The organism is Burkholderia sp. WSM2232, assembly GCF_000472545.1.
GTDB lineage: Bacteria > Pseudomonadota > Gammaproteobacteria > Burkholderiales > Burkholderiaceae > Paraburkholderia.
In genome coordinates this window covers 1-57,671 of the sequence record NZ_AWZV01000026.1, presented here as the reverse complement: position 1 = coordinate 57,671, position 57,671 = coordinate 1, and the positions used below count along the sequence as shown (strand labels likewise).

The following is a 57,671-nucleotide window of genomic DNA, read 5'->3' as shown; positions in this document are numbered from 1 at the left end:
AGGTGCTGCAGATCCGCTCGGTGGAATTCGCCGGCAAATATCAGGTGAAGACGCGCGTGCTGTCGAGCCTGACCGATCCGCTCATCCCGCTCGACGCTGAAATGAAGTCGGGCACCCTGATTACTTTTGAAGAAGACGAGACCATGGAAAAAGCAGTCATCTCGGGCATCGCGTTTCAGCGCGACGAAGCTCGCATCGCCGTGATGGGTGTGCCCGACAAGCCGGGCATCGCGTACCAGATTCTCGGCCCGGTGGCGGACGCGAACATCGACGTCGACATGATCATCCAGAACCAGAGCGTGGAGGGCAAAACGGCTTTCACGTTTACCGTGGGCCGCGGCGACTACCAGCGCGCCATGGACATTCTCACGAATCAGGTGAAGGGTCACGTGCAGGCCGAGCAGGTGCTGGGCGATCCCAAGGTTTCGAAGGTGTCGGTGGTGGGCGTGGGTATGCGTTCGCACGTGGGCATTGCCAGCACGATGTTCCGCACGCTGTCGGAAGAGGGCATCAACATTCAGATGATCTCGACCTCCGAAATCAAGATTTCAGTACTGATCGACGAAAAGTATATGGAGCTCGCAGTGCGCGCGCTGCATAAGGCTTTCGAACTGGACCAGGCGTAATTCGCTGTGAAACGGCGGGGCGTACAGGAGCGTTCCATTCGTTGATGCGTGCTGGCGCGGCCCGGTCAGAAAATCTCCATGAATGACGAAATTGGCACAAAAAAGCGTTCGTCAGACATTGACCTTGGCGGTTCGGGCCGCTATTATCTTGGCTTCGTCGCGCTGACTCCCTGCGCGAGCGAAAGTTTGGGAGACGTGGCCGAGAGGTCGAAGGCACTCCCCTGCTAAGGGAGCATCTGGGCCAAAACCTGGATCGAGGGTTCGAATCCCTCCGTCTCCGCCAGTGATGGTGGCGAAACCCCGTAAGTTTAAAGACTTACGGGGTTTTTGTTTTTCTGGCTCACGATGACATCGATCGCGAATCCACCTTCACGATAACGACACGCACTCTCCTCATTAAGCAGCATCTGACGCCCCATTTACCGCGAGCATCAGACGAACTCATCGAGGCATCGCTCACACCTTCCGGAAAACCGTCGACCCCCACGGCGCACCGGTCGTCCCGCCATCTACGACGATCTCCGCGCCGGTCATGCCGGAGGCGTCATCCGAGGCGAGAAACAGCACCGCTGCCGACACCTCCTCCGGCGTCGCAAGACGTCCCATCGGAATGCGCGGGCCAAGTGCCTGCTCGGTGCCTTCGAGCGTCGCGCCTTCGCGTGCGCCGCGTGTCCAGATCGGCGTGCGCGTGCCTCCAGGAATGACGGTGTTTACTCGTATTCCACGCTCCACGAGCTCCGACGCGAACACCTTCGCCATACCGGTGATGCCCGCCTTGGTCGCGGAATAAGCCGACGATCCCGGTGAGCCGAGCTCGCGCATCACCGAGCCGTTCAACACGACGGCACCACCCGCGCTCATCAGCGGCAACGCGCCTTGCACGGTCAGAAACACTGCCGTGAGATTGGTGCGCAAGATGGCCTCGAATGCGGCGGCCCTGGTGTTGCCGAGCGGCGTCGGGCCCGAAATGCCGGCGTTCGCGAACACGATATCGAGCGAACCGAACGTACTCCTGATCTGCTCGAACAGTGCTTCGATTTCAGCTTCGTTGTCCAGATTGGCCTGCACGCCCAGCGCGTTTTCACCCAACTCCGCGACGGCCTGGTCCAGCTTGGCGCGATCACGTCCGGTGATCACCACACGTCCGCCCTCGGCAATCAGCCGCCTCGCCGTCACGAAACCAATGCCGCTGTTGCCACCGGTTATCAACGCAGTTTTTCCTGTGAAACGCATCATTTCTCTCCTTCACCGGCGCCGCCTGGCGCCTGAAACGGTTGAACGGCGAATTCGCCGCCGCATGCGGACATCTCCTTGGGATATCCTCTTCCTGACATTCTGCATGTTGATCATCATGCACATTTTCAGTATTATGCTCGTCATGCAGAATGTCAAGAGGTGACGTAAATGGGCTATTCACAGGCGCAAAAGGCAGAGAGCCGTCAGCGTGTGCTGGAAACAGCCGCGCGGCAAATTCGGGAAGAGGGGATCAACGCGCTCGGCGTGGCCGACACCATGCGGCAAGCCGGCCTGACGCATGGCGCGTTCTATGGACACTTCGCGTCGCGTGACGCGTTGATCGTCGAGGCGCTGCAATACGCACTGGAGCAGAGCGAACAACGTGTTGCCCACGCAATGTCAGCGGCAGGTGCGGGTGGCTCCGCGAAGAAAGAACCGTTGCAGGTGATCGCCGAGCTGTTCCTCAGCGATCGTCATATCAAGAATCCCGGTGCGGGCTGCGCGCTATGTTCGCTCGCCGGCGAGGCGCGTCATGCGGTGCCCGAAGTGCGCGAAGGCTTGACGAGCTATGTGCACGCGCTCGCGTCGCAGATAGCGCAGACGCTTGCGGGCAGGAACGAAACGCTCGCGCTGGGCATCGTCGCGACTATCGTCGGCGCGGTCACGCTGGCACGCTGCGTCGATGAACCCGCGCTTGCCAGGTCGATCGTCTCCGGTGCGCTGGATCTGATACTCGCGCAAGGCGGCGACGCATAGTGATGCAGTGGCGGCGCGCGTTCGATAAGGGATCGGTAGGCGCTCAATAGGAGCTGAATACGAGCGGAACAAAGGCTCAATAACAAGTCGATGAGAACTTCGATAAGCGGCCACTAAGCGCAACGCGCGATCAACGCGCACTCGCCACGCCCCCGCGAAATTGGCGCACAATAGACAACCCACGGGCGCCTGCCTTTCAGGTGTGAAGGTGCGCGTCACTCGCCAGCGTATGGTCGGAGAAATCGCCCGACACAGTGGCGCGCGCATAGCAGCCGGAGTAACGCCCGGCCGCCCGTGGCCGGCCGTGGCCCTTCGTTTGCCCTGACGCGGCGTGCACTGCACGTTTGCCCGGTGGCAGCAAATCGACCTGTGCGGTTACGTGCACTACGTGAGGTCCAGCAATGTCCACTAACGCCAGCGGAACGGAAGGCTACGCGGAAGAGGCGGGCGTGCTTATCCGTCAGTGGCGGGGCATTTCATTCTCAGATCGTCATGCGCCGGTTTTGCACCTGTTGCCAACCGTGCCGTCCCGCGTTCTCGACGTCGGCGCTGGAGTCGGAACCGATGCAGCGGCGTTGGCCGCGATGGGACACGCGGTCGTTGCCGTGGAACCCGTAGACGAACTGCGCAGCGCGGCCAGCGATCTGCATCGGTCGTCGCGCGTCGAGTGGATCGACGACAGCCTGCCCGATCTCGCGATCGTCGGCTCAAGACAGGACACATTTGATCTGGTGATGCTCACTGCTGTGTGGATGCACCTGGATCGCGAGCAGCGTTGCCGCGCGATGCCGCGCGTGAGCGGTCTGCTACGGGATGGCGGAAGGTTGATCATGTCTCTTCGTCATGGACCTGCCCCCGCGGGGCGCCGCGTGTTCGAAGTCTGCGCGCGGGAGACAATCGGGCTTGCGAGTGCCTCGGGTCTTGAACCCGTGCTGCAATTGTTGATGCCTTCGGTTCAGCCAGGCAACCGGCGCGCCGGCGTCACGTGGACGCGGCTCGCGTTCGAGAAGCGCGTTGCACATCGTTGATCGTCGCTCGGCCTTCGCAAGCCGCTCCAGATAAGCCCAGGAAAAAATCTCACCTCGGTGTTTGCCGTCTAACAGGAGGTGCGATATGTCGGCGTTTGCAATGCGCTGGCGAGCATCTGGGCACCCACACGGGTCCGGGCGATATGGGCGCGCGATTAGGTAGCCGTACCTGATGAATTTGCGTGACATGACAACCGCCGGCAATACTCATGCGGGCGGCGACGCGGAGTTCATCTTGATTCGGGTTCCGAACTAATTTCCGTTATTTCCACGCAATTGATGTCCTGGAGCTGCAACCGTTGCACAGCCTCGCTTAGTCGCTACGTCGGTTCCGATGCCATCGCAGGAATGTAACGGAAAGTAACCTCTCGCCCCGGCTGCGATCTTATGCATCAGTTATTACAAAGTTGAAATACGCCGCGCGCCGCCTTGCGCTATATTTCCGCCAACCACACATTCTTCCAAGGGTGATCGATGAAGTCCGCTCGTTTTGTTCTGCTTCTGCTTGGGACTGCAGCGTTGAGCGCGTCAGGTGCAGCAATGGCCGGCGGGGTCAACATCGGCGTAAATATCGGCATTCCCGCGCCCGTCTATGTGGCGCCGGCTCCGGTTTATGCCCCGCCTCCGCCGCCTCCGCCGCCGGTCGTGTACCAGCCCGCGCCCGTCTATTACGGCGCTCCCGCCATCGTGATCGGCTGGCACGGCGACCGCTATTGGGACGGCCGTCGCTACTGGGCGCGCGACGACTGGTACCGTCATCATCCGCCGGGTCGTTACGACTATCGCCGCGATCACTACGATCACGGTCGCGGCTGGCACTGAGCCGCAGCAAAGATTCATCAGCGAAGACAGAGGCCGCCCGAAAGGGCGGTTTTTTCATGGCTTCGCCAGTCGGCCTGGCAGCCGTGTGGGCTTACGGTTCAGGTGGATTTATTGGGTAGAATCCCCTCACCACGAATTGTCCAATGACACCAAGGCGCTTATGACAACTGGCTCGCGACGGGTTCCATCGCCTCGTGCACTTCAACGTGTCGTTCGCAGGCTCTCGGGCGTCGGTAGGGCGGTCGTGTCAGGTTCATCGCGCACAGCAGGCGTCGCGGCGCTGTGCGGTGTGCTCGTCACCGCGGGTCTGTTTGCGGCGCCATCGGCTCACGCGGTCCATGCCATCGCGCAATACGGCGAGCCGAAATATCCGGCGGACTTCAGGCATTTCGACTACGTGAACCCGGATGCGCCGAAGGGCGGCACGCTCGTGCTGGCCAATCCGAGCCGTCTGACCAGCTTCGACAAATTCAATCCGTTCACGTTGCGCGGCAACACGGCGCCCGGCGTGGACCTGCTGTTCGAGAGTCTGACGACGGGCAGCAGCGACGAAGTGGCCTCCGCATACGGGCTGCTCGCCGACGACATTAAGGTCGCGGCCGACGGCTTGTCGACCACCTTCCATATCAACCCGCGTGCGCGTTTCTCGAATGGTGACCCCGTTACGGCAGACGACGTCAAGTACTCGCTCGACACGCTCAAGAGTCCGCAGGCCGCGCCGCAATTCATGTCGATCTTCGGGCAGATCACGCGCGCGGTTGTCGTCGATGCGCACACGGTACGGTTCGATTTCCAGCAACGCAATCGCGAGTTGCCGTTGCTTGCGGGCGGCATGCCGGTGTTCTCTCGCAAATGGGGGATGAAGCCCGACGGCAGTCGCATTCCATTCGATCAAATGGCGTTCGAAAAGCCGATTGGCAGTGGCCCCTACCTGATCGAAAGCTACGACAACGGGCGTACGATTACCTATCGCTACAATCCGGAGTACTGGGGAGCGGCGTTGCCAGTGCGCGTCGGCATGTACAACTTCGATCGCATCGTCTACAAGCTGTACTCCGATAGCGTCGCGCGGCTCGAGGCCTTCAAGGCCGGCGAATACGACGCCCTTGTCGAATATGTGGCGCGCAACTGGGTGCGGCGCGACGTGGGCAAGAAGTTCGACAGCGGCGAGCTCATCAAGAAAGTGTTCCCGCAACACAACGGCACGGGCATGCAGGGCTTCATGCTCAACACGCGGCGGCCGCTGTTTCAGGACGTGCGCGTGCGCAAGGCACTCGATCTCGCGCTCGACTTCCAGTGGCTGAACCGGCAGTTGTTCTTCAATCAGTACACGCGCATCGACAGTTTCTTTGCCAACACGGATCTGCAGGCAAAGGGCCTGCCGTCGCCAGGCGAATTGGCGCTGCTCGAACCGTGGCGCGCTAAGCTCGACCCCGCGGTGTTCGGCCCGCCGCCGAAGCAGCCCGACACCGATCCGCCCGGCTCGTTGCGCGCGAATCTGCTGCAAGCGCGTGCGTTGTTGCAAGAGGCCGGTTGGACCTACCGCGACGGCGCGCTGCGTAATGCCAAGGGCGAACCGTTTCAGTTCGAAATACTCGACGACTCGGGTTCGGCCGCGCAAATGGAGCCGATTGTCGCGACCTTTATCCGCAACCTGCAGAAGCTCGGGATAACCGCGACATTTCGCGTCGCCGATTACGCGGTGTACCAGAAGCGCCTCGACGCATTCGACTTCGACACCACGACTATCCGCATGCCGGACGTGCAGGTGCCGGGCTCCGAACAGATCGAGCGCTTCGGCAGCAAGGCGGCGGACACTCATGGCTCGGACAACGTGATTGGATTGAAGTCGCCTGCGGTGGACGCGATCCTGCGCGCGCTCGTGCAGGCGCAGACGCGCGAGCAACTGCTCGATGCGACGCATGCGCTCGATCGCGTGCTGATGCACGGCTACTACGCCGTGCCGCACTGGTACAGCGCGACGCACCGTGTGGCATTCAAGCGCGGGCTGGCGTGGCCGGCAACACTGCCCCTGTACTATGGGGCCGAAGGCTGGATCACGTCGACATGGTGGTTCGCACAGCCGCAACAGGCGAACCGTGCTCAGTCGCAGTGATCTGCTGCATGCAAGCCGCGCGCTATAGTCATCCAATCACCGCCCTCGCAACGGAACGCCCGCCATGTGGAGCTACATTCTCAAACGCCTGTTGCTAATGATTCCGACGTTGCTCGGTGTGTTGACGCTGACTTTCGTCGTGATCCAGTTCGTGCCTGGCGGCCCTGTCGAGCAGATGCAGCACGAACTGCGCAAGGGCGCCGAGGGCGCGGTGCCATTCGGTCTGCGCTCGCACAACGGGGTGGACGCGCAGCAGATTGCGCAACTGAAGGCGCTGTACGGTTTCGACAAGCCGCCGCTCGAGCGCTACATGCTGATGCTCAAGCGCTTTGCGACGTTCGACCTGGGGCAGAGCTATTTCCGCCATCAGAGCGTGTGGTCGCTGATCGTGTCGAAGCTGCCGGTGTCGATCAGCATCGGCTTATGGACGTTTTTTCTTACCTATCTGATCTCGGTGCCGCTCGGCATTGCCAAAGCCGTGCGCAACGGTTCGCGCTTCGACGTCGCGACGAGTCTCGTTGTGCTGATCGGCTACGCCATTCCGGGTTTCGTGCTCGGCGTGCTGCTGCTGGTGCTGTTCGGCGGGGGCACGTTCCTGCAGCTTTTTCCGCTGCGCAACCTCACGTCGGATAACTGGGCGCAATTGAGTGTGGTAGGCAAGGTTCTCGATTATTTGTGGCACATCGCATTGCCGATCACCGCCTCCGTGATCGGCAGTTTCGCGGTCGTCACGATGCTGACGAAAAATGCCTTCCTCGACGAAATTCGCAAGCAGTATGTGCTGACTGCGCGCGCGAAAGGTCTTTCGGAGAAACGGGTGCTATGGAAACACGTGTTTCGCAACGCGATGCTGCCGCTGATCGTCGGCTTTCCCGCGGCCTTCATCGGCGCATTTTTCACGGGCAGCCTGCTGATCGAGACGCTTTTCTCGCTCGACGGTCTAGGTCTGCTGTCGTATGAATCGGTCGTGCGGCGCGACTATCCAGTGGTGCTCGGCACGCTGTATCTCTTCACGTTGATCGGTCTTGCGACAAAGCTCGTTTCCGATCTTTGCTACGTGTGGGTCGACCCCCGCATCCAATTCGAACAACTGGAGCGCTGATGAATCGAGCCCGCCTCTCAGCCGATGCAGCAGCCCGCGTGGAGCCCGCGCGCGCGTTCGTCTCGCCTTCGCCCGCGCGCCGCGTGTGGCAGCGGTTTCGTCAGCAGCGGCTTGGCTACTGGAGCCTGATCGTGTTCGTTGCGGCTTTCGTGGCAAGCCTGGCGGGGCCGCTGTGGTCGAACGACAAGCCGCTCGTGGTGCGCTACGACGGGCATTTGTATTTTCCGCTTTTTCGCACCTATGCCGAAACCACGTTCGGCGGCGATTTTCCGACGCCGGCGGATTATCTCGACCCCTACATCAGGCAGCGTTTCAGTGCGCCCGGCAACTTCGCCGTGTATCCGCCGAATCATTACTACTACGACACGCTCAACTATTTTTCGAAGGCGCCCAACCCCGCACCGCCTTCGCGCGAGAACTGGCTCGGCACCGACGACCGCGGCCGCGATCTGTTTGCGCGGCTGCTGTACGGCTTTCGTGTTTCGGTGGAATTCGGGCTCGTGCTGACCTTCATCGGCACGATATTCGGTATTGCGGCGGGCGCGGTCCAGGGTTATTTCGGAGGACGTACGGATATCGTCGGGCAGCGCCTGATAGAAATCTGGAGCGCGATGCCTGAGCTTTATCTGTTGATCATCTTCTCGTCCATCTTCGAGCCGGGTTTCATTCTGCTTATCGTGCTGCTCTCGCTGTTCGGCTGGATCGGGTTGTCGGATTACGTGCGCGCCGAATTTCTGCGCAACCGGCAGCAGGACTATGTGCGCGCGGCGAAGGCCATGGGTTTGTCGAACTGGCAAATCATGTGGCGGCATGTGCTGCCCAATAGCCTCACGCCGGTCATCACATTCCTTCCGTTTCGCATGAGCGGAGCGATTCTCGCGCTCACCAGTCTCGACTTTCTCGGCCTGGGCGTGCCTTCGCCCACACCCAGTCTTGGCGAACTGCTCGCGCAAGGCAAGGCCAATCTCGACGCGTGGTGGATCTCGCTGTCCACCTTCGGGGTGCTGGTCGCGATGCTGTTGCTGCTGACTTTCATGGGCGACGCACTGCGTAACGCGCTCGACACCCGCATCTCCGACGCGATGCGCGCAGGAGGAAATCAGTGAGCACGCAAGGGCAAGCGCGAGAGCAAGCGCAACGGCAAGCGAATCAGCCGCATGAAGGTGGGGCAGCAGGGGCTGCGGTGCCGCTGCTGGAGCTGAATCATCTTCATGTGAGCTTCGGCGAAACGGTCGCCGTCAACGACGTCACGCTGACGATCCGGCGCGGCGAGCGCGTCGCGCTCGTCGGCGAATCGGGTTCGGGCAAGAGTGTGACGGCGTTGTCGGTGTTGCGCCTGTTGAGCGACGCGCAGGTGAGCGGCTCGATCCGTTTCGACGGCGAGGATCTGCTCGCCAAAACCGAGCGCGAGATGCGCGGCCTGCGCGGCTCGGACATCGCGATGATCTTTCAGGAGCCGATGACCGCGCTCAATCCGCTCTACACGGTAGGCGACCAGATTGCCGAGACGATTGTCGTGCACGACGGCGTGTCGGCAACCGAAGGCCGCAAGCGCGCGGTCGCGCTGCTCGGGCGCACGGGCATTCCCGAGCCGGGCAAGCGCGTGAACAGTCACCCGCACGAACTCTCCGGCGGGCAGCGGCAGCGCGCGATGATCGCGATGGCGCTGGCGTGCCGGCCGCGTCTGCTGCTCGCGGACGAGCCGACCACCGCGCTCGACGTGACGATTCGCGCGCAGATAGTCGAACTGCTGCTCGAACTGCAGCGCGACGAGGCGGCAAAGCGCGGCATGGCGGTGCTGCTCATCACCCATGACCTGAACCTCGTGCGCAATTTTGCCGAGCGTATCGCGGTCATGGAAAAGGGCGTGCTGGTCGAAAGCGGACCGGTGGCGCAGGTATTCGAGTCGCCGCAGCATCCGTACACGCAGCGGCTCCTCGCTAGCCGGCCACAGCGCACGGTCGTGCCGGTGTTGCCTATTGCGCCGGTGCTTCTCGAAGCCCGCGAGGTGTCCGTCGATTTCAAGACGAAGCTGCCCGGATTTGCCGGCTGGTTTCGCTCGGGGCGGTTCCGGGCGGTCGCCGATGCGAACATTTCGGTGCGGCAGGGCGAGACGCTTGGGATTGTCGGCGAATCGGGCTCGGGCAAGTCGACGCTGGCCATGGCGCTGCTCGGCCTGCAGCGCACCGCGCATGGCGAAATCGAGTTTCAGGGCAGGGCGCTGGGCAGCTACCGCGGCGTGGAGCAGACGGCGTTGCGCTCGCACATGCAGGTGGTGTTTCAGGACCCGTTCAGCTCGCTTTCGCCGCGGCAGACTGTCGAGCGGATTGTCGGCGAGGGACTGGCGCTGCACCGCCCGCAGATGTCGCCGCAAGCGCGCCGCGACAAGGTGCTTGCCGTTCTTCGCGAAGTCGGCATCGACCGCACCGCGCTGCTGCGCTATCCGCACGAGTTTTCGGGCGGGCAGCGCCAACGCATAGCCATTGCGCGCGCACTCGTGGTCGAGCCGCGCATTCTGGTGCTCGACGAGCCGACCAGCGCGCTGGACGTTTCGATCCAGCAGCAAGTGCTGAAACTGCTCGCCGGGTTGCAACAGAAGTACAACCTCGGCTTCGTTTTCATCAGCCACGATCTCGCGGTGATCGGGGCGATGGCGCATCGCGTCGCGGTCATGCAAAACGGTTCTATCGTCGAAAGTGGAGACGTTGAGAAGATCTTTGCGACGGCGTCGCACCCCTACACTCGAAAGCTCCTGAAAGCCGCGTTGGACCATTGATTTTTCACCCTTTCACCAATTGGGTGCGTGTCTCGATTGTATTTTTCTATTTGTTTTGACACGTGAATACTTACTGGCTAGTATCGACCAAACTTTTTTCCGTAGACTCCTGATTCTTTAGCAAAAACTACCGACCAATGCAGCACAGAAATCTGACCCAGGCTTGCACGCGCGCCGTCGCCGGGATGTTCATTGGCGTCTTGATCGCAGCAGCTCCCGGCGCTTTCGCCGACGAAGTAAGCAGTTTCAATCAGAATGCCTCTTTTTCGCCGAGCAACACGGCGAATTCCTCGTCCTCTTCCTCCAGTACCCAAGCGCTCTCCGGCAATACCGAAAGCGGCGCCCGGTCATTCCTCTCCGGCATGGCCGGCAAAGCGGGCGACGTGGTGGTCGGCGCGCTGAACATGATCGGCGTTCGCTACCGCTGGGGCGGCAATACGCCGGATTCGGGGCTCGATTGCAGCGGTTTTGTCCGCTACGTGTTCCAGGACACGTTGGGCATGGCTCTGCCGCGCCGTGCCGAAGAAATGAGCCGCGTCGGCGAAAAGGTCCGCGTGAGCGATCTGAAGCCGGGCGATCTGGTGTTCTTCAATACGATGCGCCGTACCTTCTCGCACGTCGGCATTTATATCGGTGACAACAAGTTCGTGCATTCGCCGTCCACGGGCAGCACGATCCGTGTCGACGACATGGACGACGGCTACTGGGAAAAACGCTTCACCGGCGCGCGTCGCATCGAGACGTCGTATCAGGGCGGCGAAGATCTGCGCAAGCGCGTGAACGCGACTATCGGCGGCAATAACTGATTTTTGCCGGCCGGCGGTTCTGGCGCGCAGACCAAAAAAGCCTGCTTCGTAAGAAGCAGGCTTTTTTGCGTTTGCGCGGCTGGCGTGTGGGCTACTTCAAGAGCCGCCGATTAGCGCGGCCCTCGGTCCTGAACCGCACTGAGCCGAGCTGAGCCTCGTTACACCGCTCTGATCCGTCACGAGCCGCCCTAATTCGCCCCAGCCGCCCCGAGCCGCCCTAAGCCGCCCTAAGCCGCCCGGCTCGCCGCCAGCTTGCGTTGCAACTCCGGCATGATCCTGGCGACGGCTTCTTCACCCGCGAGAATCGCGGCGTTGCGCTGAGAGAAGTCGCTGCCGCTCATAGCCGCGAGGTTCGGCCGGACCACGATGTCCGCATACTTGTCGAGCTCGTACGCCTTGATCGTCTGGCCCATGATCGTGAAGGTCTGCATGAGCACGTCGAACGAACTGGCCGTGAGACCGCTTTCAGGGCGCTGCGAAATGTCCACCGCGATCACGAAGTCCGCCCCCATCTTGCGCGCAAACGACGCCGGCACGGGACTCACGAGGCCGCCGTCCACATATTCATGACCGCCGATCTTCACCGGCTCGAAGATGGACGGCACGCTGCATGACGCCCGTACCGCGACGCCCGTGTTGCCGCGCTGGAAAAGAATCGGCTGGCCGGTTTTCAGGTCGGTGGCGACGACCCCCAGCGGCTTGACCATCTTTTCGATAGGCCGGTTGTTGAGCGTGGTGTTCAGATAATTCTGCAATGCGATGCCTTGCAAAAAGCCCCGCGTGCGAAACGGCATGGCCCAGTCGCTGATCGACGCTTCGTCCATGGTGAGCGCGAGCTTGTTCAGCGCAAAGCCGTTCATGCCCGACGCGTAAAGCGCGCCGACCACAGAGCCGGCGCTCGTGCCGGCCACCAGATCCACCTGAACGTTGCGCGCCTCCAGCGCCTTGATCACGCCGATGTGCGCGAAGCCGCGCGCCGCGCCGCCGCCGAGCGCGAGGGCAACGCGCAGCGGCCGCTGCGGCTTGTCGAGCGGCGGCGTATTGGCTGCGGGCGCGGCGGTGCCTTTATTCGACGACGACTGGCCGTCGGTTTTGCTGCCCGCCGTGGTGCAGGCGGCGAGTACCGCGGAGGCGGCCGCGAGCGAAAAATGGCGGCGGCCGTGACGAGGCGACGAAGGTTTCAACGAGTTCTCCAGCAACGGCGTAAGCGACGCAGTGAGCGCCGCAGGCGGCCGCGATCAGGCAAGGGCGAGGCAACCGAATTGGCGGTTCCATCCGCGCCGGGCCGCGTGCAGGCCCCAGCGCGCGCACATCATAATGCAAAGCGGCGCCGCCGCGGCGGGCCGTAATGAAACGTTGCACCGTCGCGCGCGGCGCCGGACGACGCCGTGAAGGCGCCGTGAAGGGGCCGTGATTAGCCATCTGGACGAGGGCAGGGCGGCCGCGCGCGAAAGGTATAATTCGGCTCTTGTTTTTATTCCCTCGTGTCCATTCATGGCAGTCGTTCTGCCGTCCGGGCACGGTTCGCTGCCGCGCTTCAGAGGCGCTGTCTGCCCGGCGCCGGCGCCCGTCTTCGAGTAACGCTAATGACCACCTCCGTTCGCACCCGCTTCGCACCCAGTCCCACCGGCTTCATTCACCTCGGCAACATCCGCTCCGCGCTTTATCCGTGGGCGTTCGCGCGCAAGATGAAGGGGACCTTCGTGCTGCGGATCGAGGACACCGACGTCGAGCGCTCCTCGGTTGAATCCGTCAACGCGATTCTGGAAGGCATGGAATGGCTCGGCCTCGATTTCGACGAGGGCCCGTTCTACCAGATGCAGCGCATGGACCGTTACCGCGAAGTGCTGCAACAGATGCGCGACGCGGGGCTCGTGTACCCCTGCTACATGTCCACTGAGGAACTGGACGCGTTGCGGGAGCGTCAGCGTGAAGCAGGCGAAAAGCCGCGTTATGACGGCACGTGGCGCCCGGAGCCGGGCAAGGTGCTGCCCGAGCCGCCGGCCGGCGTGCAGCCGGTGTTGCGCTTTCGCAATCCGCTCACCGGCGTGGTGGCGTGGGACGATGCGGTGAAAGGGCGCATCGAAATCTCGAACGAGGAGCTCGACGACCTCGTGATCGCGCGGCCTGACGGCACGCCGACTTACAACTTCTGCGTTGTGGTCGACGATCTGGACATGCGCATCACCCACGTGATTCGCGGCGACGATCACGTGAACAACACGCCGCGGCAGATCAACATTCTGCGCGCGCTCGGCGGCGAACCGCCGGTGTACGCGCACTTGCCGACCGTGCTCAACGAGCAGGGCGAAAAGATGAGCAAGCGTCACGGCGCGATGAGCGTGATGGGTTATCGCGACGCAGGCTACCTCCCCGAGGCGGTGGTGAACTATCTGGCGCGCCTCGGCTGGTCGCATGGCGACGCCGAGATTTTTTCGCGCGAGCAGTTCGTCGAATGGTTCGATCTCGAGCATCTGGGCAAATCCCCGGCGCAGTACGACCACGACAAGCTGAACTGGCTCAACGCGCATTACATCAAGGAAGCAGATAACGCGCGCCTTGCCGGCCTTGTACGGCCGTTCCTTGCCGAGTTGGGCGTGGAGGAGGCGAGCGTCGCGCAGGGCGCAGACCTGCCGGCGGTGGTCGGCTTGCTGAAGGATCGCGCGTCCACGGTCAAGGAAATTGCGGAGAACGCGGCAATGTTCTATCGCACGCCCGCTCCGGAGGCTGAAGCGCTCGCCCAACACGTCACCGACGCAGTGCGCCCGGCGCTGGGCGAGCTGGCCACGGTGCTGAAGACCGTGGAATGGACCAAAGAGGCGATTGCCGCCGCGCTCAAAGCGACCCTTTCCGCGCACAAGCTGAAGATGCCGCAACTGGCCATGCCGGTTCGTCTGCTGGTGGCGGGCACCACGCATACGCCGTCTATCGACACGGTGCTCATGCTGTTTGGTCGCGAAGTCGTGGTGAGCCGTATCGAGAAGGCGCTCGCCTGAGGCGCGTGAGAGCGTCCGGGCGCATTCGCGGGCGCGTTGAGATGGATTGCATGCCTCTTGAGAAAAAAGTCGCATGCAATTGCTCAAAGGGTATTTACAAAGCGCAGATTGGCCTCTAGAATCTCGTTTCTGTTCTGCAAGGGGGTATAGCTCAGCTGGGAGAGCGCTTGCATGGCATGCAAGAGGTCAGCGGTTCGATCCCGCTTACCTCCACCATCAGAGCAGTGTGAAGTCGTTCCAAACCGTGGAACTTGTAGCAAAAAAGACTTCACAAACAGCAGTAGCGTAGTTAAAATAGCGGTCTTTGCGGTTGACGCAGTAAATAACTGGCAAGTAGTTTAAATCCAGTTTATTTTAGTCAGCAGCAATTAAAGACAGATCTGAAAAGATTATGTCCCCTTCGTCTAGAGGCCTAGGACATCACCCTTTCACGGTGAGTACAGGGGTTCGAATCCCCTAGGGGACGCCATACATCAGCGTCGCTTTAGTGTTCGGAGTCGTTGAACGACTCGCGCCAAAGCAGCGCAGCTTGCAGAGAATTAACCGACGCTCGCAAGCCAGGATGTAAAGACTGGAGTGGTAGTTCAGTCGGTTAGAATACCGGCCTGTCACGCCGGGGGTCGCGGGTTCGAGTCCCGTCCACTCCGCCAGACAAAGCCCGTTCATGCAAACCTGAACGGGCTTTTTCATTAAAGGTGTAAGCAGTACGTTGTCCCCTTCGTCTAGAGGCCTAGGACATCACCCTTTCACGGTGAGTACAGGGGTTCGAATCCCCTAGGGGACGCCAGAACATCGGCGTCGTTCGGTAAGAAGTTGAACGGTGCAGCAGGAGCAAGCTTGCTTGTTCCTTGCGTGATCAGTGTGAAAATCTGGAGCGGTAGTTCAGTTGGTTAGAATACCGGCCTGTCACGCCGGGGGTCGCGGGTTCGAGTCCCGTCCGCTCCGCCAGATTTCGGAAAGCCCACTTCGCAAGAAGTGGGCTTTTTTGTTTCCGCTGACGTTTCCGCCGGCCGTGCCCGGACAAACAGCCATTGCCAGCGCGCGCGGGCTGTTTTACCGTTTATCCGACTTCTCTTCGCCGCGCCGCCATGTTCGATCCAACCGAAGCTCCGTCACCGTTTCATCTCCGCAAAGCCAGCATGGACGACTTTGAGTTCGCCGAGGCGCTGACTCACGGCAACATGGGCGGCTACTACCAGCGGCATCATCTCGTCTGGCGCGGCGACCTGTTTCTCGGCAGCTGGCGCGAGTCGGAGAATTTCATTCTCGAAATGGACGGCAAGGCGATAGGCGTGCTGCGTATCACGCAGGAAGGCGATTCGCTGCATATTCGTGACGTACAGATCGCGGAGGGATACAGACGGCTCGGCGCCGGCACCTATCTGCTGGATATGTCTCACCAGTGGGCGCGTGAGCGCGGGCTGCGCGAACTGCAACTGCGTGTGTTCGTCGACAATCCCGCAGCGCGCCTGTATCAGCGCAAGGGTTACAAGCTGGCCGGGCCGCGGCTGGCGCAACTCGGTGCGATCCGTCATCTGGCGCGGCGGGTTTGACGTGCGGGTCTCAGGTGTAAAGCCGCGCTCAGTGAGCCGCGCCGTTCGCCGCGTCAGGGCGACTTAGCACCGGCTCTTCGCCGGGAATATCATCCGCACCAGCACCGTCCGCGCTTTCTCCATTCTCCAGCCGATGTTCCGAGCCGCGTTCGATAAACGCGCGCGGGCTCTCGCCAAAGGCCCGCCGGAACATCGCCGAAAAGGCGCTCTGGCTCTGATAGCCCAACTCGCGCGCCACATGTGAGAGCGGCTGCCCCTGGCTTAGCAGCGGAATCGCGCGAGCCAGGATTGCCTGTTGCCGCCACTGCGAAAAGCTCACGCCGAGCTCCTGCCGGAACAAACGCGCAATGGTGCGCGTACTCGCCCCCACGCTCGCCGCCCACTGTTCGAGCGATTCAGCCGGCGACGGGTCCGCAATCACTGCTTCGCACAGCGCGCGCAGGCGCTTTTCGTTGGGCATGGGTACGGAAAGGGGCAGCGGCTCGGAGCGCGTCAGCTCGTCGAGTGCCAGCGCGCCGAGCAGGCGCTCGCGCGCAGGCGAGAGGCCCGGCGTGTCCAGTGCTGCAATGACTTCGCGCAGCAGGTTAGAGACTTCGACCACGCGCGGCGCGTCGAGTCCCGCGGGCACCGTGCTTTCCGCGATGTAAAGCGTGCGCAGGAACGCGTCTTCGACAGCCACGACCTCGTGCGTGACATGCGGTGGCACCCAGATGGCGCGCGAAGGCGGCACCATCCACGTCGTGCCGGTCGTGGCCACGCGCAGCACGCCGCGCGACGCATACGCGACCTGCGCCCACGCATGCTGGTGCCGTGCGAAGTGCGACCCCATCGGCATGGGCCGCGAGCGCACGCGAATCGGGTGCGCCTCGTTGGGCTGGAATTCTGGTGGAGTGTCGGTCAGGCTGACGAAGCTCGAGGAGTCAGAGCCGGCGTACGCAGTCATGGCAAAAGTCGATCCATCAAGCAGGACGCCGTGGACACAGCGCGATCAAGGGCGGGCTCTCATTGTAGAGCGTGCGCCTTGCGGCGTTGCATAATGTCCGGACCGACCGACCCCCACCCGAGGAGTACGAACGACGATGCAAACCGTCTTTGTCTACGGCACGCTGCGAGCCGGCGAAGTAAACGACATCCGCGAAGCTGCGGCGCGCAACGAGATTGCCGAGCCGAATCTGCTGGGTACGGCCACGGTTCGCGGCCACCTGTTCGACTTCGGCTCGTATCCGGGCCTGGTGGTGGACGAGCAGGGCGTGGACGTGATCGGCGACGTCTACGAGATCGACGATGAGCTCGTCGCCGTGCTCGATGAAATCGAGGCGGTATACCCCGGCGTCGAAGATCGCTTTCTGGCTCGCGAAGTGATGGTGAAAGTGGACGGCAACGTCGTCAACTGCCGCTTCTACCCGGTTACGCCTCATGCGGTGAAGGGCTTGCCGGAAATCCGCTCGGGCGATTGGGTGACGTATCGCGCGACGCGCTGACATTGGCCGCACGCGCCACGAGCGCCATGAAAAACGGCTCGCCCGGCAGCAGTCGGGCGGGCCGTCGGGCCGGGCATCTTCACGCTTGTCTGTGTGCCCCGGCCATGATCGCGGCCGGGCACTTCAGCGTCAGATTTCTTCGTAGAGCGGCAGCGTCAGGAAGTCGGTGAACTGTTCAGACGTCGACATCTGCTCGAAGATTTGCGCGGCGCGCTCATAGGGCTTCGTATCGCCGCCCACCGCCTGCTTTACCTTGTCGAGCTCCTGTACGGCGAGCTCGCGCACCAGTTCGGCGCTCACCTTGCGGCCGTCGTCGAGCGTGCCCTTCGGCGAGCGAATCCACTGCCACACTTGCGAGCGCGAAATCTCGGCGGTCGCTGCGTCTTCCATCAGATTGTGGATCGGCACGCAGCCATTGCCCGCGAGCCACGAACCGAGGTAGTGAATGCCGACGTTGATGTTGTTGCGCAGACCAGCTTCCGTGATCGGCGCTTCCGGACGGAAGTCCAGCAGGTCGGTCGCGGTGACGAGCACGTCCTCGCGTTGCTTGCCGATCTGATTAGGCTTGTCGACGAGCACCTTGACGAACTCTTCCATGGCGATCGGCACGAGCCCCGGGTGCGCGACCCAGCCGCCGTCGTAACCGTCGCCGGCATCGCGCGCCTTGTCGGAGCGCACGCCGGCCATGGCCTTGTCGTTCGCGGCCGGATCGTTCTTGATCGGAATCAGCGCGCTCATGCCGCCAATGGCCGGTGCGTTGCGGCGATGGCAAGTTTTGAGCAGCAACAGCGCGTAGGCGCGCATGAAGGGCGCCGTCATGGTGATCTGCGAGCGATCCGCTAGGCAGAAATCGCGGTCGGACTTGAACTTCTTGATTGCCGAGAAGATGTAATCCCAGCGGCCGGCATTCAGCCCCGAACTATGCTCGCGCAGCTCGTACAGAATCTCGTCCATTTCGAAGGCGGCGAGAATAGTTTCGATCAGCACGGTCGCGCGAATCGTGCCGCGCGGCACGCCGACCGCTTCCTGCGCGGCGACGAAAATGTCGTTCCACAGACGCGCCTCCAGATGGCTCTCCATCTTCGGCAGATAGAAGTAGGGGCCCGACCCGCGCGCGACCAGTTCCTTCGCGTTGTGCACCATGAAGAGCGCGAAATCGAAAATGCCACCCGACACGCGCTTGCCGTCCACCTTCACGTGCTTTTCGTCGAGATGCCAGCCGCGCGGGCGCACGATCAGCGTGGCGACCTTGTCGTTCAGCTTGTACCTCTTGCCGTTCTGTTCGAGCGAAATGGTGCGGCGCACCGCGTCCTTCAGATTGATATGGCCCGTGATCTGGTTGTCCCAGCTCGGCGCATTCGAATCCTCGAAGTCGGTCATGTACGAATCCGCGCCCGAGTTCAGCGCGTTGATAATCATCTTGCGCTCAACCGGCCCGGTGATCTCCACGCGGCGGCATTGCAGGTCTTGCGGCAGCGGCGCAATGGTCCAGTTGCCTTCACGCACACTCTTCGTCTCGGCGAGGAAATCGGGGCGCTCACCCGCGTCCAGACGTTTTGTGCGCTCGGCGCGCGCCTGCAGCAACTGCTGACGGCGCGGCTCGAACGTGCGGTGTAGCGCAGCGACGAGTTCGAGCGCCTCGCGCGTCAGAATCGCTTCGTAGCCCGGCTTGATCTCGCCGGTGATTTCCATGCCCTGCGGCAGCGATGACAGCGAATTCGCCATGTTTTCTCCTTGGTCGGTCAGATTGCGAAAGTGCGAACTTCAAAAGCGGTTGTTCTTGTCGAGCTCTAACGTATCGGTGGGTTGCCGGGCGCGGGGCTCATGTACCTCCACCGCGGCGACCACGGTTCGCAGTGGCGGAGCGAGCCACATGCACCGAGCGTCCCGCGCACGCAAGCGTGTCCAGAAAGTCGAGCAGCTCGCTCATGCCCGCACCCGTGCCGTGCGGCGTCACGCCGAGTTCCTCGAGCGGCGCGCTCTGACGGTTGAGCCAGAACGTCGTAAAGCCGAACCACGTGGCGCCGGCCACGTCCCAGCCATTCGACGAAACGAACACGATCTCGGCGGCTTGGGCGCCGAAGGCTTGCGTGCCGAGCGCATAGGCGGCAGGTGCCGGTTTGTACGCGCGCACGGCATCGACGGAAAGCACGTGGTCGAAAAGACCGCTCATGCCCGCACTTTTCACCGCCACGTCGAGCATTTGCGGGTTGCCGTTCGAGAGAATCGCGAGGCCGGGGCGCGTGCCGCCCGCAGCGCGAGCGGCTGCTTTGGCAGGTGCCGCTGCGATTGTGGCCGCGCCAGGGAGCGCGGTGGATGCTGCGGCTGCCTTTGCCGCTGCTTTTGTCCCTGTGGCTGTGCTCGCGGGCGTCGCGATTCGAGAGTCCGGCTTGACAGGCGAAACGCCGTCGCGCAACTGACGCAGTGCAGGCACCGCATCGGGAAATGCGGACAGGCACGCGTACTCGTCCATCAGACGCTTTTCAGCGCTGCGGCCAAGCGTGAGCTGAAGTTTCTTCGCCGAGAAGCGCAAGGCGTCGAGCGTGATGTCCCAGAACGGACGGTAGTGCGCGGTCCCTTTGCCCGCATCGGCGAGCGTGCGCAACTGCGTGTATTCGATCTGCTTCTGGCGCCACAGTTGGGAGAGCGCGTCGCCGCGCCCGGGAAAGATCTGCTCTGCGGCAGCGATCACCGAATGCACGTCGAAGAGCGTGCCGTAGGCGTCGAAGATCACTGCTTTGGGTGAGAGTGTCGTTGTGGCCGACATTGCCGTGCGCTCCTGTCAGAGGTCGGGGTAGATTGTATTAGCAGCGTTGTGCGCTAAAAAAGAGGCTAAAGATCACTTGATCTTTTACTTTCATGCACATAATCTGGCGCGCACCAATAGATCCAATGCACTGAGGCCGCCGCGTCCATGGACCGTTTCAAGCAGATCGAGACTTTCGTCACCGTCGCCGCAAAAGGCAGTCTGTCGGCGGCGGCGCTCGCCGAGGGCGTGGCGCCTGCGATCATCGGCCGCCGTATCGACGCGCTGGAGGAGCGCCTCGGCGTCAAACTGCTGGTGCGCACAACCCGCAAGATCACGTTGACGTTCGAAGGCTCGGCGTTTCTCGAAGACTGTCAGCGCATCATTCACGACATGCACAATGCCGAGGCGAGCGTCTCGGCGGGCGGCGTGAAGGCGAGCGGCCATTTGCGGCTTTCCGCGCCGGCCGGTTTCGGGCGCCGGCACGTCGCGCCGCTGGTGCCGGCGTTCACCGTCGCCCATCCGGATGTTTCCATTACGCTGGATCTGTCGGACCGGCTGGTCGACCTCGTCAACGAAGGGTTCGATTGCGCCGTGCGGCTCGGCGAATTGCCGGATTCTTCCCTCGTGTCGCTCAAGCTCGGCGAGAACCGGCGCGTGTGCGTGGCGTCGCCATCGTATCTGAGCCGGCGCGGCGCGCCGCATAGCCTCGCCGATCTCGCCCACCACAACTGTCTCGCGCTTGGCGCGAGCGCCAATCAGCAGCGCGGCTGGATGTTCCAGCAGGACGGCAAGGTGGTCTCGATCAAGGTGTCGGGCACCATGGAATGTTCGGACGGCGCGGTGCTCCACGAGTGGTGTCTCGAAGGCCACGGACTGGCGTGGCGCTCGTGGTGGGAGGTCGGCGCGGACATCGCGGCGGGGCGGCTCGTCAGCGTGCTCGACGAGTTCGCCGCGCCGCCCATCGGGATTCATGCGGTGTTTCCGCAGCGGCGCCATCTGCCGTTGCGAGTGCGGCTTTTCCTGGATTTCCTCAAGCATAGCTATGGCCTTCCGGACTACTGGGGCTGACGCCGCGAAACGGGTTTCCGATATTCGGACAGACCCTCGATGACAGTAGGGAGCCGGTTTCTGCGACCTACAATCGTTTAAAGGGCTGCATGACGATGGGCGCTGGCGGCCCAAGCTCTGCTGTAGCGGCGCTGGGGCGCGGCACGCGGCTTCACGCCCGATGCGGCGCAAGGCGCAGCGCGACACACCGCCCGCAGCCCAACTAACACGGCCGCGGTACACAGCACAAAAACCACCGACACCGCACCCGGACACGGAGGGCATATGTTCAAGCACATTCTCGTTCCGACCGACGGCTCCGACCTCTCGCGCAAGGCGATCGCCGGCGCAATCGATCTCGCACAGGCCGTCGGCGCGCGCATCACCGCCTACGCCTGTCTGCCGCAATATCCTTACGCGCCGTTCTCCGATATCGCCGTGGAGCCGCCGTCCGAGTTTCTGGACCGCAGCGAGCGCGAAGCGCAGGAACATCTGCGCGAAGTGGAGTTGGCCGCGAGCCGTGTCGGCGTGGTCGTCGATCGACGCACGAGCGTGCATCCCGCGCCGTATCTCGGCATTATCGAAGCGGCGGAGCAGGGCCGTTGCGACGTGATCTTCATGGCCTCGCACGGCCGACGCGGTCTCGGCAGTCTGCTGATTGGCAGCGAAACGCAGCGCGTGCTCACGCATACGAAAATTCCGGTGCTGGTCTACCGCTGAATCCCGCGGACATCGCCCACCTCGCTGGCGCGGGCCGTTCAAGTTGACAAATGCGCCGGCACACAGGCCGGCGCGTCGTCCATGCGCCGCACAATCCCATTGAAGGTGGTTGTGCTGGCTTTATGCAGCCCCTGTCTTATCTGGAACGCCCGGCGCCAGCGCTGCGCGTCGAAACTCGCGCGGCCCACGCGCCGTTGCCAAGGCTCCTCCCTGTCGACGGCGGCTTGCGGATGCAACCGCTGCGTCCGCTGCCGGCCGTCTGTCTCGCCTGCGTCTTCCTGATCAGGCCGCGTGGCCTCAAGGCCGTGATGCGACGTGTCAGGCAACCTGGTTGCGCGGTTTCAGCTACGCAACCTCAGTTCGCAACCTCAGTTACGCAACCTTCTTGTCGAAGAACTGTTCGTCTTCGGTCGAGCCGTGCAGCGCGGTAGTCGACGCTTCGCGCTCCACCGTCTGCGTGACCGCGTCGAAATAGCCGGTGCCCACTTCGCGCTGATGCTTGACCGCGGTAAAGCCCTTTTCCGCTGCCGCGAATTCGGCCTGCTGCATTTCGACGAACGCGGTCATCTGGTTGCGCGCGTAGCCGTGCGCGAGGTTGAACATCGAGTAGTTCAGTGCATGGAAGCCGGCCAGCGTGATGAACTGGAACTTGTAGCCCATCGCGCCCAGTTCGCGCTGGAACTTGGCGATGGTCGCGTCGTCCAGATTCTTCTTCCAGTTGAACGACGGCGAACAGTTGTACGACAGCAGCTGATCCGGGTACTCCTTGTGGATGGCGTCGGCGAATTTCTTCGCGAACTCGAGGTCGGGCTTGCCCGTCTCGCACCAGATCATGTCGGCGTACGGCGCGTAGGCGAGGCCACGCGAAATCGCCTGCTCGAGACCCGGCTTCGTGCGGTAGAAACCTTCGACGGTGCGCTCGCCGGTCAGGAACGGCTTGTCGTTTTCGTCCACGTCCGAGGTGATCAGGTCGGCGGCTTCGGCATCGGTGCGGGCGAGCAGCACAGTCGGCACGCCCGAGACGTCGGCAGCCAGACGCGCGGCGGTGAGCTTGGCGATGTTTTCACGCGTCGGCACGAGCACCTTGCCGCCCATGTGACCGCATTTCTTCACCGAGGCGAGCTGGTCTTCGAAGTGCACGCCGGCGGCGCCAGCTTCGATCATCGCCTTCATCAGCTCGAACGCGTTCAGTACGCCGCCAAAACCGGCTTCCGCGTCGGCGACGATCGGCGCGAAATAGTCGATGTAGCCTTCGTCGCCGGGATTCTTGCCTTCGGACCACTGAATCTGATCGGCCCGGGTAAGCGTGTTGTTGATGCGCTTGACGACGAGCGGCACGGAGTTCGCCGGGTAGAGCGACTGGTCGGGATACATCTCCCCGGCCACGTTCGCATCGCCCGCGACCTGCCAGCCTGACAGGTAAATCGCCTTCAGGCCGGCCTTGACCTGTTGCATCGCCTGATTGCCGGTCAGCGCGCCGAGCGAGTTGACGAACGGCTCGGTATTCACGCTATGCCACAGCTTTTCGGCGCCGCGTTTCGCGAGCGTGTGCTCGACCTGCACGGAGCCGCGCAGACGGATCACGTCTTCGGCGGTGTAGGTACGCTTCACGCCTTTCCAGCGCGGATCGGTTTCCCATTGCTGTTGAAGTTGGCGGGCCTGTTCTTCGCGCGTCGTCATGGTTCTCTCCTTGGTTGCCTAAGAAATGGATGGTGGACTCTGTCTTCGCCTCAACGATAGGCCTTGGATTCAGCAGGGAAGGCGTTTCGTTTCGTGAAGTCTTATATAAGAGTCTAGGCAAATCGACGGACGCGCAACAGCCACCGATGGGGAATTATCGAATTAATATTTCTACGTTAAAACAACGGTTTATATCGGTAATTCCACATGGAGAAACGATTTTTTCCATGCTGCAACACGGGCCGTTGTGCCGTGCAGCACGATTTTTTACGACGCAAAAAATTTTTCCACATCGTGAAATGTGGGTGGCGGTTCGCGGCAGGCGAAAAAAAACCGGTGCGCGGGCACCGGTTCTTCAATCGACCAGCCGGTTGCAAAGCGCCGCCGGGGTCTTTCTGCTTAATGCTGCGTTGCTTGCATCAGCCGGAAGGGCTGCCGCCGCGAGATCGGCAAGCCGTTGCCGGCTGGCTTTGCGAGCGCTGCGGCTTGCGCCGTCTTAGCTGCCGCGACGCGCGGTACGCGGGCCGTCGCTGCGGCGGGCGCCATAGCCGCCGTCACGCGAACCGCTGCCCGACGGCTTACCAGCCCAACCGCCGCCGCTGCCGCTGCGCGAAGCACCGTTGCCGCCCGGCTTGGCCGAGCCGCTACCGAAGCGGCGTCCGCCGCCATTGCCGCCCGGACGGCCGCGGCCGCCAAAGCCAGGACGGCCATTGCCCGACGGAGCCGACTTGCGCGGCTCGAAGCCTTCTACGACATTGACCGGCAGCGGCGTGCGCACGAAGCGCTCGATGCGCTTTAGTGCGCCCTGTTCGGCGTGATGCACGAGGCTGACCGCAATACCCGAGCGCCCGGCGCGGCCGGTACGGCCGATGCGGTGCACGTAGTCTTCGGCGAACTTCGGCAGGTCGTAGTTGAACACGTGCGTGATGCCCGGAATGTCGATGCCGCGAGCGGCGACGTCCGTTGCAACCAGCACGCGCACGCGGCGCTCGCGCAGCGCGCGGATCGTGCGGTTACGCGCGCCTTGCGGCAGGTCGCCGTGCAGTGCGGCCGATTCGAAGCCCGCGTCGGCAAGACGGCCGGCCAGCTGATCGGCGTCCATCTTGGTAGCCGTGAAGACGATAGCCTGGTCGAGGCCCGCGTCGCGCAGCAGATGGTCGAGCAGACGGTCCTTGTGGTCGCGGTCGTCGACGTAATGGACGGTTTGCGCGATGTTGGTGCGCTGTTCCATGCGCTGAACGATCTCGATACGCTCCGGGTCCTTCAGCAACCGGCCTGTCAGCGAACCGATCTTGCCGTCGAGCGTGGCCGAGAACAGCATGGTCTGACGCGTGGCCGGCGTGGCCGCGACGATCGTTTCGATATCTTCGATGAAGCCCATGTCGAGCATGCGGTCGGCTTCGTCGAGCACGAGAATCTGCAGTTGCGACAGGTCAATACGGCCGCGCTCCAGGTGGTCGATCAGACGGCCCGGCGTTGCGACCAGGATTTCCGGGTTCTTCGCGAGCAGCATCAGCTGTTGACCGTAAGCGACGCCGCCCAGAATGCTGACGGTGCGCAGGCGCTTCAGATGCTTGCCGTAGGTGGCGGCGGCGGTGGTGACCTGCATCGCGAGTTCGCGGGTCGGCGTCAGAACCAGCATGGTCGGACGGGCCACCGGTTGCGGGCGGCGGCCACGGCCGCCGTCGGCCGGACGCGGCTCGCGCGGCTGGCTGGCTTGCGTCTTTTGCAATTGCGAGAAACGTTCGATGGCGGGCAGCATGAACGCTGCGGTCTTGCCCGAACCGGTCGGGCTCGAGACCAGCAGGTCACGGCCGGCGATGCCGGCGGGAACCGCGCGCTGCTGAACCGGCGTCGGGTTCTGGTAACCAGCGGCGGTCAGCGCGGAGACGACATCCGCGGAGAGACCCAGCGACGCGAACGTCGGGCCGGCGGGCACGGCGGCTTCAGCGGCGACGGCCGGGGCTGCTGCAGCGTCTGCGGCGGCTTGTACGGGTGCGTCGGCGAAACCGAGGGCCTGGTCGGCAATGGCGTTCAACGGGCTGCTGGAAGTATTGCTCGAAGTCATGAGAATCCTCAAAACACAGGGAATTAAAACGTCGGCGCCAATCGGCATACCCAAGTCGTCGGATTCAGCGAGCAAAGAAGCAGCGAGCAAATCGAAAAACGGGGGCAACTCGCGGCAATGAAGGCGAGTTTTTCGTTAGAAGCTGTATCGGATGCGACACGCCAACATGGCTTGCCGCCAGCCTGGGACATGATCGCCCGTAGGGGGCTAGGCAGGAGGGGACAGGTTCTAAACTGGATTGGAGCTAAACGCTACGAGGCGCTGCGCCGCAACGGCCGCTTATGAAAGCCGGGCAAAGCAGTGAAGCGCAGGCGACATTGTATAGGTATTTGCTGCACTGCGCCACTGTTAGGAGATTTCCTAGCGCAAAAGTGGCCGCGCGTGGCGAGCGGCGCCTCGCAAGCGGCGGTCAGGCCGTACGGTCATCTCGCGAGCCGCGGCCGCGCCGGCCATCGCCTCGCAAGACAATCAGCCCGCGCGACCCCTCGCGAGGCAATCGGCCGTGCGATCCCGCGCGAGGCGATCAGCCGTGCGATCCATCACGCAGCGGTGCCGCTCTTCAGCGATTCGACCAGTTCCACGTATTGCTGCTTGGCCGCGTCCTGCGCGGTGCCCTTCAGCGCGGCCCACGCGTCGTACTTGTATTTGCCGACGATGTCGGCAAAGCCCGGCTTGTCGCCATGCACGTCGCCCTCGCTTGCCTGCTTGTAGAGGGCGTAAAGACGTAGCAACGTGAGGTTGCCCGGGCGCTCGGGCAATTGCTTGACGTCTTCCTGAGCTTGCGTGAACTGGGTGTCGAGGTCCGTCATCTTGGTGCTCTCCGGCAGGATGGTCAGGTGGCCGACGATCATAACAATTGCGTGGCGCGGCGTGGCCGAGGGCTTATTCCAAACGTCGCAAGCGGCGAGCCGCAGACGCGCTGCGACGAGCGCGCGGCCAAAGCGCATCCACGCGCGCGGCGCCGATTACAATACGGTCCATGACTCAAACCGTGCTTCTTGCCCTCGATACCTCCACCGAATTCTGCTCGGTTGCGCTGCTGGCCACTGCCGGCGACGCCGCCGGCCATGCGGGCGCCGAGCCGCGCGCATGGGTCCGTCACGAAGAGACGGGAGCCGTGTCCAGCACGCGGCTTCTGCCCGCGATCCGCGAACTTTTTGCCGAAGCCGGGCTGACGCTCGCCGACTGCAACGCGATCGCGTTCGGCTCCGGCCCCGGCTCTTTCACCGGACTGCGCACCGCGACAGGTGTCGCACAAGGGCTCGCGTTCGGCCTCGACCTGCCGGTGGTGCCGGTCAGCACCCTGCTCGTGTGCGCCGAAAGCGCGCGGCGCCGCGATCCGGGCGCGACGCGCGTGCTCGCCGCGCTCGACGCACGCATGGATGAAATCTACTGGGCCGACTACGCGTGGGACGACGCGCAAGGCGAATGGCGCGTCGTGCAGAGCGCGTCGCTCGATATGCCCGAACGTCTACTTTTTCCGGATCAGCCGTTCACACTCGCGGGCAATGCCGCCGCGGCTTTCGGCCCACGTATCGTCGGCACTGCGGGGGCGGCCGCCGCCCGAAGCGTCGATGGCGATGCCTTGCCGCATGCTCTGCCGCTCGCGCACGCGGCGCTGCGCGCGTTCCGCGCGGGCCGCACCGTGCGCGCCGACCAGGCCGCGCCGGAATATGTGCGCAACAAGGTCGCGCAGACCACGGCGGAGCGCATGGCTGAGAAAGCCGCGAAAGCCACTGAAGCCGCCGAAGCCGCCAGCGCACGTCAAACCGCGGCGCTCGAGGGCGATCCCGAATCGCGCGAGGGACGGCCATGAGCGGCGTGCTGCTGGCGGACCGCTACATGTCGCCAATGACGGAAGGCGATCTGGACGAAGTGGCCGCCATCGAAAAGCTCGCCTATGAATTCCCCTGGAGCCGCGGCAATTTCGGCGACTCGCTGCGCAACGGCTATTTCGGCGTCTGTCTGCGGCACGTCACGGGGACGCTGATCGGCTATTGCGTGCTGATGCCCGTGGTCGACGAAATGCATCTGCTCAACCTGTGCGTGGCGCCTGCCGCGCAAGGCGCGGGCGCCGGGCTTGCGCTGCTGCGCGAAGCCGTGCGTATTACCCGCGCCGAAAAGCTCGACGGACTGTTGCTCGAAGTGCGGCCGTCGAATCATCGCGCGATCCGGCTGTACGAGCGTTTCGGCTTCACGTCGATCGGCCGGCGCAAAAACTATTATCCGGCGCGGCATCGCAGCCGGGAGGATGCCATCGTGATGCGTTTATCGTTTGTCAGGGAGGGCGCAGATGGCGCTGCATGAATCGGTGCTGGAAGAGTTCGGCCTCGCGCCGCGCTGGGTGCGTCGCGGAATGGCGGTGGGGCACGAGTCTACTGGCGCGCAGGAGCGGGCGGCGGCGCTGGAAACCGACGTGGCGCCGGAGCGCGCGGTCGCGCGCGTACCGGCCGCGGCGCAGGAACCGGCTGTCGCACGGGACGCTTCTCTCGCGACGCAAAGGGCCGTCGCACACGAAGCTTCCGTGACCCCCGCCCAAGCCGCAGCGCAAACAGAGGCCGTCTCGCAAAAAGCCATTCCAGCGACGGGCGCCGCACAAGGTGTCGACCCACAAGGCCGCGCTGCCGGGTCCGCATCGCAAGCACAGCCTCATAGGACACATAGCACGCAACGCGTGCAATCGGCAGACGGCGGCCATGTGCCGCCGACCGCTCAACCGTCGCGCGCGCCCGAACCACAGCGCACGCCGTCCAGCGCTGCGAGCGGTGACCCACAGCCTGTGCAAGCGCGTTCCAGCGGCGATCCTTTCTCGTTCGACGCCCCGCCCGACGACGGCTTCGCATGGTTCGACGACCTGCCGCTGCACCCGCCGGGCGAGTCAGATGCCGCCATGCCGGCGCTGCCTGCCATTGACACGCTCGACTGGGACGCGCTCAGCGAGCGCGTCGCGACCTGCGAACGTTGCCGGCTGTGCGAGAAACGCACGAAGACCGTATTCGGCGTCGGCGACCGCCAGGCGGACTGGATGCTGATCGGCGAAGCGCCGGGCGAGAACGAGGACCGCGTGGGCGAGCCGTTCGTCGGCCAGGCGGGCAAGCTGCTCGACAACATGCTGCGTTCGCTGACGCTCGCGCGCGGCGCCAACGTGTATATCGCCAACGTCATCAAGTGCCGCCCGCCGGGCAATCGCAATCCAGAGCCCGACGAAGTCGCGCGCTGCGAACCGTATCTGCAACGCCAGGTGGCGCTCGTCAAGCCGAAGCTGATTGTCGCGCTTGGTCGCTTCGCCGCGCAAAGTCTGCTCAAGACCGACGCGAGCATTTCGTCGCTGCGCGGCCGTGTCCACGAATACGAGGGCGTGCCGGTAGTCGTCACGTATCACCCGGCTTATCTGTTGCGCAGCCTGCCCGACAAGGCCAAGGCGTGGGCCGATTTGTGCCTGGCGCGCGATACGTGGCGCGAGGGCGGCGGTGCGCCGTCGGATGCGCCGAAACAGTGACCGTACATCGACCGCCGGCGCGCCGGCCTGACGCGCTCTTAGCCGATCCCGCGATGCTTCGCAGCCTGCTCGGCACGCTGCATGATCCTGCAGTGCGCGATCTGACGTGGCTGTTATTGAGCGCGGATCTGTTGCGCGCGCAACCACCGGCAGGCGAGTTGGCCAGGCCTTTCAGTACGTCCGATGAACTCGCCGCAACGCTCGAATTTTTACGCGCGCTCGATGCGGCCCCCGAGCCTTTGCAGCGCGATCTCGCCGCGACACGCATTACGCGCCTCGGCCGCTACGCCGAACGCCTCCTGGGCTGGTTCCTGCAACATGGGCCGGCGGCGCGGCTGGTGGCGGCCGGCGTGCCGTTGCGGCGCGCTGGCCTCACGCTTGGCGAATGCGATTTTCTGCTGAACACGCACGAGGGCGTGCGGCTTCACTGGGAGCTCGCGGTGAAGTGTTATCTGCATGCGAGCCAGGTTGACGCAGAGCATGCTGCTCATCGATCGACGCTGAGTTCAGCGCGATTGTCCGACTACGTCGGCCCGAATCTGAAAGACCGCTTCGACCTCAAGCTCGCCCATCTGCTTGGCCATCAATTGCCGTTGAGCGCGCGGGACGAATTGGCGTCGGCGGGTTATCCGGGCTCGTGGACGCCGCAAATGTTCGTCAAAGGCTGGCTGTTTTATCGGCATGGCGAGCTGCCGCCCGATCCGGTCGAACTGAATCCCGGGCATAGCCGGGGCTGGTGGGTCACGCACAGCGAATGGCTGCAGTTTGCACAAACCCGCGGCCCGCATTGGCGTGTGCTGCCGCGTCTCGAATGGCTCGCGCCGCGACGCCTCCTCGCCGGGGAACGCGCGGCGGCCCACGCGCTTTTTGCCGACGCCACGACGCTTGCCGCCCGCACCTCGCAGCAAGCCGCGCCGACGATGGTCTGCGCATTCAGCGAAGACAGCGCGGGCAACCTGCTCGAACAGTCGCGCGGTTTCATCATGCCCGACGACTGGCCGCAGCGAGCGCGGCAATATGCCGGGCAGTAGGGCGCCGGTTTACCACCATCGATAGAAATGATGCACCGGGCCGACGCCGCTGCCCACCGCGAGCCGGTCGCTCGCCTGCAACGCGCCGGTCAGATACTGCTTGGCATCCGCGACGGCACTGGCGAGATCGTCGCGCTGCGGAATCAGCGCGGCAATCGCCGACGACAGCGTGCAGCCTGTCCCATGCGTGTTCTTCACCGGCACGCGCGGGCCGCCCAGACGCAGCGTGCCGCTTTCCTGCACCAGCCAGTCGGGACTGTCGGCGGCGCCCAGATGGCCGCCTTTCATCAGCACCGCGCGGGCGCCCAGCGCGCGCAGCGTCTCGCCTTGCTCGACCATCGCGGCTTCGTCGACCGCCGGCGGCACGCCGCCAAGCAGCGCGGCCGCTTCGGGAAGATTTGGCGTCAACAGATCGGCGAGCGGCAGCAGTTCGTCGCGCAGGGCCGCGACTGCGTCCGGCAGAAGCAGCGCGTGGTTGCTCTTGGAGATCATCACTGTGTCGAGCACGATGCGCGCCGGCTTGTGACGGCGCAGCGCCTCGGCTACCGCGCGCACAATCGGCGCGTTCGCCAGCATGCCGATTTTGACGGCGTCGATGCGGATGTCGTCGAACACCGCGTCGAGTTGCGCAGTCACGAAGGCCGCGTCCGGCGCATGAATCGCGCGCACGCCGCGCGTGTTCTGCGCGGTCAGCGCAGTGATCACGCTCGCGCCGTAAGCGCCGAGCGCGGAGAAGGCTTTCAGGTCGGCCTGGATGCCGGCGCCTCCGCCGGAGTCGGAACCGGCGATTGTCAACACGTTGGGAATCGGTTGGGTCATGGCAAAGATGGCGAAGCGGGCAGGCAAAGCAGGATAAGGGCGGCGGGCAGTCGGCCGGCCGACATTGGCTGCGCGAGGCAGCCGGGCCGCGCGCGGCTCGTTGTCTGATTCGGTGCGCGATTCAGTGCGTGGTTCAGTGCTCGAGTCAGTGCTTCACTTCGCCGATCAGCGCGACCGAGTCGAACGCGCGCTGATTTGCCTGGTGACGCCGCATGACGAGCCACATCATCAGGCAGACGAAGGTGCCGAACAGCACGATGACTGCGGCGACCGGCACGTCGAGCCAGACGAGCACCGCGTACAGGCACAGCATGATCAGCACAGAGAGATTTTCGTTGAAATTCTGCACGGCGATGGAATGACCGGCCGACAGCAGCACGTGGCCGCGATGCTGGAGCAGCGCATTCATCGGCACCACGAAGAAGCCCGACAGGCCGCCGACCACGATCAGGAAAAAGTACGCGAAGAGCAGGTAACCCGGCATGTGCATGCGGCCGAAGTACAGGCCCCAGTGAGCGGGGAACAGGTGGCGCGTGTAGAACGCCATCAGCATGACGGCAACGCCCATCATGATGCCGACCGGCAGAACCGACAGCGACTTTTTCAGCGGCACGCGCGAAGCCGCGAGGATCGCGCCGCCCGCGACGCCGACGGCGACCACCGCCTGCAGGATTGCAGCTTCGGAAAGCGACATGCCGAGCGACACTTCCGCCCACTTCAGCACGATGAATTGCAGCGTGGCTCCCGCCCCCCAGAAGAGCGTGGTGACCGCCAGAGAAATCTGTCCGAGCTTGTCGCGCCACAGCACGACAAAACAGTCGGCGAAATCCGTGACGAGCTTGATCGGGCCGTGTTCCTGTTTCGGATAACGCGCGCCGGTATCGGGAATGCGCAAATTGAAGAGCGCGGCGATCACGTAGATCACCATGATCACGAGCATCGCCGCTTCGGCGGGCGTGTTCACCGTGGGAATGTGGTGCCGCAAAATGGGCGCGGCAATATGCGGGCTGATGAGCGCGCCGCCCAGCACCGTGCCGAGAATGATCGACCCGACCGTGGTGCCTTCGATCCAGCCGTTAGCGGCGACGAGGCGATCCGGCGGCAGCAGTTCCGTGAGAATGCCGTATTTGGCGGGTGAATACGCGGCCGCGCCGAAACCGACGATACCGTACGCAATGAGCGGATGCGCGCCGACCAGCATCGTGATGCAGCCAACCACCTTGATGGTGTTCGTGATGAACATCACGCGACCTTTCGGACGGGAGTCGGCAAAGGCGCCCACGAAGGCAGCGAGAACGACGTACGACAGCACAAAGAACAGCTTGAGCAGCGGTGTCATCCAGTTCGGGGCGTGTAGATCTTTCAGCAGTGCGATAGCGGCGATCAGAAGCGCATTGTCGGCCAGCGACGAAAAAAACTGCGCGGCCATGATGGTGTAAAAACCTTTTTTCATCTGATGCGATGCTGTCCTCGCTGCGGTCTGTCCGCCCCGGCCGTTTGTTATGCGTCCGGGCTTATGCCGTTCGAAATGGGTTGTGCGCACGGCTTTATATCATGAAAATAGCTGCATTCAGACTAGCAGAATCCTTGATCGCACCGCCCAGCGGGCTGCCGCGCGTTGAAAACGCCCTGTAAGCCGCTGATTCACAAGCGTCTTTACGAAAAAATTCCATGCCGCGCCCCCTCTCAGCCACGATTCACACCTCCGCTCTCGCCAATAACCTTGCCGTTGCGCGCCGCTATGCGCCAAAGTCGAAAATCTGGGCGGTCGTCAAGGCCAATGCCTACGGGCACGGCCTCGCGCGGGCGTTTCCAGGCTTGCGCGCAACCGACGGCTTTGGGTTGCTGGACCTGGAAGAAGCCGTGAAGTTGCGTGAATTGGGCTGGGCCGGTCCGATTCTTTTGCTAGAGGGCTTTTTTCGTCCGACGGATATCGACGTCATCGACCGCTACAGCCTCACTACGGCGCTGCATTCGGACGAGCAGTTGCGCATGCTCGAAATGGCGCGGCTATCCAAGCCCGTCAACATCCAGTTGAAAATGAACAGCGGCATGAACCGGCTTGGCTACACGCCGGAGAAGTTCCGCGCCGCGTGGGAGCGGGCGCGCGCCTGCCAGGGCGTCGGCCAGATCACGCTGATGACCCATTTCTCCGACGCCGACAGCGAGCGCGGCGTTGCTCACCAGATGGAAGCGTTCGAGCGCGGTGCACAGGGCATTGCCGGCGCACGCAGCCTCGCCAATTCGGCGGCCACGCTGTGGCATCCGCAATCGCATTTCGACTGGGTGCGCCCGGGCATCATCCTGTATGGCGCGTCGCCTTCGGGCGTGTCCGCCGCCATCGAGGGCACCGGCCTGCAGCCGGCCATGACGCTCGCCTCCGAACTGATCGCCGTGCAGTCCATCGCGGAAGGACAGACGGTAGGTTACGGCTCGCTTTTCAAGGCGCGCACGCCAATGCGCATCGGCGTCGTGGCGTGCGGCTACGCGGACGGTTATCCGCGCGTGGCGCCCGAAGGCACGCCCGTGATCGTGGACGGCGTGCGCACGCGGATCGTGGGACGTGTGTCGATGGATATGCTGACCGTCGACCTCACGCCGGTGCCCACGGCGAACGTCGGCTCGCGGGTCGAACTGTGGGGCACCTCGCTACCCATTGACGACGTTGCGCGCGCGTGCGGCACCATCGGCTACGAGTTGATGTGCGCGGTCGCACCGCGCGTGCCGGTGCGCGCGGAGTGACGCGGGAGCAGCGGGGCGTCTTGCGCGCCGCTCAGTGCAGCCTGGGCCACGGTGCACAGAACAGCAGAACAGATCAGCACGACTGAAGCAGAACAAGCGAAGCAGAACAAGCGAAGCAGAACCACTGAAGCAGAACAAGCGAAGCAGAACAACAAACAGTAACCCGGGCAGGAACGCGTGGCAAAAGCAAAAACGGTGTACGTATGCAGTGAATGCGGCGGGCAGTCGCCGAAATGGGCAGGGCAGTGTCCGTCCTGTCAGGCCTGGAACACGCTGGTCGAGTCGGTTGCCGAAGCGCCTTCCACGCATCGCTTCCAGTCGCTCGCGAAGAGCGCACCCGTGCGGCGTCTCTCCGATATCGAAGCGTCCGACGTGCCGCGCTTTTCCACGGGCGTCGGCGAATTCGACCGCGTGCTCGGCGGCGGCCTGGTGCCGGGCGGCGTGGTGCTGATCGGCGGCGATCCGGGCATCGGCAAATCCACGCTGTTGCTGCAGTCGCTCGCCGAAATCGCCGCCGACAGGCGTGCGCTGTACATCAGCGGCGAGGAATCGGCCGCACAGATCGCGTTGCGCGCGCAACGCCTGTCGCTGCTCGAACCGGGTTCGAAAGCGAGCGAGCTGAAATTGCTCGCCGAAATCCAGCTCGAAAAAATCCAGGCGACGATTGCCGACGAACGGCCCGACGTCGCCGTCATCGACTCGATTCAAACCGTCTACTCGGATGCGCTGACGTCGGCGCCAGGCTCGGTCGCGCAGGTTCGCGAATGCGCGGCGCAACTCACGCGTATCGCGAAGCAGTCGGGCGTCACGATCATCATGGTCGGCCACGTGACAAAAGAGGGCGCGCTCGCCGGGCCGCGCGTGCTGGAGCATATCGTCGATACGGTGCTGTACTTCGAGGGCGACACACATTCGTCGTTCCGCCTCGTTCGCGCAATCAAGAACCGCTTCGGTGCGGTCAACGAACTGGGCGTGTTCGCGATGACCGAGCGCGGTTTGCGCGGCGTCGCCAATCCGTCGGCGCTCTTTTTGTCGCAGCACGAGCAGTCGGTGCCGGGCTCGTGCGTGCTGGTGACGCAGGAGGGCACGCGGCCGTTGCTCGTCGAAGTGCAGGCGCTGGTCGACGCCGCGAACGCGCCGAATCCGCGGCGTCTTGCCGTCGGCCTCGAACAGAACCGTCTTGCGATGCTGCTCGCGGTGCTGCACCGGCATGCGGGCATTGCCTGTTTCGATCAGGATGTGTTTCTCAACGCGGTGGGCGGCGTCAAGATCACGGAGCCGGCCGCGGACCTGGCGGTGCTGCTCGCGATTCATTCGTCCATGCGCAACAAGCCGCTGCCCAAAGGGCTCGTGGTGTTCGGCGAAGTGGGGCTCGCGGGCGAGATCCGGCCGTCGCCGCGCGGCCAGGAGCGGCTGAAGGAAGCCGCCAAGCTCGGCTTTTCGGTGGCTGTCATTCCGAAAGCAAATGCGCCCAAGCAGCCGATAGAAGGCTTACAGGTCGTTGCGGTGGAGCGTATCGAACAGGCTATCGACCGAGTCCGCACGCTCGACTAGGCCGGTGTCGCCGCCGTGCGAGGTGGGCGCCGTACCGGGCGCCTGCCGTAATGCGCGGTAAATATCTCCAGGTTGCCTGTAACCAACAAGCCCTTCCTTTTTCCTTAAGCTGCAAAGCTATTGCATCCCTTGATGCCGGAAAAAGGATCGCGCCTTGAAACAGTCACATGAAAACCTGGCCGAGCGCCCGATACAGGTGCGCGGTTGCCGGGTCTCCGCGCCCATTCTTCAACCTTGGGGCGGCGCTTGCCGGATCGTCGAGTGGATCGACCGGACCGGGCAGATTTCGCGCCGCGTGGTAGCCGGCGACGCCACCGCCGCCGACGTGCGCGCCACGATCAATCGCCACGTGGAAGGCCGCAAGCACGTGCTTTACGACGACGAAAAAACGCCGCGTCAAACCTTGCCGCGGCAAACGGCCCCGCGACGGTAGTCGCGGGCGGGCATGGGGTTCAGGTACGCGAGCGAAGCGTCCCAAGCCCTTTGTCTTGCCCGGTGTGCTGGTCGGGCTCGTGGTTTTCTTCATGAGCCTGATCCGTTTGATCGCCTGGATTCGTCTCATATGCTCCGCCCGCCTCGGAACTGAAGAGCGGATGCCGTGCCGCTTCGGCGGCGCTCAGCACGGGCGACACACAGCAGTCAAGCGGCTCGAGCAGTGCAACCCATTCGTCGAGTGCGCGGGTGCCGATCAAATCGGCCAGTTCCTGCATGAGGGCCTCGGCGTCCGGGCCGCCGATCGCCTGACCGAGACTCCAGTGGCGCGTGGCCCACTCCGGGCGGTCGAGCGCCATGCACAGGTTCTCCCAGAACTTCAGCTCCAGCGCGCCGACCGCGAGCCAGCGGCCGTCCTGCGTGCGGTACAGGTTGTAGCAGGGCACGCCGCCATTGAGCAGGCCCTGGCCCGCGCCTGCTGTGTCCGGCGCGGGCCGCGCGGCGTCCGCTGCCGCGTTCTCGTTGGCCAGTGCGACTTGCGCCACCACGTTGTGCGCGTGCGTGGCGTGCGTCATGGAAACGTCGACGAAACGGCCCGCGCCGCCGCGCGACACATGCCATAACGCGGCGAGAATCTGCGTGACTGCGCTGAGCGCGCCGCCGAGCAGATCGGCGATCTGGAAATTCGGCACGATTGGCGTGCCGTCGCGGCTCAGGAGTTGATCGAGAACGCCTGCGTAGCCGATGTAGTTGAGGTCGTGCCCCGCATGGCCGGCGAATGGGCCGCTCGCGCCATAGCCGCTGATCGCGCAGTACACGAGCCGCGGATTGACCGCGCGCAGCGTCGCGTAGCCCACGCCGAGCCGGTCCATCACGCCAGGCCGGAAGCTCTCGATCAGAACGTCTGCTTCGGCTGCGAGCGCGCGCAGCACATTGCGTCCCGCTTCCGACTTCAGGTCGAGGCGCGTCTCGCGCTTGCCGCGATTGACGAGCCGGTAAAACGCCCCAGGCCGCCCGGCTACCCGGTCGCTCGACGACTGCATCATCGTGCGGGTGGGGTCGCCGGCACCGGGCGCTTCGATCTTCAGCACCTCCGCGCCGAGTTCCGCGAGCCGCAGGGCGGCAACCGGGCCGGGCAGCAGGCGCGTGAGGTCCAGCACGCGCAGGCCCTGCAAAGGAGGCGGCGCGGCGTCCGCTTTGGCGGACTCGCGAGAAGGCGCAGCGGATGCAGCGGAAGACGTTGCAGATGACAAAGCCAACCTCTCGTCGATGCCGGCGCGGATCGCGGGGCGCGCGCCGCTAGCCGATTTGTTCGAGTTCCTCGTGCGTCTCGAGCCATTCGGCTTCGAGCGCCTCGAGGCGCGCGTTCACGTCTGCCTGACGGCGGATGGCCTCCGTCAGTTTGCTTTTCTGGGCGGGCTCGTAACTGGCCGGATCGGCGACGAATGCGTCGAGCGTCGCTTTTTCCGCGTTGAGCCCCTCCATTTCTTTCTCGATCTTGCTGATGCGGCTCTGCAAAGGCTTCTTCAGATGCGCGAGCTTCTGCCGCGATTCCGCTTCGAGCCGGCGCTGCTCTTTGCGGTTCACGCCGCCGTCCGCGCCGCCCGCGCCGGCGTCGCCACTGGTAGGCGCGTTGCCCGCCTTCAATGCCGCGCGCTGCTCGGCTGCGTGTTGCAGCAGCCAGTCGCGGTAATCGTCGAGATCGCCGTCGAATTCCTGCAGACGGTGCTTTGCGACGAGCATGAACTGATCGGTCGTGGCGCGCAGCAAATGCCGGTCGTGCGACACCAGAATGAGCGTGCCTTCGAATTGCGCGAGGGCCATGGTCAGTGCGTGGCGCGTTTCCAGGTCCAGGTGATTGGTCGGTTCGTCGAGCAGCAGCAGATTCGGCTTTTGCCAGATGATCAGCGCGAGTGCGAGCCGCGCCTTTTCGCCGCCGGAGAACGGCGCGATCTTCGACGTGGCCATGTCGCCGGAAAAATTGAAACTGCCGAGGAAGTCGCGCAATTCCTGCTCGCGCGTGTCCGGTGCGAGGCGCGCGAGGTGCTGCAACGGCGTGTCGTCGGCGCGCAGCGTTTCGAGCTGATGCTGTGCGAAATAGCCGATGCGCAGGCCCTTGCCCTCGCGCACGTGCCCGCCGAGCGGCGCGAGCGTGCCGGCGAGCGTCTTGATCAACGTGGACTTGCCCTGGCCGTTCGCGCCGAGCAGACCGATGCGCTGGCCGTTCTGGATCGACAGCATCACGCGCTCGACAATCGGAATCTCCGCACCGTCTTCAGCGTGGTAGCCGCAGCGCACGTCTTCCATCACCATCATCGGATTGGGCGCCGAATCGGGCGTGCGGAATTCGAAGGTGAACGGCGACGCGGCGTGCGCCGGCGCGATCAGTTCCATCTTCTCGAGCGCCTTCACGCGGCTTTGCGCCTGACGGGCCTTGGTGGCCTGCGCCTTGAAACGATTGATGTAGCTCTGCAGATGCGCGACCGTGCGCTGCTGCTTCTCGTACGCGCTTTGTTGCAGCGCGAGCTGCTGCGCGCGCAGCACTTCGAACTGCGAGTAATTGCCGCCGTAACGCTTGATCTGCTGTTGCTCCAGATGCAGTGTGACGTTGCAGACCGAATCGAGAAATTCGCGGTCGTGCGAGATCACGATGAGCGTTCCCGGATAGCGGTGCAGCCACTCTTCGAGCCAGACAATGGCGTCGAGATCCAGGTGGTTGGTCGGTTCGTCGAGCAACAGCAGGTCAGAACGGCACATCAGCGCCTGCGCGAGGTTCAGGCGCATACGCCAGCCGCCGGAGAAGCTGCTGACCGGCTCGCGCGTCTGCTCGAGGGTGAAGCCGAGGCCAAGCAGTAGTGCCTCGGCACGGGCCGGCGCCGTGTAGCCGTCGGCGTCCGCGAAGGCGGCATGCGCTTCCGCTTCTGCGGCGCCGTCGTGCGCGGCGGAAGCCGCGGCAATGCGCGCTTCGATGGCGCGCAACGCGGCGTCGCCGTCGAGTGTGTAGGCGAGCGCGGTCTTGTCCGCGGCGGGCGTTTCCTGGGCGACATGCGCGATCTGCCACGTCGGCGGAATCGAGAAGTCGCCGCCGTCCGCATGCAGTTCGCCGAGCAGCACGGCGAACAGAGTCGACTTGCCCGCGCCATTCGCGCCCACGAGGCCGGCCTTTTCGCCCGGATTCAGCGTGAAGGTGGTGTTGTCGAAGAGCGGCTTGGTGCCGCGCGCGAGGCTGAACTGGTTAAAGCGGATCACAAGGAGGCCGGCTGGAGAAAAACGCTTATTTTAGACTGCCGGGAATCAGACCGGGCCCTTAGACAGCATCGGCCGTTCGGCCGACTGTACCGGCCGCGCTTTTGACATAGACTGACGGCTTTCGTGGGAGAGCACATGACATCGATTTATTCTTTTTCGGCCCGCACGCTGGGCGGCGACGAAGCGAGCCTCGCGCAGTACGAGGGCAAGGTGCTGTTGATCGTCAACACGGCGAGCGAATGCGGGTTCACGCCGCAATACGCTGGCTTGCAGAAGCTCTACGACACCTACGCGGCGCGCGGGCTTGCGGTGCTCGGCTTTCCATGCAACCAGTTCGGCAAGCAGGAACCGGGCGACGCGGCGCAAATCGGCAGCTTCTGCGAGAAGAATTACGGCGTGACCTTTCCGATGTTCGACAAGGTCGACGTGAACGGCGCGAACGCGCATCCGCTGTTCCGTTATCTGACTGGCGAGGCGCCGGGTCTGCTTGGCCTTGAAGCGATCAAGTGGAATTTCACGAAGTTTCTGATCGGCCGCGACGGCAATGTGGTCAAGCGCTACGCGCCGCTCACCAAGCCTGAGGCGATTACCGAGGACATCGAAAAGCTGTTGTGAAAGCGGCGGCGCGTGGCGGCGCGTCAGAGAATGGGCGAGAAAAGCCGGGCCACATGCATCAGCACGCGCCGCACGGCGCTCGCCTGACGGTACTCGTTGCGGTCTATCTCGCGTGATTGCGTGAAGTCCGCGAGCAGCATGGTTTCCACTTCCTGCGCGAATGTCTGATCGACGGTCAGCACCATGATCTCGAAGTTGAGCCGGAACGAACGGTTGTCGAGATTGGCGCTGCCCACCGCTGCGGCCACGCTGTCGATCAGCACGACCTTCTGGTGCAGGAAGCCAGGCTGGTAGCGAAAGATGCGAATGCCCGCGCGCAGCGAATCGTACGCGTAGAGTTTCGAGGCTTCGAACACCACCACGTGATCGCGCCGGGCGGGAATCAGAATCCGCACGTCGACGCCGCGCAGCGCCGCGAGGCGCAATGCCGAGAATACGGCTTCGTCGGGCACGAGGTAGGGCGTGGTGATCCAGATGCGCTCGCGCGCCGCGTTGATCGCTTCCACGAAAAAGAGCGAGCAGGTTTCCTGCTTGTCTGCGGGGCCGCTCGGCACGACGAGGCAGTGCATGTCGTGGTTGGGTGTCGCGCTCGTGGAGGTGCTGCTCGACGCGTTGCTGGGCGCAGCGTGGTGCGCGAAGTTCGGCGCTGCAGGTGAGGCGGGCGCGTCAGAGGCGCATGACGCGTTGCTGGCGTCATTGGGGTCATTGGCGTCATGGGGCGGCACGTCGAGTTGGGGCAACTGCTGGGTCGCCCAGTACCAGTCCTCGGTAAACACGAACTGGATGCTCGCTACCGCCGGCCCGCGTACTTCGATATGCGTGTCGCGCCACGGCGAGAGCGGCGGCTTGCCGCCCAGATACTCCACGCCGATATTGTGCCCGCCCACAAACGCGCGTTCGCCGTCGACGGAGACGATCTTGCGGTGATTGCGGAAGTTCAGTTGCAGCCGGTTGACGAACAGGCGATTGGTGGCGAATGGATGTGTTTCCACGCCACCCGCGCGCAACGACGCGACGTAGCGGTGCGGCAGATCGAAGCTGCCGATGCTGTCGTACAGAAAATAGACGCGCACACCTTGCTGCGCTTTGGCGATCAGGGATTCCTTGAACATCTGGCCCAGCGCATCGTCGCGGACGATGAAAAACTGCACGATGATGTAATGACGCGCCTGCTGGATGGCCTCGAAAATCGCCTCGAAGGTGGCGGTGCCGTTCACCAGCGTGCGCACGAAATTGCCCGGCAGAAACGGCATGCCGCCAAGCCGCGTGAGCGAATGCACGAGCCTGCCGCCCAGCGCGTGAGCGGGCAGTTGCGCCGACGAAGCGAGCTTGTCCCACTGCGGAGGATGCGCGTGTGTGCGCAGCAGTTCATTTTCGACGCGGCGTGCGTCGGCGTAACCGGCGAACTTGCTGCGTCCGAGGAACAGGTAAGGGACGAGCGTCAGGTAAGGCATGGCGACCAGCGACACGGCCCACGCAATCGCGCCTTGCGACGTGCGGGTGTTGAGAATCGCGTGGCACGCTGCGATTACGCCGAGTACATGAGCGAGGGCCACCAGCGTGCCGACGTGAAGCAGGTCGAATTGCATAGGCGAGCGAAAGGTTGGGCGAGTCGCTGCACCGGGTCGCGGGGACGAACGCGGGCAGCTCGCGAGCTAACGGCGCTCATCTTACCGAACGCCGGGGCGTTGGGGTGATGGTGAGGCTTGCGGGCGGGTGGCATGTAGGCACAGCGGGCGCGGCGGCAACGAAGGCAACGAAGGCAACGAAGGCAACGAAGGCAACGAAGGCAGCAGAGGCGGCAGAGGCAGCATAGGCAGCAAACGCAGCAAACGCAGCAAACGCCGGCGGTGCGCCGCGCGAAGGTCGCCCCCGGAAACGCGCGCGGGCCGCAAGGCTCGTCGTCACCGCCGCGCGCTGCCGCGGCTGCAACATCGTCACGTTTCTAGACCGGAAGATCCGCCGCCTGGATCAGGAATACGTTGTCGTCGCCGGCACTCGTCGACAGCCATACGAGATTCAGCCCGCCGAAGGCCGCCTCGACGTGTTGCCGCTCGTTGCCGATCTCGATCACGAGCACGCCGTCTTCGGTCAGCCAGTTGCGTGCGTCCGCAATGATTCGCCGCACGATGTCCATGCCGTCGGCTCCGCCCGCCAGCGCCATTTCCGGCTCATGCTTGTACTCCGCGGGCAGCTCCTGCATCGACGCGGCGTTCACATAGGGCGGATTGCTGATGATCACGTCATAGCGGCGTTGCGCGAGCGGCGCATACAGGTCGCCTTCGAATAGCGCGATGCGGTCCTCGAGCTTGTAGTCGGCCACGTTACGCGCGGCAACTTCGAGAGCCGGCGCGGAGAGATCCACCGCGTCGATGTCCGCATTCGGAAACGCGTGGGCCGCGAGAATGGCGAGGCAGCCCGAGCCGGTGCACAACTCCAGCACGCCGCTCACCTGCTCGGGGTCTTCGACATACGGTTGCAGCCCGTCCTGCAGCAGCTCGCCGATAAACGAACGCGGCACAATAGTGCGTTCGTCGACGTAAAAGCGAAAGCCGTGCATCCACGCTTCCTGCGTGATGTAGGCGGCGGGCACGCGCTCGGTGGCGCGGCGCTCGATCACGTTTAGCACCGCGTCGATTTCCGCCGCCGAGAGGCGCGCGTCCATGAACGGCTCCAGCAGGTCGAGCGGCAGATGCAACGTGTGCAGAACGAGGTAAGCAGCTTCGTCGTAGGCGTTGGCCGAGCCGTGGCCGAACGACAGCCCAGCCTGGTTGAAGCGCGACACCGCGAAGCGCAGCAGGTCGCGGACAGTGGAAAAGGGCAGCGTCATCGCAATAGTCCTCGGGTTTGCCTGGAATGTGCCTGGAATGTGCCTGGAAAAAAGCCGGGCTCAGGCGATCAGTTGTTCAAGCACGCGGCGATACACGTTCTTCAGCGGCTCGATGTGTGCGACTTCGATATGTTCGTCGATCTTGTGGATGCTGGCGTTCAACGGGCCAAACTCGACCACCTGTTGGCAGATGCGCGCGATGAAGCGGCCGTCCGAAGTGCCGCCGGTGGTCGAGAGTTCGGTCGTCACGCCGGTTTCGTCCTTGATGGCTTTGGCGAGCGCGCTCGACAGCTCGCCGTGCGGCGTGAGAAACGGCAGGCCGCTCACGGTCCATTGCAGATCGTAGGCGAGACCGTGTCTGTCGAGAATCGCGTGGACTCGCTGCTGCAAACCGTCCACGGTGCTCGCAGTGGAAAAGCGGAAGTTGAACATGACTTCGGCGTGGCCCGGAATCACATTACTCGCGCCTGTGCCGCTATGGATGTTCGACACCTGCCACGTGGTGGGCGGGAAGTATTCGTTGCCGTCGTCCCAGCGTTCGGCCACCAGTTCGGCGAGCGCCGGCGCGAGCAGATGCACCGGGTTTTTCGCCAGATGCGGGTAGGCGATGTGGCCTTGCACGCCTTTCACCACGAGCTTGCCGGACATCGAGCCGCGCCGGCCGTTCTTCACCGTATCGCCGAACTGCGCGCTCGAAGTCGGCTCGCCGACAATGCAGTAGTCCATGCGCTCGCCGCGTGCCTGCAGCGCTTCCACGACCTTGACGGTACCGTCGGTGGCTGGGCCTTCTTCGTCGCTCGTGATCAGGAACGCGATCGAGCCGCGATGCTGTGGGTGCGTCGCGACGAACTCTTCGCTGGCGACCACGAAGCCCGCAATCGAGCTTTTCATGTCGGCTGCGCCGCGGCCGTACAGCTTGCCGTCGCGGTGAGTCGGCACGAACGGCGCCGAATGCCATTGATCGAGCGGGCCGGTGGGCACCACGTCCGTGTGGCCGGCAAAGGCAAGCAGCTTGCCCGCATGGCCGTCGACGCCGCGTTTGACGGCCCACAGGTTCGTGACGCCGTTCGATTCGATGGTTTCATGCTCGAAGCCGAGCGCGGACAGGCGCTCGGTCAGGAGGCGCTGGCAATGCTGGTCGTCAGGCGTGACGGAGGCGCGCGCGATCAGTTGTTCGGTAAGGGCAAGGGTGCCGGACATGGATTCAGTACAAGCCACTTGGAAATGAAAAAATGCCGGCGGGCGGTGCAGCACCGCAGCCGGCAACAGCTTTTGACGCGACGCGGCCGGGGCGGGCCCGGACGCGATAGCGCGGCGTGTTAGCGAGGCGCGCGCGTTTGGCAGAAATGCAGCGCACTTGTGCGAAGAGCGCGGCGCTTAAGCGAATGTCGCTGCGCTTAGGCGAATGTCGCTGCGCTTAGGCAATGTCGCTGCGCTTGCCAACCATCACAACGCTTACGCAAACATCACCGCGGACAACGCTTACGCCCACATCACCGCCCGCCGCTTCACGCAAACAACGCCGCGTATTCGTCCGGTGAAAACCCGAGCGACTTCACGCGCCCATTCACCACCAGCACGGGCCGCTTGATTACCGAAGGCTTGTGGATCATCAACGCAATAGCGCCCGGCTGGGTTTCGGCGGCGGCCTTCATGTCGTCCGACAGGCCGCGCCACGTGGTGCCGCGACGGTTCAGCAGCGCGTCGAGCTTCACGTCCTTCAGCCAGTCCTGCACGAGCGGCTCGGTCACGCCGGCCTTCTTGAAGTCGTGAAACTCGAACTCCACGCCGTGCTCAGCGAGCCACACGCGTGCTTTCTTGACGGTGTCGCAGTTCGGAATGCCGTAGACGACAGTTTTGGTGCCGCGCGCCATCAGTCGCCTCGCAGCAGCTCGTTCAGGCCGACCTTCGCACGCGTCTTCGCGTCGACCTTCTTCACGATCACGGCGCAGTAGAGGCTGTGCGAACCGTCCTTGGACGGCAGGTTGCCCGCCACCACGACCGAGCCCGCGGGAATGCGGCCATACGTGACTTCGCCCGTTTCGCGGTCGTAGATCTTGGTGCTCTGGCCGAGGTACACGCCCATCGAAATGACCGAGTTTTCCTCGACGATCACGCCTTCCACCACTTCCGAACGCGCACCGATAAAGCAGTTGTCTTCGATGATGACCGGGTTCGCCTGCAGCGGCTCCAGCACCCCGCCAATGCCCACGCCGCCCGACAGGTGCACGTTCTTGCCGATCTGCGCGCAGGAACCGACGGTTGCCCACGTGTCGACCATCGTGCCTTCGTCGACATATGCGCCGATGTTGGTGTACGACGGCATCAGCACGACGTTCTTCGCGATAAAGGAGCCGCGCCGCGCGATGGCGGGCGGCACTACGCGAAAGCCGCCGGCCGCGAAGTCTTCGGCGGTGTAGTTGGCGAACTTCGAGGGCACCTTGTCGTAGAACTGGCTGTAGCCGCCGGCCGGCATCGGCGCGTTGTCTTCGAGGCGAAACGACAGCAGCACGGCTTTCTTCAGCCATTGATTGACGACCCAGTCGCCGTCCTTCTTCTCGGCCACGCGCAGCGCGCCCTTGTCCAGTTGCTCGATGGCGTGGGCGACGGCTTCACGCACGTCTGCCGGAGCGGCCTTGGGCGACAGCTCGGCGCGGTTTTCCCAGGCGGTGTCGATAATTTGCTGAAGTTGTTGCGACATATGCGTGCTTTTCTGAAGAGTTGAAATCGGAAGAAGGGCGGCGAGGCGCGGGCATCAGCCGGAGACCGGACACCGTGAACACGAACCGGCCACCGGCCGCGCGAAACTCAGCCCGCGAGCCCGCGGCAAAAACTGACGATTCGTTGCGCGCCCTCTGTGCATTCGTCGACGTCGGCAACGAGCGCCATGCGCACGAAATTGCGGCCGGGGTTCACGCCGTGCGCGGTGCGCGCGAGGTACGAACCTGGCAGAACCGTCACATTATAGTCGGCGTAAAGACGCTGGGCGAACACGGTATCCGTGAGACCGGTGCGCGAGACGTCTGCCCACAGGTAGAACGCGGCGTCAGGCAGACGCACGTCGAGCACCTCGGCGAGCATGGGCGTGACGGTCGAGAACTTTTGCACGTATTTGGCGCGGTTCTCGCGCACATGCGCTTCGTCGTTCCAGGCTGCGATGCTCGCGCTTTGATAGACCGTGGACAGCGCCGCGCCGTGGTACGTGCGGTACAGCAGGAAGTCCTTGAGGATGGCGGCGTCGCCGGCCACGAAGCCTGAGCGCATGCCCGGCACGTTCGAGCGCTTCGACAGGCTCGACAGCATGACGAGCCGCTCGTAGCCGCGGCTGAGCTGGTGCGCAGCCTGAAGCCCGCCGAGCGGCGGATTCGCTTCGTCGAAATAGATTTCGGAGTAGCACTCGTCTGAAGCGATCACGAAGCCGTGACGGTCGGACAGCGCGAACAGTTCGCGCCAGTCGTCGAGCGTGAGCACGGCGCCCGTTGGATTGCCCGGCGAGCAGACGTACAGCAGCTGGGTGCGCGCCCAGACCTCGGCGGGCACCGCCGAATAATCGCACGCGAAGTTGCGCGCCGGATCGCTGTTCACGAAGTACGGCGCGGCGCCCGCGAGAATCGCGGCGCCCTCGTAGATTTGGTAGAACGGGTTGGGACAGAGTACGATCGCAGGCTCGCCGTGCGCGTTGCGCTTGGGGTCGATGACCGTTTGCGCGAGGGCGAACAGCGCCTCGCGCGAGCCCGACACCGGCAGCACCTGAGTGGCCGGATCGACGGGCGGCAGCCCGTAGCGCTGCGTGACCCAGTTCGCAATCGACTCGCGCAACGGCAAGGAGCCGAGCGTGGCCGGATAGGCGGACAAACCGCCGAGCGAGGCGATTACGGCGTCGCGTATCAGCGCGGGCGTCGGATGTTTCGGCTCGCCAATGCCGAAGCTGATATGCGCGAAGCCGGCAGCCGGCGTGACGTCTTTGAAAAGCGAGCGCAGCTTTTCGAACGGATAGGGCTGAAGGGAGTCGAGTAGCGGATTCACTGGGCGGATCGGACCTGATCGAAGAGGGCGCGCAACGATGTACGACGGCGCATGCGGTCTTGCGTGCGTTTGCGCAGTGCCCGGCGCTGATGTCCCGTCAGGCCGCTGGAAGCGGCGGCGGGACGGCAGCGGCGGCGGGCAAAGGATTATAGCGTGGCGCGCCCCGGCCCGGGTCCGCCGTGAGGCAGACAGCGCAGATCGCGCAGACGGTGCGCGGCGTCAGGACGATGCGCCGGCAAGCCGGTTCGCGTGGCAATACAAGCAGGAGCAGCGATGTACGCAGGAGTCGAGGAGATGTCGGCAGGACGCAGCGGCAGAGGCAGAGGCAGAGGCAGAGGCAGAGGCAGAGTCGAAAAGGCCGCTGCCCCGGCCGCCAACAGCAATATGGGCATGAGCGGCATCGAGAAGATAAGCGGGAGCCCCTCGCCATGACCAACTGGCTTCGGACAGGCTGGCCGACGCTGGCGATCATGCTGGGCGCCTCGGTGTGGGGAATGATCTGGTATCCGTTGCGGATGCTCGCCTCGCTCGGCGTCCCGGGCACGGCCGCGAGCGCGCTGACGAGCGGCGCCGGTTGCCTCTTCGTGCTGATCGTGCGTCGCCGCGCGATCCGGACGGTGCGCTGGCACTGGCTGTTGCCGGCTCTCGCGCTCGCCGCGGGCATCACGAATCTCGGCTTCGTGTGGGGTTCGATCCACGGGCAAGTCATGCGCGTGCTGCTGCTGTTCTATCTGACGCCGGCGTGGACCGCGCTCTTCGCGCACTTCATTCTGCATGAGCGGCTGACCCGGTCTGGCGTGGGTCTCGCCGCGCTGTCGCTTGCCGGCGCGATGACCATGCTGTGGTCGCCGCAGGCCGGCATTCCGCTGCCGGCCAATCTCGCCGAATGGGCGGGACTCGGGGGCGGAATGGGCTTTGCGATGAGCAACGTGCTGATCCTGAAGACGAGCCGCGTCCTGCCGCAGATGAAGCCGGAGATGCGCACCGCGACCATCTTCGGCGGCGCGGCGCTATTCGGCGCGTGCGCGTCGCTGTTCGAGGCGATGCCCGCGCCGCCCGCCGGCGCGCATCTGGTGACCGCCGCGTGGCTCGTGCTGGGCCTCGGGTTCCTGCTCGCGTCGAACAACATGCTGGTGCAGTATGGGCTCGCGCGCGTGCCCGCCAATCGCGCCTCGATCATCATGCTGTTTGAGCTCGTGGTCACGGCGCTCTCCGCATGGCTTTTTGCCGGCGAGGCGCCGGGCCCTCGCGAATGGGCGGGCGGTGCATGCATCGTGCTCGCGTCGGCATTGTCGAGCTGGGTGCATCGCACCAAGGCGCTGCCGCCAGATCCCGCCAATCAGGACGCGGGCGACGTGGAAGCAGGCGGGCTCGGCGCCCGCCTGGACTCTGGCGACCACACCGTCGATATCGACGATGAGCTCCGCGGCAAGCGTCTCGAGGGTGACGACCGCGATAACCGCGACAACCTTGAGACGCGCGACCGCAGCGACGACCGCAGCGACGACCGCAGCGACGACCGCAGCGACCATCGGGACGACCGCAGCAACCACGCCGACGACCGCAGCCGCGACCGCAGCAACCATCGCGACCGCGACGACGGTCAGCACCGGCAGGGCAAGAACCGCCCACGCGCGATGGTATGATTGCCCCTCATTGGCCGGCGCATGCGCGACACGCTTGCAGTCGGCGCTCCAATTCCCGAGGGCTGGCAAGGACCGCGGACTGTATCGCTGCAGCAGCGAACGGCTCACGCGGCCTTCGCGAGCCACCTATTATTTTTCCTTCTCAAACAGCGAAATCGCCGTGCGTCTGACATCGATCAAACTCGCTGGATTCAAGTCATTCGTCGATCCCACGCATTTCCAGGTTCCGGGCCAGCTAGTCGGCGTGGTCGGACCGAACGGATGCGGCAAGTCCAACATCATCGACGCCGTGCGCTGGGTGCTCGGCGAGTCGCGCGCTTCGGAGCTGCGCGGCGAGTCGATGCAGGACGTGATCTTCAACGGTTCGACGGCGCGCAAGCCCGGCAGCCGCGCGAGCGTCGAACTCGTGTTCGACAACGCGGACGGCCGCGCCGCCGGCCAGTGGGGCCAATACGCGGAGATCGCCGTGAAACGCGTGCTCACGCGCGACGGCACTTCGAGCTACTACATCAATAACCTGCCGGCGCGTCGCCGCGACATTCAGGACATTTTCCTCGGCACGGGCCTCGGGCCGCGCGCCTACGCGATCATCGGGCAGGGCATGATCGCGCGCCTGATCGAAGCGAAGCCGGAAGAACTGCGGGTGTTTCTCGAGGAAGCCGCAGGCGTCTCCAAGTACAAAGAACGCCGCCGCGAAACCGAGAATCGTCTGCATGACACGCGGGAAAATCTGACGCGGGTGGAGGACATCGTCCGCGAGCTGAGTACGAATCTGGAAAAGCTCGAAGGGCAGGCGGTGGTCGCTACGCGCTACAAGGAGCTGCAAAGCGACGGCGAGGAAAAGCAGCGTCTGCTGTGGCTGTTGCGCAAGAATGAAGCCGGCGGCGAACAGGAGCGTCAGAAGCGCGCCATCGAACAGGCGCAGATCGACCTGGAGGCGCAGACCGCGAGGCTGCGGGACGTGGAAGCGCAGCTCGAAACGCTGCGCGTTGCCCATTATTCCGCGAGCGACGCAATGCAGGGCGCGCAAGGCGCGCTCTACGAGGCGAATGCGGAAGTGAGCCGGCTCGAGGCGGAGATCAAGTTCATTGTCGAGTCGCGCAATCGCGTGCAGGCGCAAATCGCCGCGCTCAACGCGCAGCGCGAGCAGTGGCAAGCGCAGGCTGAAAAGGCGCAAGGCGATCTCGAAGACGCTGAGGAACAACTCGCCGTCGCCGAAGAAAAAGCGGTGCTCGCCGAAGACGAAGCCGCTGCAAAGCACGACGCAATGCCCGCGCTCGAAGCGCGCTGGCGCGACGCGCAGGCGGAGCTCAACACCGAGCGCGGCGGTATCGCGCAGACCGAACAGGCGCTCAAGCTCGAAGCCGCGCATCAGCGCAATGCCGATCAGCAACTGCAGCAGTTGCAACAGCGTCAGGAACGTCTGAAGGTGGAAGCCGGCGGCCTGGATGCGCCGGACGAAGCGCAGCTCGAAGAGTTGCGCATGCAACTCGCGGAGCACGAAGAGATTCTGCATGACGCGCAGACCCGTCTCGCGGATGCGCAGGAAACGCTGCCGCGTCTGGACGCAGAGCGCCGCGCCGCGCAGGAGCGTGTGCAGGCCGAAAGCGCGCAGATTCATCAGCTCGACGCGCGGCTTGCCGCGCTCAAGCAGTTGCAGGAAAACGTGCAGACCGAGGGCAAGATCCAGCCGTGGCTCGAAAAGCACGAACTGGGCGGCTTGCCGCGCCTGTGGAAGAAGCTGCATGTCGAGGCGGGTTGGGAAACTGCCCTGGAGGCCGTGCTGCGCGAGCGCCTTGCCGCGCTCGAAGTGTCGAATCTCGACTGGGTCAAGGCTTTCGCGACCGACGCGCCGCCCGCCAAGCTAGCGTTCTACGCGCCGCCTGCCGCCGGCCAGCCGGTGGTGGCGCCGCCCGCGCTGCGGCCGCTGCTGTCGCTCGTGCGTATCGACGACGCCGGCATCCGCGCGGTGCTCAACGACTGGCTAGGCCTTGCGTTCGTCGCCGACGACCTGCAGCAGGCGCTTGGCATGCGCTCGCAATTGCCGGAAGGCGGCTCGTTCGTCGTCAAGGCCGGGCACGTGGTGACGCGCGTCGGCGTGCAACTGTATGCGGCCGATTCAGAACAGGCCGGTATGCTGGCCCGTCAGCAGGAAATCGAAAACCTCGCCCGTCAGGTGCGCGCCCAGGCTCTGCTCGCCGACGAAGCGAGGGCCGCCGCGATCCGCGCCGAAGCCGCGCACTCGCAAGCCGCGCAGGCGCTGACCGAGGTGCGTCAACAGGCCGAGCGCGCGACGCAACGCGTGCATGCGCTGCAACTCGACGTGCTCAAGCTGACCCAGGCGCACGAGCGCTACACGCAGCGCAGCACGCAGATTCGCGAGGAACTCGAGGAAATCAACGCGCAGATCGAGGAACAGCGCGCGCTGCGTGCAGAGTCCGAAGCGAACTTCGAGCGTTACGACGGCGAGCTCGCGGAGTTGCAGGCCCGTTTCGAAGATCATCAACTGGCTTTCGAGGCGCTCGACGAAGAGCTGAGCGCCGCACGCGGGCAGGCGCGCGATCTGGACCGCGCTGCCACGGACGCACGGTTCGCCGCGCGCAACATGGCCAATCGCATCGACGAACTGAAGCGCAGCATTCAGGTCGCGCACGAGCAGAGCGAGCGCGTCGCGGCCTCGCTGGAAGACGCGCGCGCCGAACTCGAAACCATCAACGAGCAGACGGCGCACACCGGCTTGCAGGACGCGCTCGACATTCGCGCGGTGAAGGAAGAGGCGTTGCACGCTGCCCGCCTCGAGCTGGACGATCTGACCGCCAAGCTGCGCGCCGCCGACGAAACGCGTCTGTCCACGGAACGCGCGCTGCAGCCGCTGCGCGACCGCATCAACGAATTGCAGTTGAAGGAACAGGCCGCGCGGCTGAACGCCGAACAGTTCATCGAGCAACTGGCTGCGGCCGGCGTCGACGAAGCGCAGTTGCAGGCCAAGCTCACGCCGGACATGAAGCCTTCCTATCTGCAAGGCGAAGTCACGCGCATCAACAACGCGATCATTGCGCTCGGTCCGGTCAACATGGCCGCGCTCGACGAACTGAAGGCGGCCACGGAGCGCAAAACATTCCTCGACTCGCAATCGGCCGACCTGACGAGCGCGATCGAAACGCTCGAAGACGCGATCCGCAAAATCGACGCCGAAACGCGCACGCTGCTGCAAGGCACGTTCGACGAAGTGAACCGTCATTTCGGCGAGCTGTTCCCGCGTCTTTTCGGCGGCGGCCAGGCGAGGCTGATCATGACCGGCGACGAGATTCTCGACGCGGGCGTGCAGGTCATGGCGCAGCCTCCGGGCAAGAAGAATTCGACGATTCACCTGCTGTCCGGCGGCGAAAAAGCGCTGACCGCGACCGCACTGGTGTTCGCAATGTTCCAGCTGAATCCCGCGCCGTTCTGTTTGCTCGACGAAGTGGACGCACCGCTCGACGACGCCAACACCGAACGTTTCGCGAACCTTGTGCGCGCGATGTCGGACAAAACCCAGTTCCTTTTCATCTCGCACAACAAGATCGCGATGGAAATGGCGCAGCAACTGATCGGCGTGACGATGCAGGAGCAGGGCGTGTCGCGCATCGTTGCCGTCGACATGGAAACGGCTGCGGGTTTCGCCCAGAATATCGTTTGAGTTTCGTTTGAATCATGGAAGCGCGGGCGCCCGCGCAGGGCGCTGCGGCCGCCGGCTGCGCGACAAGCGGGCGGGCGTGAAGCCGCGCACATAAAGAATTGCTGATGGAGCATGCATGGACGAGTTGACACTCGGTTTGATCGGCGCGGGTGCTGTGGTGGTCGGGGGCGTGGTTGTGTATAACGCGTGGCAGAGCGCCAAGGTGCGCCGTAAGATGCCGCGGCCGATGCCGGCGGACTCGGCGGAAAACTTCGCGCGCGACGACCACGAGGAGCAGAGCCCGTTCATCGAACCGGCCCGGCCGGCCACCCGCCGCGAGCCGGTGGCTGGCGCACAACCGGCGGCCGACACCGCGTCCGCGCGGGTCGAACCGACGTTCGGCGCGCCGGTGGGCGCCGCGCCGCTCGATACGCCGGCGGACATTCAGGCCGAGACCACCACGCCCAACGGCTTCATTTCCGCAGACGACCAAGACGGCGCGGAACGTGGCGCGGGCACCCAGGCGACGCGCGACGCCGCTGCACAAACTCCGACGCAAGCCCCGAGCGGGCCCGACGAACAGATCGAGCCGATCCTGCCCGCTGCGACCACGATCTCGTCGGCGCCGCCGGCCATCGTCGATCGGCGGATCGACTGCATCGTGCCGATCCGTCTGAACGGACCGGTGGCGGGCGACAAGGTGATCCCGCTTGCGCAACGCCTGCGCCGCGCCGGCAGCAAGCCGGTGCATATCGAAGGCAAGCTGGAAGGCGGCGCGTGGGAACTGCTGCAAAACGGCGCGCGCTACGAAGAGCTGCGCGCAGCCGCGCAACTGGCCAACCGCAGCGGCGCGCTCAACGAACTCGAGTTCTCCGAATTCGTGACCGGCGTTCAGCAGTTCGCCGACGCGCTCGACGCAGCGCCGGAATTCCCGGACATGCTCGAAACCGTTGCGATGGCGCGCGAGCTGGACGGGTTCGCCGCGCAATGCGACGCGCAGTTGTCGATCAACGTGCTCTCGGACGGCGCGCCGTGGTCGGCGAACTACGTTCAGGCGGTCGCCTCCCAGGACGGCTTGCTGCTGTCGCGCGACGGCACACGCTTCGTCAAGCTCGACGCGCGCCAGAGCCCGGTGTTCATGCTGCAATTCGGCGACACCAACTTCCTGCGCGACGACCTCACCTATAAGGGCGGCCAGATGATCACGCTGGTGCTCGACGTGCCGGTGGCCGACGAAGACATCCTGCCGTTCCGCCTGATGTGCGACTACGCCAAGTCGCTCGCGGAGCGCATTGGCGGGCGGGTGGTGGACGACGGCCGCCGGCCTTTGCCGGAGACCGCGCTGCTCGCCATCGAAAAGCAGTTAATGACGCTCTACGCGAAGCTCGAGCAAGCCGGCATTCCGGCTGGCTCCCCGGCCACGCGGCGCCTGTTCAGCCAGTAGCCGACTGCTCCCGCTTCATACTTCCGCTTCGTAATTCCACTTCGTACTTCCGACGGCCGCGCAACGCGCGGCCGTTGTCGTTTTCACGAAGCCGTCGCGGGCACTTTAGCGCAGTCGCGCGCCTGCTGAAACCTGGCCGTTCGGCCGATGTAAAGGGGCACGCTTCCTGCGATAATCCAGTGTCCGATTTCAATGAAGAAGCGTCCCACAGCATGGCTCGAACTCCCGCCTCGAATCCGGCAACCCGCGCTCCGGCCGAACGTGCCGCGTGGCTGCGCACGGAACTTGAACGCGCCAACTACGCGTACTACGTGCTGGACCAGCCCGATCTGCCCGACGCGGAATACGACAGGCTGTTCAAGGAACTGGAGAGCATCGAGGCAGAGCATCCGGACCTCATCGTGCCCGATTCGCCCACCCAGCGCGTGGGCGGTGAAGCGGCAAGCGGCTTTGAGCCGGTGGTCCATGACCAGCCCATGCTGTCGCTGAACAATGGTTTCGCTGACGAAGACATCGTCGCGTTCGACAAGCGCGTGGGCGACGCGCTCGGCAACAATGCAAAAGAGCCACCGGTGCCTGTCGACTACGCAACAGAGCTGAAATTCGACGGGCTCGCCATTTCGCTGCGCTATGTCGACGGCGTGTTCGTGCAGGCCGCGACTCGCGGCGACGGCACGACGGGCGAGAACGTCACCGAAAACATCCGCACGGTTCGCTCTATCCCGCTCAAGCTCAAGGGCAAGCGCGTGCCGCACATACTTGATGTGCGCGGCGAAGTGCTCATGTTCAAGCGGGACTTCGAGCGTCTGAACGAGCGTCAGCGTGCGGCGGGCCACAAGGAGTTCGCGAATCCGCGCAATGCGGCCGCGGGCAGCTTGCGTCAGCTCGACTCGAAAATCACCGCGCAGAGGCCGCTGTCTTTCTTCGCGTATGGCATCGGCGTGCTCGACGGTATGGACATGCCGGCTACCCACAGCGAACTGCTCGACTGGTACAAGGAACTCGGCCTGCCGGTCAATGCGGAGCGCGCAGTGGTGAAGGGCGCGGAAGGCTTGCTGGCGTTTTTCCGCGCGGTGGGCGAGAAACGCGACAAGCTGCCGTATGACATCGACGGCGTCGTGTACAAGGTCAACCGGCGCGACGAACAGGAGGCGCTCGGCTTCGTGTCGCGCGCGCCGCGTTTTGCGCTTGCGCATAAATTCCCCGCGCAAGAAGCGTTGACGAAGCTCGTCGCAATCGACGTGCAGGTCGGGCGCACCGGCGCGATCACGCCGGTCGCGCGGCTCGAGCCGGTGTTCGTCGGCGGCGCCACCGTCACCAATGCGACACTGCATAACGAAGACGAAGTGCGCCGCAAGGACATCCGCATCGGCGACACTGTCATTGTGCGGCGTGCCGGCGACGTGATTCCGGAGGTGGTGAGCGCGCTACTCGACCGGCGCCCCGCGAACGCTCGCGAATTCGTCATGCCCACGCATTGCCCCGTGTGCGGCTCGAATATCGAGCGGCTGCCTGACGAGGCGATTGCCCGCTGCACCGGTGGCCTCATCTGTCCGGCGCAGCGCAAGCAGGCGCTGTGGCACTTCGCGCAGCGGCGCGCCCTGGACATCGACGGCCTGGGAGAGAAGATCATCGACCAGCTGGTCGAGCAGAACCTGGTGCGCACGCCCGCCGACCTGTTCAATCTCGGCTTTGCGACGCTCGCCGAACTCGACCGCTTCGCCGACAAATCCGCGCAGAACCTGCTCGACTCGCTGGAAAAGGCCAAGCACACTACGTTGGCGCGTTTCATCTACGCGCTGGGTATCCGGCATGTGGGTGAATCCACGGCCAAAGATCTGGCCAAACACTTCGGCTCGCTGGACCCGATCATGGATGCGTCAGTGGAGGCGCTGCTCGAGGTTAACGACGTCGGGCCGGTGGTCGCGGAGTCCATTCACCAGTTTTTTGCCGAAGAGCACAACCGTACGGTGATCGAGCAATTGCGTGCACCGGGCAAAGTGACGTGGCCCGAAGGCCCGCCCGCACCCAAGGCGCCGCAAGGCGTGCTGGCCGGCAAGACGATTGTGCTGACCGGCACGTTGCCGACGCTTTCTCGCGAAGACGCCAAGGAAATGCTCGAGGCGGCCGGCGCGAAAGTGGCCGGGTCCGTGTCGAAGAAGACAGACTATGTGGTGGCAGGGGCCGAAGCTGGCAGCAAGTTGGCGAAGGCCGAGGAACTCGGCATTCCCGTACTCGACGAAGATGGTATGCGTAAGCTCCTGGAGGGGCAGTCATGATCCGCGAAATTCTCAAGATGGGCGATCCACGCCTGCTGCGTATTGCCGACCCGGTCGATCATTTCGACACGCCGGAATTGCATGAGCTCATTAAAGACATGTTCGAGACCATGCACGATGCGAACGGAGCGGGGCTGGCCGCGCCGCAAATCGGGGTCAATCTGCAGGTGGTGATTTTCGGTTTCGGCAGCAACGAGCGCTATCCTGATGCGCCGCCGGTGCCGGAAACGGTCCTGATCAATCCGACCATCACGCCGGTTTCGCTGGATATGGAGGATGGGTGGGAAGGTTGCCTGTCGGTGCCGGGCCTGCGCGGCACGGTCAGCCGTTTTTCGATGATCAAGTATCACGGCTTCGACCAGTACGGCAAGCCGATTGACCGCGTCGCCGAGGGCTTTCATGCGCGGGTGGTTCAGCACGAATGCGATCACCTGATCGGCAAGCTGTATCCCATGCGGATCACTGATTTTGCCAAGTTCGGCTTTACTGAGGTGCTGTTTCCGGACATGGATCCGAATAGCGACGATTGAAGCGGGGGCGGGCGGTAGTTCTGCTGCAATAGAACGTCCAGCGGAATGCTTGCGTTGTGCAGATGCACATGTCGATGCCGCTGCTGAGCGTGAATAAGACGACAGCCCGATTGGCTTGCGCCATTCGGGCTGTTTCTTTTTGCGGAATGAGCAGAATGCGGCCGTCAGAACCGCTTCGTCAACGCGTCGCCGCCGGCACGGCGCGCACGCACCCCGCGCCTGCGGACCTCCCGCTTAGAACGACTCGTCCGGCCCCAGATAGCGCCACTGTCCAGGCGGCAGCGCGCCGAGCATCACACGGCCCATGCGCACGCGCTTCAGACCGATCACTTCGAGGCCGACCAGTTCGCACATCCGGCGAATCTGGCGCTTCTTGCCCTCGCGCAGCACGAAACGCAACTGTTCGCCGTTTTGCCAGCTGACCTGCGCCGGTTTGAGCGGAACGTCGTCGAGCGAGAGACCGTGGCGCAGCAGCTCGAGGCTTTCAGGCGGGAAGTGACTTTCGACGTCGACGGTGTGCTCGCCGTAGGCGACACGCACCAGATACTCCTTGTCGATCTCCGAATGGCCGCCAATCAGTTGCTTGGCGATGCGGCCGTCCTGCGTCAGCACCAGCAGGCCCGTCGAATCGATATCGAGACGCCCGGCCGGCGCTAACTGGCGCAAATGCGCGACGGAAAAACGGATCTCCGAACGGTCGCCTTCCCAGCGGTTCTCCGGCGTGACGAGCGTGATGGCCGGCTGGTAGCCGTCCTCCGCCTGACCCGACACGTAGCCGACCGTCTTATGGATCAGCACGGTCACCTGGCTCGCTTGCGCGGCTTCGGCGGCGGGGTCGATCTCGATCCGCTGGTCAGGGCGGACTTTGGTGCCTAGCGTGTCGATACGTTCGCCGTCGACGAGCACCCAGCCTTTTTCGATCCATTCGTCGGCTTCGCGACGCGAGCAGAGGCCTAGCTCGGACATCAGTTTCGAAAGGCGCAGTGTGCCCGGTGCGTCTTCGATGTCGCGGCGCGGCGTGCGTGGCGCCGCCTCGTCCTGCTGTGGGCGGTGTTCGGCCGGTGCGGCGCGGCGCGGCTTGCCGGCTCGCGCGGAGCGCTCGTCGGCCGGACGGCGCGCGGCAGCGGATGTCTTACCGAAGCTGCGGGCGTCGCGCTCGCCACGCTCGCCGCGCTCCGTGCGCGCGGTTGCGCGCTCGCCCGATTCCCGGCGGGCCGGTGCCCGTTCGCTGCGTTCGTCGCGTTGAGTGCGCGCCGGGCGATCCGTGCGGTCGCCATAGCCGCTCTTGAGGGGCTTTGCAAAGCTTCGCTCGCCGCGTTCACCTTCGAACCGGCGCGGCGCGCTCTCGGCTCGCGAGTCGCGGTCGCCGCCGCGACGCACTCGTGACGCGCCACGGTCGTCGCCGAAACGCGGGCGATTCGAGGCATCGCGCTCGCCGCGCACAGGACGCTCGCCGCGCGGCGCCCCCTCGACGGGGCGGCCCGCTCCGGTACGCGGCGCTCCCAAGGGGCGGCGCTCGCGGTCGTTGCTGCGCGGTGCGCCTCGGTCGTTATCGTCCTCGAAACGGCGGGGCGGACGGTCGCTACCGCTTTCGAAATGTCGAGGGGCGCGTTCGGCGCCCACACGACCTTCAAAACGTCGCGGCGCACGCTCGGCGCGGTCGCCGGCCGGGCCGCGAGTGGTACGCTCACCGCCGCCGGTGCGGTCCTCGAAGCGTCGCGGAGCGCGTTCGCCTCCGGCACGATCTTCGAAACG

The 57,671-nt window shown here is 64.2% G+C and carries 46 protein-coding genes, 6 tRNA genes and 1 pseudogene (1 of these 53 running past the window's edge); 34 read left to right on the top strand and 19 right to left on the bottom strand.

What is annotated here, in order from left to right:
* Both F757_RS0122535 and F757_RS0122530 read left to right on the top strand, forming a co-directional pair.
* Positions 1–626, top strand: the 3' portion of a protein-coding gene (locus tag F757_RS0122535; RefSeq protein WP_027213368.1) for an aspartate kinase. Its footprint begins 625 nt before the window's first position; only the last 626 of its 1,251 coding nucleotides appear in the window; the start codon falls outside the window, past its left edge; the stop codon is at positions 624–626.
* Between the two features lie 189 nt (positions 627–815).
* Positions 816–909 (top strand) — tRNA-Ser (locus F757_RS0122530).
* A gap of 173 nt (positions 910–1,082) precedes the next feature.
* Here F757_RS0122530 and F757_RS0122525 read toward each other — a convergent pair.
* Positions 1,083–1,859, bottom strand: coding sequence for an SDR family NAD(P)-dependent oxidoreductase (locus F757_RS0122525; protein WP_027213367.1), 777 nt, complete (start codon positions 1,857–1,859; stop codon positions 1,083–1,085).
* A gap of 171 nt (positions 1,860–2,030) precedes the next feature.
* On the opposite strand from F757_RS0122525, the gene F757_RS0122515 reads away from it, so the two are divergent.
* From F757_RS0122515 to F757_RS0122475, 8 genes are all read left to right on the top strand, one after another.
* The gene (locus F757_RS0122515; protein ID WP_027213366.1) at positions 2,031–2,618 is read left to right on the top strand and encodes a TetR/AcrR family transcriptional regulator; all 588 of its coding nucleotides are present in this window, start codon (positions 2,031–2,033) and stop codon (positions 2,616–2,618) included.
* Positions 2,619–3,019: 401 nt separating this feature from the next.
* Complete coding sequence (locus F757_RS0122510; protein WP_027213365.1) at positions 3,020–3,646, top strand: class I SAM-dependent methyltransferase; 627 nt, start codon at positions 3,020–3,022, stop codon at positions 3,644–3,646.
* 474 nt (positions 3,647–4,120) lie between these two features.
* On the top strand, positions 4,121–4,468 hold the full coding sequence (locus F757_RS0122500; RefSeq protein WP_027213364.1) for a hypothetical protein: 348 nt from the start codon (positions 4,121–4,123) through the stop codon (positions 4,466–4,468).
* 160 nt (positions 4,469–4,628) lie between these two features.
* Positions 4,629–6,584 (top strand): extracellular solute-binding protein, encoded by a 1,956-nt coding sequence (locus F757_RS0122495; protein ID WP_084530998.1) that lies wholly within the window; start codon positions 4,629–4,631, stop codon positions 6,582–6,584.
* 64 nt (positions 6,585–6,648) lie between these two features.
* Complete coding sequence (locus F757_RS0122490) at positions 6,649–7,686, top strand: microcin C ABC transporter permease YejB (RefSeq protein ID WP_027213362.1); 1,038 nt, start codon at positions 6,649–6,651, stop codon at positions 7,684–7,686.
* Positions 7,686–8,792, top strand: coding sequence for an ABC transporter permease (locus tag F757_RS0122485; RefSeq protein ID WP_027213361.1), 1,107 nt, complete (start codon positions 7,686–7,688; stop codon positions 8,790–8,792). The genes F757_RS0122490 and F757_RS0122485 overlap by 1 nt, the downstream gene beginning before the upstream one ends.
* Before the next feature lie 77 nt (positions 8,793–8,869).
* On the top strand, positions 8,870–10,462 hold the full coding sequence (locus tag F757_RS0122480) for an ABC transporter ATP-binding protein (protein ID WP_027213360.1): 1,593 nt from the start codon (positions 8,870–8,872) through the stop codon (positions 10,460–10,462).
* Positions 10,463–10,599: 137 nt separating this feature from the next.
* Positions 10,600–11,268 (top strand): C40 family peptidase, encoded by a 669-nt coding sequence (locus F757_RS0122475; RefSeq protein ID WP_035467353.1) that lies wholly within the window; start codon positions 10,600–10,602, stop codon positions 11,266–11,268.
* 227 nt (positions 11,269–11,495) lie between these two features.
* Here F757_RS0122475 and F757_RS0122470 read toward each other — a convergent pair whose 3' ends face one another.
* On the bottom strand, positions 11,496–12,452 hold the full coding sequence (locus F757_RS0122470) for a patatin-like phospholipase family protein (RefSeq protein WP_027213358.1): 957 nt from the start codon (positions 12,450–12,452) through the stop codon (positions 11,496–11,498).
* 402 nt (positions 12,453–12,854) lie between these two features.
* On the opposite strand from F757_RS0122470, the gene gltX reads away from it, so the two are divergent.
* The 7 genes from gltX (at position 12,855) to F757_RS0122435 (ending at position 15,817) form a co-directional block, all read left to right on the top strand.
* Positions 12,855–14,264 carry a glutamate--tRNA ligase gene (gene gltX / locus F757_RS0122465; protein WP_027213357.1) on the top strand — a complete coding sequence of 470 codons (1,410 nt, stop codon included), beginning with the start codon at positions 12,855–12,857 and terminating at the stop codon, positions 14,262–14,264.
* A 140-nt stretch (positions 14,265–14,404) separates the two neighbouring features.
* A tRNA-Ala gene (locus tag F757_RS0122460) sits at positions 14,405–14,480 on the top strand.
* Between the two features lie 177 nt (positions 14,481–14,657).
* A tRNA-Glu gene (locus F757_RS0122455) sits at positions 14,658–14,733 on the top strand.
* A gap of 104 nt (positions 14,734–14,837) precedes the next feature.
* A tRNA-Asp gene (locus tag F757_RS0122450) sits at positions 14,838–14,914 on the top strand.
* Between the two features lie 61 nt (positions 14,915–14,975).
* Positions 14,976–15,051: transfer RNA gene (locus F757_RS0122445), tRNA-Glu, on the top strand.
* An 84-nt stretch (positions 15,052–15,135) separates the two neighbouring features.
* Positions 15,136–15,212: transfer RNA gene (locus tag F757_RS0122440), tRNA-Asp, on the top strand.
* Between the two features lie 140 nt (positions 15,213–15,352).
* A complete protein-coding gene (locus F757_RS0122435) occupies positions 15,353–15,817 on the top strand; it encodes a GNAT family N-acetyltransferase (RefSeq protein ID WP_013588836.1) in 465 nt (154 codons plus the stop codon).
* Positions 15,818–15,845: 28 nt separating this feature from the next.
* Here the strand turns inward: F757_RS0122435 and F757_RS33950 are convergent, their stop codons facing one another.
* A complete protein-coding gene (locus F757_RS33950; protein ID WP_035467352.1) occupies positions 15,846–16,760 on the bottom strand; it encodes an AraC family transcriptional regulator in 915 nt (304 codons plus the stop codon).
* 136 nt (positions 16,761–16,896) lie between these two features.
* Between F757_RS33950 and F757_RS0122425 the strand changes: the two genes are divergently transcribed.
* Positions 16,897–17,298: a gamma-glutamylcyclotransferase family protein gene (locus F757_RS0122425; protein WP_027213356.1), complete on the top strand. Its 402-nt coding sequence runs from the start codon at positions 16,897–16,899 to the stop codon at positions 17,296–17,298.
* 129 nt (positions 17,299–17,427) lie between these two features.
* On the opposite strand, the gene aceB is transcribed toward F757_RS0122425, so the two are convergent.
* Together aceB and F757_RS0122415 are read right to left on the bottom strand one after the other, a co-directional pair.
* On the bottom strand, positions 17,428–19,023 hold the full coding sequence (aceB, locus tag F757_RS0122420) for a malate synthase A (RefSeq protein WP_027213355.1): 1,596 nt from the start codon (positions 19,021–19,023) through the stop codon (positions 17,428–17,430).
* A gap of 97 nt (positions 19,024–19,120) precedes the next feature.
* The gene (locus tag F757_RS0122415; protein ID WP_027213354.1) at positions 19,121–20,065 is read right to left on the bottom strand and encodes a (S)-2-haloacid dehalogenase; all 945 of its coding nucleotides are present in this window, start codon (positions 20,063–20,065) and stop codon (positions 19,121–19,123) included.
* A gap of 147 nt (positions 20,066–20,212) precedes the next feature.
* Between F757_RS0122415 and F757_RS0122410 the strand changes: the two genes are divergently transcribed.
* Positions 20,213–21,115 carry a LysR family transcriptional regulator gene (locus F757_RS0122410; RefSeq protein ID WP_027213353.1) on the top strand — a complete coding sequence of 301 codons (903 nt, stop codon included), beginning with the start codon at positions 20,213–20,215 and terminating at the stop codon, positions 21,113–21,115.
* Positions 21,116–21,379: 264 nt separating this feature from the next.
* Positions 21,380–21,814, top strand: a complete 435-nt coding sequence (locus F757_RS0122405; RefSeq protein ID WP_027213352.1) for a universal stress protein — start codon at positions 21,380–21,382, stop codon at positions 21,812–21,814.
* Positions 21,815–22,186: 372 nt separating this feature from the next.
* Here the strand turns inward: F757_RS0122405 and aceA are convergent, their stop codons facing one another.
* Positions 22,187–23,494 (bottom strand): isocitrate lyase, encoded by a 1,308-nt coding sequence (gene aceA / locus F757_RS0122395; protein WP_027213350.1) that lies wholly within the window; start codon positions 23,492–23,494, stop codon positions 22,187–22,189.
* Between the two features lie 29 nt (positions 23,495–23,523).
* On the opposite strand from aceA, the gene F757_RS36260 reads away from it, so the two are divergent.
* On the top strand, positions 23,524–23,994 hold the full coding sequence (locus F757_RS36260; protein ID WP_198021429.1) for a hypothetical protein: 471 nt from the start codon (positions 23,524–23,526) through the stop codon (positions 23,992–23,994).
* Here the strand turns inward: F757_RS36260 and F757_RS0122390 are convergent.
* Both F757_RS0122390 and F757_RS0122385 read right to left on the bottom strand, forming a co-directional pair.
* Positions 23,991–25,562 (bottom strand): DEAD/DEAH box helicase, encoded by a 1,572-nt coding sequence (locus F757_RS0122390; RefSeq protein WP_027213349.1) that lies wholly within the window; start codon positions 25,560–25,562, stop codon positions 23,991–23,993. The two genes, F757_RS36260 and F757_RS0122390, sit on opposite strands and share 4 nt — an antisense overlap.
* A 539-nt stretch (positions 25,563–26,101) precedes the next feature.
* Positions 26,102–26,371 (bottom strand): acyl-CoA-binding protein, encoded by a 270-nt coding sequence (locus tag F757_RS0122385; protein WP_027213348.1) that lies wholly within the window; start codon positions 26,369–26,371, stop codon positions 26,102–26,104.
* Positions 26,372–26,541: 170 nt separating this feature from the next.
* On the opposite strand from F757_RS0122385, the gene tsaB reads away from it, so the two are divergent.
* From tsaB to F757_RS0122365, 4 genes are read left to right on the top strand one after another with little or no spacing between them, the layout of a single operon-like run.
* Positions 26,542–27,378, top strand: a complete 837-nt coding sequence (gene tsaB / locus F757_RS0122380; protein WP_027213347.1) for a tRNA (adenosine(37)-N6)-threonylcarbamoyltransferase complex dimerization subunit type 1 TsaB — start codon at positions 26,542–26,544, stop codon at positions 27,376–27,378.
* Positions 27,375–27,869, top strand: a complete 495-nt coding sequence (gene rimI / locus F757_RS0122375; RefSeq protein ID WP_027213346.1) for a ribosomal protein S18-alanine N-acetyltransferase — start codon at positions 27,375–27,377, stop codon at positions 27,867–27,869. The genes tsaB and rimI overlap by 4 nt, the downstream gene beginning before the upstream one ends.
* Complete coding sequence (locus tag F757_RS0122370) at positions 27,856–29,061, top strand: uracil-DNA glycosylase (RefSeq protein WP_027213345.1); 1,206 nt, start codon at positions 27,856–27,858, stop codon at positions 29,059–29,061. Before rimI ends, F757_RS0122370 begins: the two co-directional genes overlap by 14 nt.
* 53 nt (positions 29,062–29,114) lie before the next feature.
* Positions 29,115–30,092, top strand: coding sequence for a DUF1853 family protein (locus tag F757_RS0122365; protein WP_035467351.1), 978 nt, complete (start codon positions 29,115–29,117; stop codon positions 30,090–30,092).
* A 9-nt stretch (positions 30,093–30,101) separates the two neighbouring features.
* Here the strand turns inward: F757_RS0122365 and thiD are convergent, their stop codons facing one another.
* Together thiD and lplT are read right to left on the bottom strand one after the other, a co-directional pair.
* Positions 30,102–30,911: a bifunctional hydroxymethylpyrimidine kinase/phosphomethylpyrimidine kinase gene (thiD, locus tag F757_RS0122360; protein ID WP_027213343.1), complete on the bottom strand. Its 810-nt coding sequence runs from the start codon at positions 30,909–30,911 to the stop codon at positions 30,102–30,104.
* Positions 30,912–31,056: 145 nt separating this feature from the next.
* Positions 31,057–32,364, bottom strand: a complete 1,308-nt coding sequence (gene lplT, locus F757_RS0122355; RefSeq protein WP_027213342.1) for a lysophospholipid transporter LplT — start codon at positions 32,362–32,364, stop codon at positions 31,057–31,059.
* Positions 32,365–32,582: 218 nt separating this feature from the next.
* Between lplT and alr the strand changes: the two genes are divergently transcribed.
* From alr to F757_RS0122340, 3 genes are all read left to right on the top strand, one after another.
* Complete coding sequence (alr, locus tag F757_RS0122350) at positions 32,583–33,653, top strand: alanine racemase (protein WP_027213341.1); 1,071 nt, start codon at positions 32,583–32,585, stop codon at positions 33,651–33,653.
* 177 nt (positions 33,654–33,830) lie between these two features.
* Positions 33,831–35,207: a DNA repair protein RadA gene (radA, locus tag F757_RS0122345; protein WP_027213340.1), complete on the top strand. Its 1,377-nt coding sequence runs from the start codon at positions 33,831–33,833 to the stop codon at positions 35,205–35,207.
* Positions 35,208–35,361: 154 nt separating this feature from the next.
* On the top strand, positions 35,362–35,640 hold the full coding sequence (locus tag F757_RS0122340) for a DUF2866 domain-containing protein (protein ID WP_027213339.1): 279 nt from the start codon (positions 35,362–35,364) through the stop codon (positions 35,638–35,640).
* A 19-nt stretch (positions 35,641–35,659) separates the two neighbouring features.
* Here the strand turns inward: F757_RS0122340 and F757_RS0122335 are convergent, their stop codons facing one another.
* Both F757_RS0122335 and F757_RS0122330 read right to left on the bottom strand, forming a co-directional pair.
* On the bottom strand, positions 35,660–36,814 hold the full coding sequence (locus F757_RS0122335) for a CaiB/BaiF CoA transferase family protein (protein ID WP_232221444.1): 1,155 nt from the start codon (positions 36,812–36,814) through the stop codon (positions 35,660–35,662).
* 124 nt (positions 36,815–36,938) lie between these two features.
* Positions 36,939–38,888, bottom strand: coding sequence for an ATP-binding cassette domain-containing protein (locus F757_RS0122330; RefSeq protein ID WP_027213337.1), 1,950 nt, complete (start codon positions 38,886–38,888; stop codon positions 36,939–36,941).
* Positions 38,889–39,023: 135 nt separating this feature from the next.
* Here F757_RS0122330 and F757_RS0122325 point away from each other — a divergent pair, with 135 nt between their 5' ends.
* Positions 39,024–39,503, top strand: coding sequence for a glutathione peroxidase (locus tag F757_RS0122325; protein WP_027213336.1), 480 nt, complete (start codon positions 39,024–39,026; stop codon positions 39,501–39,503).
* Positions 39,504–39,526: 23 nt separating this feature from the next.
* Here F757_RS0122325 and F757_RS0122320 read toward each other — a convergent pair whose 3' ends face one another.
* The 6 genes from F757_RS0122320 to dapC all read right to left on the bottom strand — a co-directional run bounded on the left by F757_RS0122320 (position 39,527) and on the right by dapC (position 46,359).
* Entirely contained in the window at positions 39,527–41,092 is a 1,566-nt protein-coding gene (locus F757_RS0122320) for a cardiolipin synthase (RefSeq protein ID WP_027213335.1), read from the bottom strand.
* Positions 41,093–41,448: 356 nt separating this feature from the next.
* Positions 41,449–42,333: a 50S ribosomal protein L3 N(5)-glutamine methyltransferase gene (prmB, locus tag F757_RS0122315; RefSeq protein WP_027213334.1), complete on the bottom strand. Its 885-nt coding sequence runs from the start codon at positions 42,331–42,333 to the stop codon at positions 41,449–41,451.
* Positions 42,334–42,393: 60 nt separating this feature from the next.
* On the bottom strand, positions 42,394–43,533 hold the full coding sequence (gene dapE, locus F757_RS0122310) for a succinyl-diaminopimelate desuccinylase (RefSeq protein WP_027213333.1): 1,140 nt from the start codon (positions 43,531–43,533) through the stop codon (positions 42,394–42,396).
* 308 nt (positions 43,534–43,841) lie between these two features.
* Complete coding sequence (locus F757_RS0122305) at positions 43,842–44,207, bottom strand: arsenate reductase (RefSeq protein ID WP_013338870.1); 366 nt, start codon at positions 44,205–44,207, stop codon at positions 43,842–43,844.
* On the bottom strand, positions 44,207–45,034 hold the full coding sequence (dapD, locus tag F757_RS0122300; RefSeq protein ID WP_027213332.1) for a 2,3,4,5-tetrahydropyridine-2,6-dicarboxylate N-succinyltransferase: 828 nt from the start codon (positions 45,032–45,034) through the stop codon (positions 44,207–44,209). The genes F757_RS0122305 and dapD overlap by 1 nt, the downstream gene beginning before the upstream one ends.
* A 107-nt stretch (positions 45,035–45,141) precedes the next feature.
* The gene (dapC, locus tag F757_RS0122295; protein WP_027213331.1) at positions 45,142–46,359 is read right to left on the bottom strand and encodes a succinyldiaminopimelate transaminase; all 1,218 of its coding nucleotides are present in this window, start codon (positions 46,357–46,359) and stop codon (positions 45,142–45,144) included.
* 428 nt (positions 46,360–46,787) lie between these two features.
* On the opposite strand from dapC, the pseudogene F757_RS0122290 reads away from it, so the two are divergent.
* From F757_RS0122290 to def, 5 genes and pseudogenes are all read left to right on the top strand, one after another.
* Positions 46,788–47,747 (top strand): annotated as a pseudogene (locus F757_RS0122290) (DMT family transporter); the annotation flags it as partial.
* Between the two features lie 418 nt (positions 47,748–48,165).
* Complete coding sequence (gene smc / locus F757_RS0122285; RefSeq protein ID WP_027213329.1) at positions 48,166–51,684, top strand: chromosome segregation protein SMC; 3,519 nt, start codon at positions 48,166–48,168, stop codon at positions 51,682–51,684.
* A 115-nt stretch (positions 51,685–51,799) separates the two neighbouring features.
* Positions 51,800–53,107, top strand: coding sequence for a cell division protein ZipA C-terminal FtsZ-binding domain-containing protein (locus tag F757_RS0122280; protein WP_027213328.1), 1,308 nt, complete (start codon positions 51,800–51,802; stop codon positions 53,105–53,107).
* A 212-nt stretch (positions 53,108–53,319) separates the two neighbouring features.
* Entirely contained in the window at positions 53,320–55,386 is a 2,067-nt protein-coding gene (ligA, locus tag F757_RS33945; RefSeq protein WP_035467347.1) for an NAD-dependent DNA ligase LigA, read from the top strand.
* Positions 55,383–55,916, top strand: coding sequence for a peptide deformylase (def, locus tag F757_RS0122265; RefSeq protein WP_027213327.1), 534 nt, complete (start codon positions 55,383–55,385; stop codon positions 55,914–55,916). The genes ligA and def overlap by 4 nt, the downstream gene beginning before the upstream one ends.
* Positions 55,917–56,150: 234 nt before the next feature.
* Here def and F757_RS36660 read toward each other — a convergent pair.
* Positions 56,151–57,671: pseudouridine synthase (locus F757_RS36660; protein WP_232221442.1), on the bottom strand; the 1,521-nt coding region annotated here is incomplete at its 5' end.

What these genes read in the sequence shown, in the direction of transcription:
- F757_RS0122510 (WP_027213365.1), top strand. Translation starts at nt 3,020, where the DNA reads ATGTCCACTAACGCCAGCGGAACGGAAGGCTACGCGGAAGAGGCGGGC.
- F757_RS0122425 (WP_027213356.1), top strand. Translation starts at nt 16,897, where the DNA reads ATGCAAACCGTCTTTGTCTACGGCACGCTGCGAGCCGGCGAAGTAAAC.
- F757_RS0122385 (WP_027213348.1), bottom strand. Translation starts at nt 26,371, where the DNA reads ATGACGGACCTCGACACCCAGTTCACGCAAGCTCAGGAAGACGTCAAG.
- alr (WP_027213341.1), top strand. Translation starts at nt 32,583, where the DNA reads ATGCCGCGCCCCCTCTCAGCCACGATTCACACCTCCGCTCTCGCCAAT.
- F757_RS0122365 (WP_035467351.1), top strand. Translation starts at nt 29,115, where the DNA reads ATGCTTCGCAGCCTGCTCGGCACGCTGCATGATCCTGCAGTGCGCGAT.
- dapD (WP_027213332.1), bottom strand. Translation starts at nt 45,034, where the DNA reads ATGTCGCAACAACTTCAGCAAATTATCGACACCGCCTGGGAAAACCGC.
- aceB (WP_027213355.1), bottom strand. Translation starts at nt 19,023, where the DNA reads ATGGCGAATTCGCTGTCATCGCTGCCGCAGGGCATGGAAATCACCGGC.
- F757_RS0122370 (WP_027213345.1), top strand. Translation starts at nt 27,856, where the DNA reads ATGGCGCTGCATGAATCGGTGCTGGAAGAGTTCGGCCTCGCGCCGCGC.
- gltX (WP_027213357.1), top strand. Translation starts at nt 12,855, where the DNA reads ATGACCACCTCCGTTCGCACCCGCTTCGCACCCAGTCCCACCGGCTTC.
- F757_RS0122485 (WP_027213361.1), top strand. Translation starts at nt 7,686, where the DNA reads ATGAATCGAGCCCGCCTCTCAGCCGATGCAGCAGCCCGCGTGGAGCCC.
- dapE (WP_027213333.1), bottom strand. Translation starts at nt 43,533, where the DNA reads ATGTCCGGCACCCTTGCCCTTACCGAACAACTGATCGCGCGCGCCTCC.
- def (WP_027213327.1), top strand. Translation starts at nt 55,383, where the DNA reads ATGATCCGCGAAATTCTCAAGATGGGCGATCCACGCCTGCTGCGTATT.
- F757_RS0122305 (WP_013338870.1), bottom strand. Translation starts at nt 44,207, where the DNA reads ATGGCGCGCGGCACCAAAACTGTCGTCTACGGCATTCCGAACTGCGAC.
- F757_RS0122320 (WP_027213335.1), bottom strand. Translation starts at nt 41,092, where the DNA reads ATGCAATTCGACCTGCTTCACGTCGGCACGCTGGTGGCCCTCGCTCAT.
- ligA (WP_035467347.1), top strand. Translation starts at nt 53,320, where the DNA reads ATGGCTCGAACTCCCGCCTCGAATCCGGCAACCCGCGCTCCGGCCGAA.
- F757_RS0122475 (WP_035467353.1), top strand. Translation starts at nt 10,600, where the DNA reads ATGCAGCACAGAAATCTGACCCAGGCTTGCACGCGCGCCGTCGCCGGG.
- F757_RS33950 (WP_035467352.1), bottom strand. Translation starts at nt 16,760, where the DNA reads ATGACTGCGTACGCCGGCTCTGACTCCTCGAGCTTCGTCAGCCTGACC.
- prmB (WP_027213334.1), bottom strand. Translation starts at nt 42,333, where the DNA reads ATGACGCTGCCCTTTTCCACTGTCCGCGACCTGCTGCGCTTCGCGGTG.
- F757_RS0122325 (WP_027213336.1), top strand. Translation starts at nt 39,024, where the DNA reads ATGACATCGATTTATTCTTTTTCGGCCCGCACGCTGGGCGGCGACGAA.
- F757_RS0122390 (WP_027213349.1), bottom strand. Translation starts at nt 25,562, where the DNA reads ATGACTTCGAGCAATACTTCCAGCAGCCCGTTGAACGCCATTGCCGAC.
- F757_RS0122490 (WP_027213362.1), top strand. Translation starts at nt 6,649, where the DNA reads ATGTGGAGCTACATTCTCAAACGCCTGTTGCTAATGATTCCGACGTTG.
- lplT (WP_027213342.1), bottom strand. Translation starts at nt 32,364, where the DNA reads ATGAAAAAAGGTTTTTACACCATCATGGCCGCGCAGTTTTTTTCGTCG.
- aceA (WP_027213350.1), bottom strand. Translation starts at nt 23,494, where the DNA reads ATGACGACGCGCGAAGAACAGGCCCGCCAACTTCAACAGCAATGGGAA.
- tsaB (WP_027213347.1), top strand. Translation starts at nt 26,542, where the DNA reads ATGACTCAAACCGTGCTTCTTGCCCTCGATACCTCCACCGAATTCTGC.
- F757_RS0122280 (WP_027213328.1), top strand. Translation starts at nt 51,800, where the DNA reads ATGGACGAGTTGACACTCGGTTTGATCGGCGCGGGTGCTGTGGTGGTC.
- thiD (WP_027213343.1), bottom strand. Translation starts at nt 30,911, where the DNA reads ATGACCCAACCGATTCCCAACGTGTTGACAATCGCCGGTTCCGACTCC.
- F757_RS0122410 (WP_027213353.1), top strand. Translation starts at nt 20,213, where the DNA reads ATGGACCGTTTCAAGCAGATCGAGACTTTCGTCACCGTCGCCGCAAAA.
- F757_RS0122405 (WP_027213352.1), top strand. Translation starts at nt 21,380, where the DNA reads ATGTTCAAGCACATTCTCGTTCCGACCGACGGCTCCGACCTCTCGCGC.
- F757_RS0122435 (WP_013588836.1), top strand. Translation starts at nt 15,353, where the DNA reads ATGTTCGATCCAACCGAAGCTCCGTCACCGTTTCATCTCCGCAAAGCC.
- F757_RS36260 (WP_198021429.1), top strand. Translation starts at nt 23,524, where the DNA reads ATGGTGGACTCTGTCTTCGCCTCAACGATAGGCCTTGGATTCAGCAGG.
- F757_RS0122415 (WP_027213354.1), bottom strand. Translation starts at nt 20,065, where the DNA reads ATGTCGGCCACAACGACACTCTCACCCAAAGCAGTGATCTTCGACGCC.
- F757_RS0122515 (WP_027213366.1), top strand. Translation starts at nt 2,031, where the DNA reads ATGGGCTATTCACAGGCGCAAAAGGCAGAGAGCCGTCAGCGTGTGCTG.
- F757_RS0122525 (WP_027213367.1), bottom strand. Translation starts at nt 1,859, where the DNA reads ATGCGTTTCACAGGAAAAACTGCGTTGATAACCGGTGGCAACAGCGGC.
- F757_RS0122500 (WP_027213364.1), top strand. Translation starts at nt 4,121, where the DNA reads ATGAAGTCCGCTCGTTTTGTTCTGCTTCTGCTTGGGACTGCAGCGTTG.
- F757_RS0122495 (WP_084530998.1), top strand. Translation starts at nt 4,629, where the DNA reads ATGACAACTGGCTCGCGACGGGTTCCATCGCCTCGTGCACTTCAACGT.
- rimI (WP_027213346.1), top strand. Translation starts at nt 27,375, where the DNA reads ATGAGCGGCGTGCTGCTGGCGGACCGCTACATGTCGCCAATGACGGAA.